Source organism: Gaetbulibacter sp. M235 (genome assembly GCF_043876835.1).
GTDB lineage: Bacteria > Bacteroidota > Bacteroidia > Flavobacteriales > Flavobacteriaceae > Yeosuana.
The window spans coordinates 57,672-115,342 of sequence record NZ_JBAWJZ010000004.1; the positions used below are offsets into that span (position 1 = coordinate 57,672).

The 57,671-nt window shown below is 31.3% G+C and carries 48 protein-coding genes, 2 tRNA genes and 1 pseudogene (1 of these 51 only partly in view); 33 read left to right on the forward strand and 18 right to left on the reverse strand.

The features are described 5' to 3' along the window. The 3 genes and pseudogenes from V8G69_RS07640 to V8G69_RS07650 all read left to right on the forward strand — a co-directional run. Nucleotides 1-803, forward strand: partial view of a discoidin domain-containing protein gene (locus V8G69_RS07640; RefSeq protein ID WP_394881246.1) — the 3' portion only. It extends 952 nt beyond the left edge of the window; only the last 803 of its 1,755 coding nucleotides appear in the window; its start codon lies beyond the left edge, outside the window; its stop codon occupies nt 801-803. A gap of 160 nt (nt 804-963) precedes the next feature. Continuing rightward, complete coding sequence (locus tag V8G69_RS07645; protein WP_394881247.1) at nt 964-1,851, forward strand: alpha/beta hydrolase; 888 nt, start codon at nt 964-966, stop codon at nt 1,849-1,851. A gap of 89 nt (nt 1,852-1,940) precedes the next feature. Further along, nucleotides 1,941-2,111, forward strand: a pseudogene (locus V8G69_RS07650) (sulfatase-like hydrolase/transferase); the annotation flags it as partial. Between the two features lie 111 nt (nt 2,112-2,222). Here V8G69_RS07650 and V8G69_RS07655 read toward each other — a convergent pair. After that, nucleotides 2,223-5,906: a metallophosphoesterase gene (locus tag V8G69_RS07655; protein ID WP_394881248.1), complete on the reverse strand. Its 3,684-nt coding sequence runs from the start codon at nt 5,904-5,906 to the stop codon at nt 2,223-2,225. A 42-nt stretch (nt 5,907-5,948) separates the two neighbouring features. Between V8G69_RS07655 and V8G69_RS07660 the strand changes: the two genes are divergently transcribed. Continuing rightward, nucleotides 5,949-7,151 (forward strand): Pycsar system effector family protein, encoded by a 1,203-nt coding sequence (locus V8G69_RS07660; protein WP_394881249.1) that lies wholly within the window; start codon nt 5,949-5,951, stop codon nt 7,149-7,151. On the opposite strand, the gene V8G69_RS07665 is transcribed toward V8G69_RS07660, so the two are convergent. Further along, nucleotides 7,148-9,520: a GAF domain-containing protein gene (locus V8G69_RS07665; RefSeq protein WP_394881250.1), complete on the reverse strand. Its 2,373-nt coding sequence runs from the start codon at nt 9,518-9,520 to the stop codon at nt 7,148-7,150. The genes V8G69_RS07660 and V8G69_RS07665 overlap by 4 nt on opposite strands. A 638-nt stretch (nt 9,521-10,158) precedes the next feature. Between V8G69_RS07665 and V8G69_RS07670 the strand changes: the two genes are divergently transcribed. The 3 genes from V8G69_RS07670 (at nt 10,159) to V8G69_RS07680 (ending at nt 11,960) form a co-directional block, all read left to right on the forward strand. Next, nucleotides 10,159-10,680 (forward strand): hypothetical protein, encoded by a 522-nt coding sequence (locus V8G69_RS07670; protein WP_394881251.1) that lies wholly within the window; start codon nt 10,159-10,161, stop codon nt 10,678-10,680. Between the two features lie 149 nt (nt 10,681-10,829). Next, complete coding sequence (locus V8G69_RS07675; RefSeq protein ID WP_394881252.1) at nt 10,830-11,618, forward strand: hypothetical protein; 789 nt, start codon at nt 10,830-10,832, stop codon at nt 11,616-11,618. A 186-nt stretch (nt 11,619-11,804) separates the two neighbouring features. After that, nucleotides 11,805-11,960 carry a hypothetical protein gene (locus V8G69_RS07680; RefSeq protein ID WP_394881253.1) on the forward strand — a complete coding sequence of 52 codons (156 nt, stop codon included), beginning with the start codon at nt 11,805-11,807 and terminating at the stop codon, nt 11,958-11,960. A 70-nt stretch (nt 11,961-12,030) separates the two neighbouring features. On the opposite strand, the gene V8G69_RS07685 is transcribed toward V8G69_RS07680, so the two are convergent. Continuing rightward, nucleotides 12,031-12,103, reverse strand: a tRNA-Phe gene (locus V8G69_RS07685). Between the two features lie 100 nt (nt 12,104-12,203). On the opposite strand from V8G69_RS07685, the gene V8G69_RS07690 reads away from it, so the two are divergent. The 6 genes from V8G69_RS07690 (at nt 12,204) to V8G69_RS07715 (ending at nt 20,018) form a co-directional block, all read left to right on the forward strand. After that, complete coding sequence (locus V8G69_RS07690; protein ID WP_394881254.1) at nt 12,204-12,935, forward strand: type III pantothenate kinase; 732 nt, start codon at nt 12,204-12,206, stop codon at nt 12,933-12,935. Beyond that, the gene (locus tag V8G69_RS07695) at nt 12,932-14,245 is read left to right on the forward strand and encodes a hypothetical protein (RefSeq protein ID WP_394881255.1); all 1,314 of its coding nucleotides are present in this window, start codon (nt 12,932-12,934) and stop codon (nt 14,243-14,245) included. The genes V8G69_RS07690 and V8G69_RS07695 overlap by 4 nt, the downstream gene beginning before the upstream one ends. 18 nt (nt 14,246-14,263) lie before the next feature. Beyond that, a complete protein-coding gene (locus tag V8G69_RS07700; protein ID WP_394881256.1) occupies nt 14,264-15,646 on the forward strand; it encodes a tetratricopeptide repeat protein in 1,383 nt (460 codons plus the stop codon). Beyond that, complete coding sequence (lptC, locus tag V8G69_RS07705) at nt 15,647-16,201, forward strand: LPS export ABC transporter periplasmic protein LptC (RefSeq protein WP_394881257.1); 555 nt, start codon at nt 15,647-15,649, stop codon at nt 16,199-16,201. Nucleotides 16,202-16,465: 264 nt separating this feature from the next. Beyond that, a complete protein-coding gene (locus V8G69_RS07710; protein ID WP_394881258.1) occupies nt 16,466-17,755 on the forward strand; it encodes a hemolysin family protein in 1,290 nt (429 codons plus the stop codon). Nucleotides 17,756-17,894: 139 nt separating this feature from the next. After that, a complete protein-coding gene (locus V8G69_RS07715; RefSeq protein ID WP_394881259.1) occupies nt 17,895-20,018 on the forward strand; it encodes a SurA N-terminal domain-containing protein in 2,124 nt (707 codons plus the stop codon). A gap of 53 nt (nt 20,019-20,071) precedes the next feature. On the opposite strand, the gene V8G69_RS07720 is transcribed toward V8G69_RS07715, so the two are convergent. Together V8G69_RS07720 and V8G69_RS07725 are read right to left on the reverse strand one after the other, a co-directional pair. Then, on the reverse strand, nt 20,072-20,989 hold the full coding sequence (locus V8G69_RS07720) for a GYDIA family GHMP kinase (RefSeq protein WP_394881260.1): 918 nt from the start codon (nt 20,987-20,989) through the stop codon (nt 20,072-20,074). After that, entirely contained in the window at nt 20,986-22,308 is a 1,323-nt protein-coding gene (locus V8G69_RS07725) for a hydroxymethylglutaryl-CoA reductase, degradative (protein ID WP_394881261.1), read from the reverse strand. Before V8G69_RS07725 ends, V8G69_RS07720 begins: the two co-directional genes overlap by 4 nt. A 271-nt stretch (nt 22,309-22,579) precedes the next feature. Here V8G69_RS07725 and V8G69_RS07730 point away from each other — a divergent pair, with 271 nt between their 5' ends. The 3 genes from V8G69_RS07730 to V8G69_RS07740 all read left to right on the forward strand — a co-directional run bounded on the left by V8G69_RS07730 (nt 22,580) and on the right by V8G69_RS07740 (nt 26,431). Beyond that, the gene (locus V8G69_RS07730; RefSeq protein ID WP_394881262.1) at nt 22,580-23,950 is read left to right on the forward strand and encodes a peptide MFS transporter; all 1,371 of its coding nucleotides are present in this window, start codon (nt 22,580-22,582) and stop codon (nt 23,948-23,950) included. Between the two features lie 44 nt (nt 23,951-23,994). Further along, on the forward strand, nt 23,995-25,776 hold the full coding sequence (locus tag V8G69_RS07735; protein WP_394881263.1) for a peptide MFS transporter: 1,782 nt from the start codon (nt 23,995-23,997) through the stop codon (nt 25,774-25,776). Between the two features lie 106 nt (nt 25,777-25,882). Beyond that, nucleotides 25,883-26,431: a thioredoxin family protein gene (locus V8G69_RS07740; protein WP_394881264.1), complete on the forward strand. Its 549-nt coding sequence runs from the start codon at nt 25,883-25,885 to the stop codon at nt 26,429-26,431. A gap of 5 nt (nt 26,432-26,436) precedes the next feature. Here the strand turns inward: V8G69_RS07740 and V8G69_RS07745 are convergent, their stop codons facing one another. The 5 genes from V8G69_RS07745 to surE are packed head-to-tail and all read right to left on the reverse strand — an operon-like array spanning nt 26,437 to nt 31,255. Beyond that, nucleotides 26,437-28,473 (reverse strand): ComEC/Rec2 family competence protein, encoded by a 2,037-nt coding sequence (locus tag V8G69_RS07745; RefSeq protein ID WP_394881265.1) that lies wholly within the window; start codon nt 28,471-28,473, stop codon nt 26,437-26,439. Nucleotides 28,474-28,494: 21 nt separating this feature from the next. Continuing rightward, nucleotides 28,495-29,067: a C40 family peptidase gene (locus V8G69_RS07750; RefSeq protein WP_394881266.1), complete on the reverse strand. Its 573-nt coding sequence runs from the start codon at nt 29,065-29,067 to the stop codon at nt 28,495-28,497. After that, entirely contained in the window at nt 29,057-30,190 is a 1,134-nt protein-coding gene (gene lpxB / locus V8G69_RS07755; protein WP_394881267.1) for a lipid-A-disaccharide synthase, read from the reverse strand. The genes V8G69_RS07750 and lpxB overlap by 11 nt, the downstream gene beginning before the upstream one ends. Before the next feature lie 11 nt (nt 30,191-30,201). Further along, nucleotides 30,202-30,486, reverse strand: a complete 285-nt coding sequence (locus tag V8G69_RS07760; protein WP_394881268.1) for a hypothetical protein — start codon at nt 30,484-30,486, stop codon at nt 30,202-30,204. Next, nucleotides 30,479-31,255: a 5'/3'-nucleotidase SurE gene (surE, locus tag V8G69_RS07765; RefSeq protein WP_394881269.1), complete on the reverse strand. Its 777-nt coding sequence runs from the start codon at nt 31,253-31,255 to the stop codon at nt 30,479-30,481. The genes V8G69_RS07760 and surE overlap by 8 nt, the downstream gene beginning before the upstream one ends. Before the next feature lie 227 nt (nt 31,256-31,482). Here surE and V8G69_RS07770 point away from each other — a divergent pair, with 227 nt between their 5' ends. Then, nucleotides 31,483-33,618 carry a carboxy terminal-processing peptidase gene (locus tag V8G69_RS07770; RefSeq protein ID WP_394881270.1) on the forward strand — a complete coding sequence of 712 codons (2,136 nt, stop codon included), beginning with the start codon at nt 31,483-31,485 and terminating at the stop codon, nt 33,616-33,618. A 120-nt stretch (nt 33,619-33,738) separates the two neighbouring features. Here V8G69_RS07770 and V8G69_RS07775 read toward each other — a convergent pair whose 3' ends face one another. Genes V8G69_RS07775 through V8G69_RS07785 form a run of 3 tightly spaced genes read right to left on the reverse strand, consistent with a single transcriptional unit; the run spans nt 33,739 to nt 36,372 of the window. After that, nucleotides 33,739-34,947, reverse strand: a complete 1,209-nt coding sequence (locus V8G69_RS07775; RefSeq protein WP_394881271.1) for a histidinol-phosphatase — start codon at nt 34,945-34,947, stop codon at nt 33,739-33,741. 32 nt (nt 34,948-34,979) lie between these two features. Next, complete coding sequence (gene yihA, locus V8G69_RS07780; protein ID WP_394881272.1) at nt 34,980-35,591, reverse strand: ribosome biogenesis GTP-binding protein YihA/YsxC; 612 nt, start codon at nt 35,589-35,591, stop codon at nt 34,980-34,982. Nucleotides 35,592-35,610: 19 nt separating this feature from the next. Next, nucleotides 35,611-36,372, reverse strand: coding sequence for an alpha/beta fold hydrolase (locus V8G69_RS07785; RefSeq protein ID WP_394881273.1), 762 nt, complete (start codon nt 36,370-36,372; stop codon nt 35,611-35,613). A gap of 297 nt (nt 36,373-36,669) precedes the next feature. Between V8G69_RS07785 and mraZ the strand changes: the two genes are divergently transcribed. From mraZ to V8G69_RS07865, 16 genes are all read left to right on the forward strand, one after another. Further along, complete coding sequence (gene mraZ / locus V8G69_RS07790; protein WP_394881274.1) at nt 36,670-37,140, forward strand: division/cell wall cluster transcriptional repressor MraZ; 471 nt, start codon at nt 36,670-36,672, stop codon at nt 37,138-37,140. Further along, on the forward strand, nt 37,127-38,023 hold the full coding sequence (gene rsmH / locus V8G69_RS07795) for a 16S rRNA (cytosine(1402)-N(4))-methyltransferase RsmH (RefSeq protein ID WP_394881275.1): 897 nt from the start codon (nt 37,127-37,129) through the stop codon (nt 38,021-38,023). Before mraZ ends, rsmH begins: the two co-directional genes overlap by 14 nt. Continuing rightward, nucleotides 38,024-38,341: an FtsL-like putative cell division protein gene (locus tag V8G69_RS07800; RefSeq protein ID WP_394881276.1), complete on the forward strand. Its 318-nt coding sequence runs from the start codon at nt 38,024-38,026 to the stop codon at nt 38,339-38,341. It abuts the gene before it with no gap. Between the two features lie 61 nt (nt 38,342-38,402). Continuing rightward, complete coding sequence (locus V8G69_RS07805) at nt 38,403-40,364, forward strand: penicillin-binding protein (RefSeq protein ID WP_394881277.1); 1,962 nt, start codon at nt 38,403-38,405, stop codon at nt 40,362-40,364. Beyond that, on the forward strand, nt 40,361-41,824 hold the full coding sequence (locus tag V8G69_RS07810) for a UDP-N-acetylmuramoyl-L-alanyl-D-glutamate--2,6-diaminopimelate ligase (RefSeq protein ID WP_394881278.1): 1,464 nt from the start codon (nt 40,361-40,363) through the stop codon (nt 41,822-41,824). Before V8G69_RS07805 ends, V8G69_RS07810 begins: the two co-directional genes overlap by 4 nt. Before the next feature lies 1 nt (nt 41,825). Next, entirely contained in the window at nt 41,826-43,067 is a 1,242-nt protein-coding gene (mraY, locus tag V8G69_RS07815; RefSeq protein ID WP_394881279.1) for a phospho-N-acetylmuramoyl-pentapeptide-transferase, read from the forward strand. Continuing rightward, entirely contained in the window at nt 43,068-44,399 is a 1,332-nt protein-coding gene (gene murD / locus V8G69_RS07820; RefSeq protein ID WP_394881280.1) for a UDP-N-acetylmuramoyl-L-alanine--D-glutamate ligase, read from the forward strand. It begins immediately after the preceding gene. 28 nt (nt 44,400-44,427) lie between these two features. Continuing rightward, nucleotides 44,428-45,621 carry an FtsW/RodA/SpoVE family cell cycle protein gene (locus tag V8G69_RS07825; protein WP_394881281.1) on the forward strand — a complete coding sequence of 398 codons (1,194 nt, stop codon included), beginning with the start codon at nt 44,428-44,430 and terminating at the stop codon, nt 45,619-45,621. Between the two features lie 12 nt (nt 45,622-45,633). Beyond that, nucleotides 45,634-46,740 (forward strand): undecaprenyldiphospho-muramoylpentapeptide beta-N-acetylglucosaminyltransferase, encoded by a 1,107-nt coding sequence (gene murG / locus V8G69_RS07830; protein WP_394881282.1) that lies wholly within the window; start codon nt 45,634-45,636, stop codon nt 46,738-46,740. Nucleotide 46,741: 1 nt separating this feature from the next. Continuing rightward, nucleotides 46,742-48,094, forward strand: coding sequence for a UDP-N-acetylmuramate--L-alanine ligase (murC, locus tag V8G69_RS07835; protein ID WP_394881283.1), 1,353 nt, complete (start codon nt 46,742-46,744; stop codon nt 48,092-48,094). Nucleotides 48,095-48,110: 16 nt separating this feature from the next. Further along, nucleotides 48,111-48,803, forward strand: coding sequence for a cell division protein FtsQ/DivIB (locus V8G69_RS07840; protein ID WP_394881284.1), 693 nt, complete (start codon nt 48,111-48,113; stop codon nt 48,801-48,803). A 3-nt stretch (nt 48,804-48,806) separates the two neighbouring features. Then, a complete protein-coding gene (gene ftsA / locus V8G69_RS07845) occupies nt 48,807-50,114 on the forward strand; it encodes a cell division protein FtsA (protein ID WP_394881285.1) in 1,308 nt (435 codons plus the stop codon). Nucleotides 50,115-50,189: 75 nt separating this feature from the next. Next, nucleotides 50,190-52,151 (forward strand): cell division protein FtsZ, encoded by a 1,962-nt coding sequence (gene ftsZ / locus V8G69_RS07850; RefSeq protein WP_394881286.1) that lies wholly within the window; start codon nt 50,190-50,192, stop codon nt 52,149-52,151. A gap of 152 nt (nt 52,152-52,303) precedes the next feature. Then, nucleotides 52,304-52,753: a GatB/YqeY domain-containing protein gene (locus V8G69_RS07855; protein WP_394881287.1), complete on the forward strand. Its 450-nt coding sequence runs from the start codon at nt 52,304-52,306 to the stop codon at nt 52,751-52,753. Nucleotides 52,754-52,777: 24 nt separating this feature from the next. Then, nucleotides 52,778-52,851 (forward strand) — tRNA-Arg (locus V8G69_RS07860). A gap of 193 nt (nt 52,852-53,044) precedes the next feature. After that, nucleotides 53,045-53,896, forward strand: a complete 852-nt coding sequence (locus tag V8G69_RS07865; protein ID WP_394881288.1) for a zinc-dependent peptidase — start codon at nt 53,045-53,047, stop codon at nt 53,894-53,896. Between the two features lie 27 nt (nt 53,897-53,923). On the opposite strand, the gene V8G69_RS07870 is transcribed toward V8G69_RS07865, so the two are convergent. The 5 genes from V8G69_RS07870 to V8G69_RS07890 form a co-directional block, all read right to left on the reverse strand. Next, nucleotides 53,924-54,124 (reverse strand): hypothetical protein, encoded by a 201-nt coding sequence (locus V8G69_RS07870; RefSeq protein ID WP_394881289.1) that lies wholly within the window; start codon nt 54,122-54,124, stop codon nt 53,924-53,926. A gap of 299 nt (nt 54,125-54,423) precedes the next feature. Beyond that, nucleotides 54,424-55,086 carry a ribulose-phosphate 3-epimerase gene (rpe, locus tag V8G69_RS07875; protein WP_394881290.1) on the reverse strand — a complete coding sequence of 221 codons (663 nt, stop codon included), beginning with the start codon at nt 55,084-55,086 and terminating at the stop codon, nt 54,424-54,426. A gap of 136 nt (nt 55,087-55,222) precedes the next feature. Then, complete coding sequence (locus V8G69_RS07880) at nt 55,223-56,086, reverse strand: RNA polymerase sigma factor RpoD/SigA (protein ID WP_100610046.1); 864 nt, start codon at nt 56,084-56,086, stop codon at nt 55,223-55,225. 82 nt (nt 56,087-56,168) lie between these two features. Then, nucleotides 56,169-56,543 (reverse strand): hypothetical protein, encoded by a 375-nt coding sequence (locus tag V8G69_RS07885; RefSeq protein WP_394881291.1) that lies wholly within the window; start codon nt 56,541-56,543, stop codon nt 56,169-56,171. 67 nt (nt 56,544-56,610) lie between these two features. Beyond that, nucleotides 56,611-57,612, reverse strand: a complete 1,002-nt coding sequence (locus V8G69_RS07890) for a hypothetical protein (RefSeq protein ID WP_394881292.1) — start codon at nt 57,610-57,612, stop codon at nt 56,611-56,613. Nucleotides 57,613-57,671 lie beyond the last annotated feature (59 nt).

The following is a 57,671-nucleotide window of genomic DNA, read 5'->3' on the forward strand; positions in this document are numbered from 1 at the left end:
ATTGTAATACAGCTTATGGCGATTATCCTACACTATTGCCAGAGTTTGCAAAAGGAAAGGACTTTACAAAAGGATTGTTTGCAAATTGGATGTTACTTAATTATCAAAAGCCAGTACAAGTATCTTCCACATTGGGAGGTTATCATGCCAATTATGCTGTAGATGAAGATATCAAAACATACTGGAGTGCTACTTCAGGTGATAAGGGAGAATGGTTTCAAACCGATTTAGGTGAAGTTTCTACTATCAATGCCATTCAAATTAATTATGCCGACCAGGATGTAGAGTTTAAAGGCAAGACCTTAGGCAAATTTCATCAGTATAAAATCTACGGCTCTAATGATGGCAAAAAATGGCATGTGATTATTGATAAAAGTAAAAATAGCACCGATGTACCACATGATTATGTAGAATTAAAAAATCCAGTAAAAGCACGATATGTAAAAATTGAGAATATCAAAATGCCTACTGGAAAATTTGCTTTAAGCGGATTTAGAATTTTTGGAAAAGGAGCTGGAAGCAAACCGGAAAGTGTTCAGAATTTTATAGCACTTCGTTCAAGTCCTGAAAAATATGGGGAAAGACGTAGTATTTGGTTTAAATGGCAACAAAATCAATTGGCAGATGGCTATGTTATTTATTGGGGAAAATCACCTCATAAGCTTTACGGAAGTATTATGGTGTACGGAAAAAATGAATATTTCTTTACTGGCGCCGATAGAACAGATGCTTATTATTTTCAAATAGAAGCATTTAATGCTAAAGGTATTAGCGAAAGAACCAGTGTTATTAAAGTGGATTAAGATATTATTTTTCATCAAAAGCTATAACCTTAGAAATAATTTCATAATACTTTAGAAAACTTCAAATATTAGCTCATTTTGTTTTTTGTAACAATTTTTTAAAATTATGGTTTAAAATAGACAGTATTATTAGTAAATTAATTGAAAAAATTAGAATAAAATGAAATACTGTATTTACGCTTTGTTATTACTTTTTACTGTAACTATAAATGCTCAAAGTAAGGTTATTTACACGTACGCAATAAAAGGTAAAGACACATTGAAACTAGATGTTTATAAACCAAATAATATAAAACCAACAGATAGTTTACCTGTTTTATTATGGATACATGGTGGTGGTTTTGAAATTGGAAGCAGAGATAATGAACCCGATAGAAAGCTATGTGAATACATTGCAAACAAAGGGTATATAGGTGTTTCTATTTCATACCGATTGTTGAGAAAAAATAGTGAAACTCATTTTGGATGTAATTGTGATAACGATTTAAAATTAAATGTTTTTAAAGAAGCTATAACAGATTATTTTGATGCTGCAAATTTCATAGTTCATAATTCTAAATCACTTCAAATAGATACAACAAAAATAATAGCTGGAGGAAGTAGTGCTGGTGCAGAAGTTGTTTTAAATGCTGCTTACATGCGAGAATATTTCATTGACAACTTACAGAGCTATGAAGATGTTAAATTTGCTGGTGTTTTTTCATTAGCAGGTGCACTTGTAAATGTTAATTATTTAACCAAGCAAAATGCCTTGCCAACCGTTTTATTTCATGGGACAGATGATAATTTAGTTCCCTTTGCAACGGCACCACATCATTATTGTGAAACATCAAAACCAGGTTACATTATCTTAGATGGTTCTTCAGTAATTGCAAAAAAACTATCTGATTTAGAAACCCCTTATTTGTTCTATATGGTCAAAGGTGCTAAGCATGAAATCTCCTCAGTTCCTTTTAAAGAATTGGAAAGTGTTTTAGATTTTTTTAAAAGAACTGTATTAGATGATGTAATTATTCAAACCAAAATAATTAAGCAAAAACAACAATGAAAGCTATAATTTTATTGTTGATTTCGCATTGGTTTTTCATTCTAGTAATAAAAAAAGCAATGTTTGTGTTGAAAAACTAAGCAACCAAAATAATTTACATAATAGCTGATAATCATGCTTCACAAGCTATTAGCGCTTATGGCTAACCTATTAGTAAATTAGCTTCAACACCAAATATTAATAGAATTGCAAACGAAGGTGTATTGTTTCAAAATAACTTTTGTACAAATTCTATATGTGGACCAAGTAGAGTTGTTGTTTTCATTTGAAGTTTATTCCATGTTGTTCTATTTTACTTCAAAATAAATAAAACCTTGGTAAGCATTAGACTGTGTTTTTTTTGTTTTCAATTAAATCTAGATGAATTTGAATTAAAACCCAAAGCCCATTTTAAAAGCTAAACGCAAACCATCATTGCCATGGAAAGCAGATAGATTAAGTGTCATCATATTTGCTGCATTGGCGAAAATTCCACCACCTATAGAGGTGTTCCAACGTCTTGAATTATCATCATCCAACCAAACTCGTCCATAATCAAACCCGCCATAAACCCCAATATTAAGAGGTAATATACTGGTTTTAACTTTTCGTATATTGAAACGTAAATCGGTACTTTGAACAAAGGCATTTTTACCGGTAAAACGCTGATCTCTATAACCTCGCAAGCCATTTTCTGCTCCAATGCTAGCTGCTTGATAGAATTCAAAACCATTACCAAAATTAATATGCCCTAACAGGTTCGTAGCAAAAACAAGCTGTCCGTTTGGAACCAATTTATAATCAATCCCAAATTGAGGAATGATATATGAAAACTCATTAGAATTATCAATATTTGATTTATAACCTACTTGTAAACTTGTTTTCATTCCTAAGGTTGGAAATGCCTTATTATCATAATTTTCATAACTGTATGTAGCATCTCCACCTATAAAATTATTACTGACATCTACATTATCTCCAATAAACTGATTTATAAATCGCCCTTGTGTTTCTTCTATTTCATTAGTTTCATAGGACACTCCTAGTTTAAAACTTGCTCCCATTGGTCCTTTCCAAATTAATGAAGGTGCTATTTTAAATACCCTTATTTTTACACGGTTATAATCCATATCAACATCTAGTCCATCGTTATCATCTGCTTCTGGATTTGGAGTTTCATTTCCATAACCAAAAAAGTTCATGGCGTAATTAGGACTTGTATATTTAACCTCAGTGGCTAAATTCATGTTGCCTAACACATTTGCAAACTCGCCTTTATAACCTAGCTCAAAACCATTAGTGGCAAAGTAATAGGATGCATTAAAAATATGCTGGGATGTAAAAGGATTTCTTTCAAAACCATAATTATTATAAGTATTTGCTATTCCTATTTTAAAACCATCATCAGGATTGGCTCCTAAGGTTGGAATAAATTGGTTCGAATTATTTTTTAGCTTTTTGTAATCATAAACATTTGTTTCGTAATCGTCTGTTATTTTTAGGGCTCCTTTGTTGGTTATAAACTCATTCTTCTTTGATTTATAATCATATATTTTCACTCGTTTTCCGTTTACGATGTTATAAGAGTCTTTGTTTTGACCTCCAATCAAACGTATTTTGATTGGTTTTTTTCCATCTCCGGATATTTTAAAAACATCGTCGTCGTCCAATCCATAAATCCAAATTTCTTTTGTGTCTTTTGAATTATAAATTCTTTCATGAAACACATCGGCCTTTTCTCCTTTTTTTATTCTATATGCCGTTACCTTGGTGTTTCCGTTTGGCAATCGTTCAATTTCAAACCAATCATCTTTATTTGTTCCTTTTATGATGGCGAATTTATTAATGTGATTGTAATAAGTATCTGAAATTTTTTGAAGATTAGCTCGTCTTGCGATTAATTTTTGCTTTATGGTTTTAAGCGTTTCATCAGTAACTTCAATCGGGAAATTTAAAAAGGCCTTGTCAATAACCTTATCGGTTAGATGGTTCACAATGTAATCGACCTGATTATTCCAAACAGTTCTGTCAGATTGATTTATTAAGGCAACGTCTAGCGGGTAAGGTTCCAGGTTAAACCATTTTACGCTTTTAATATCGTTATCATAGCTTTGCATTAATCGTAATGCAGGCACTGTTGTAGTGGCAAATTTTAATAATGCGCCATCGGCCATAATAGAAAATGCCTGATCTCTATCTCTAGGAACTGGACGGTATACCGTTTTTCCTTGCTCTTTAAATTCTGCCCACCGCCATTGGTCTTCGTGCCTGTCCCAATCGCCTATCAGCATATCAAATAATCTGGCTCTTATATAGGCGGCTTCATCTAAAACAATACGTTCATCTTTATTGAGTTTTTTCAATAAATCATCGGTACTGATCAATGTATTAGAAAAACCAAAACTTGCTTTATCACCATGACCAGAATCTGCCCGTTCTTCAATCATATAAAGCTCATCACCAAACTCATCATTATACGATTCCAAGGCTTGTTGTTTTGGCACATAATACAATTTGGGGTTGGTATGATAAATTCCAACAGCATCAGACAACGTTCCAATTGTAAAAGGTGCATACGGATGGGCTCCTGTAAAAACATCCAATAACAATCCTTCTGTATAGGTATCATTAAATTGCCCTTCAACGTATTCATCTTTAAAGGCAACAGCTTGCAGATATTGAACAGCACTTTTTCTAAGAGCACGCATCACATATTCCCTCCCTTGTTTATCTGCTAAACGCAATGATTTTGATTGATGCCCGCCACCTTTTCTAATGGGAATAACACCTCCAAATAGTGTATCAAGATTAACCGTTTTTGCAGTTACTTTTGTGCTGAAATATTTACGATAACGATCTCCCCAAAGCTTTTTGTACAACTTGCCTTTGGTTGTTTCTGCATCTGTATAAATTGAAGCTTTTTCTTCTTTAGGAAATGAAGCTGCATACTCCGTTTTAGTTTCTTTGTTTTGGTCTTCTGAAAGCACTTGGGTTTCAAAGACTACCTTTTGGTCATCAGCCGAATAAAACCTAACGAATGACGACCCGTCTTCAAAAACGTCGAGTCGAACAAATCCAGGCGTTGCATATGAAAACTTCCCTTTTCCAACATTTCTTGTTGCAGATAGTTTTGATCCTGAACCACTAATAATCTGTGGCAGGTTGTCCTCAACGATGTATTGTAAATTATGATCGTGTCCAGAAACAAAAATAGTTTTATCGTTCTGCTGGGATAAGGTTATTATGCGTTTTCTTAATTCGTTGTAACGCTTGTTTTGTATATCAACAGTTGTAAGTCCACTGGTTTTTCTAATCACGTTTTTTAAGGTTCCTAAAACAGGCAAAGGAGACATGTGGCTTTTAAAAGAATATTGTCCGCCATGACTGCCGTTTGTGAACATGGGGTGATGAATAGCTATTAAGGTTGTTTTTTCACGTGCTTTTTTTATTTCACTCTCTAGTTCTTCAAAAAACTTGGCTCTGGTTTTTATTTCGCAATCGTCATTAATGTTTGGGTTGTCATTCCAATTGGTTAAATACCATTCTGAGTCTACAACAATTAAAACAACATCATCCGAGATGTTTACTTTTTCAATTGGGCAACCATTTTCCGGTAAAAAAGTGTTTTTTCCTAAGGCATCTTCAATATACTTTTCTTGTCGTTTTAGTCCTTTTAATCCGTCAGAATACCAATCATGGTTTCCTGGAATAAAAATAGCTTTCCCCTTAAAATCTTTTACGGCTTCAATTTGAACATTCAGTTGATGTTCTGCAAAGTTTCTTCCTTGTTCATCTTTAGTTGGCAAGCCCTTTGGGTAAATATTATCTCCCAGAAAAAGGATCGTACTTTTTTTTGGCGCATTATCAAGTTCAGATTTTAAAAACTTCAAAGCACTGGTTTCGCTATCAACAGGAGAGTTTCCGGCATCTCCAATAAAATAAAATGTATGCGTAATTGTTTTATCGTTAGGAAAGTTTTCGGCATTATTTTCGTCTGAATATTGCGGTTTAAAAGTAGCACATTCCGTAATACAAAAAACAGCACAAATTAAAATGAGATTAAGCCTGAAACTCATGGTAATGGATTAATTACTATTTTAGTAAAAATAATATTTTAAATGAATCAACTCCTTTTAAATGTCGAGAAATATGTGTCATCCTTACTACTAAGAGAGGTTTCGCATATTTATATATATCATAATTTAAGACATACACAACGTGTTGTAAAATATACAAAAGAGCTTATTGAGAATGAAAATGTAAACGAAAACGACGCAGAAAATTTATTGATAGCTGCCTGGTTTCATGATACAGGATTTATACAAGGAGCTGATAATCATGAAGAAAAAAGTGTAGAAATTGCTTCTGCTTTTTTAATGGAACAAAACATTTTGCCCGAAAAGATAGAAGATATTTCCAAAATTATTTTGGCTACTAAAATAGATTATGAACCTAAAAATTTACTTGAAGAAATAATCCGCGATGCAGATTGTGCCCATTTTGGAACTAAAGAATTTGTTGAAATCAGTGATCTTTTAAGACACGAATGGGAGCATGCTTGCAATAAAATTTTAAGTGACATTGAATGGATTGAAGAAAACATTTCATTTTTAACAAAGAAGCATTTGTTTTATACCACCTACGCTATTGATACTTGGCAAAACGGAAAAGATAAAAACATTGCAACTCTTTTTAAAACCCTTAAAAAACTTCATCAGGAAGAGAAAAAAAACCTGGTAAAAAAAGAACAATTAGACATAAAGAAAAAAAGGGCTAAACTGCCTGAACGTGGTATTGATACCATGTTTCGGGTTACGCTTAGAAACCATATAACACTAAGTAATATTGCCGATACTAAAGCCAATATTTTATTATCTGTAAACGCCATTATCGTTTCCTTGGTTTTATCAAATCTTATCCCAAAACTCGATAATCCATCTAATCACTATTTAATTTATCCAACAGTAATTTTTACACTTTTTACCATTACGGCCATGATTTTATCTGTATTAGCTACAAGGCCAAATGTAACAAGTGGAAAATTCACCAAAGAGGATGTAGAGAACAAAAAAGTTAATTTGCTTTTTTTTGGAAATTTCCACAAAATGAAGCTCGATGATTTTGAATGGGCTATAAGGGAGCTTATGAAAGACAAAGATTACCTGTACAATTCCATGTCTAAAGACCTTTATTTTTTGGGCTTGGTATTAAACAAAAAATATAAAATTTTAAGAATTACCTACACAGTATTTATGATAGGGATTATAGTAAGTGTTATTGCTTTTTTTATTGCATTCCAATATTACGGAATTAAGGCTTAAGCCTTAATTTCCTTCATCAAATCGTTATAGGTATAAAATTCTTTTACATCAGCATTTTTCTTGTAAAGAATGCTTACCCTAATTGCTTTTAAACCCGTTACGGCTTGTAAATCCTGCAATTCCAAAATCTCAACATCGGTGTCCAAATAGTTTTTAGACTGTAAAAACTTAACATATCTTAGGTACTCTGTTTCGTCTTGTTTTTGCGAATAAATAATAGATATCTTCCCTTTTTGGGTGATACGCTCTTTGGTTCCTTTAATAAATGCTTTATCAACCCTTTTTTTAACGATTTCATATCGGGCATTGTAAGTGCCATCAACATCAAACTGTTTTTCGTCCATTCTAAAACTTATGGACAGTGGTTGGTTAAACACTAAAATCATTGACGCAACATCCAGCTTAACAGGAAAATCTGGTTGAATCTGATAGTATTCATTTTCCATTTCGCACATAACCTGTAATTGCCACAGCCTTAAATTGTATAAGTATATGGGGTTAAAACTTTCTTCCTTGGTTATAGCTTCACCAATATACATGTTATGCTCTACACCATCAGTTTTAAAACGTTCAAAGTAGTGTGGGTACATTTTTTGGGCATCTACCTGCTTTTCATCAAGAATATGCGCCATTTTTTTATTGATGGATGCAATGGTATCATCATATTTCTTTCTGTGGAAATATAAAGTGTCTAATTTAGCATCTAAACTGTTTAAATAAGAGTCAATATCATTCTTTAATGATTTTGAAACCGATAAATGTTTAAACAATGGGTTAATATCGTGTTTTAAAAAATCTGTGATTTGCTGTTCGCTGTCAACCTGAAAGAAATTTTGCAAACCTTCTAAATAGGTATTAATTTGATAGATAAATTGCTCATATATTGGCAATGGCTCCAATTTAAAAGCCTTCTCTATAATATCTTTTACAGCACTTAGCTGTAGTGTTAAATCTTGTTTTGTAGCCCAATTTCTGGCTTCAGAAGATCCTTTAATATCAATTTGTCCATACAACGGATAAATGTCTTCAAAAGCTATTTTGTTGAACGATACCTGATTACCCATTGACAGTTCCTTAATGAAATTTTTAGCTTCTTTTTCAAATTTCCAATGCACACTTGGGTGGATAGAGGTACATTCTTTTTGTATAACGGCTTCAATTAAATTTTCCACTTCTCTTTTAGAACGTAAAACCGAAGCTACAATAAAAGGCATAACGTCGGCCAGTTTATTGGCATTGATACTGTTTAATACTTTTGGTTTTTTTGAAACTATCTCTAAAAGACCTAACAATTCATCATTATCGGTAATGGGTGCCAAAATAACGCTTTTAATACCTTGTTGTTTAAATGACTTTATTTGAGGTATTTTTCCTTTTGTTATTTCGTATTTTTTATCAACGTCTGAAATGGCATAGAATTTATTGTTTAAAAGCACATGGTTGTATGACCCGCTGCACAATGCAGCATCGCAATTGTTACAATCTAGGCCGTTTAATAAATAACTTTCCATTTTTGAAGCATGAATTTTTTCAAAAGTATTGTCCTCTTTGTTATAACTGGAAAACCCTACTTTAATGTCCTTTAATCCAAAAAGTGACCTGAAAATTTCTTGAAAACTACCCATTAAGTTTTCGTTGTTGTAACTTTTATCTTTTATAAGATTTGATTTAACGTTTGAAATGGATTGGTCGTCTGTTACATCAAAAATATTTGAAATGACAAACCCTTTGAACAGATAGCTGTTTTTAGGAAACTTCTCTTTCCATAAACCAATATTGTCAAAATTGTCTATTAATAAATCGTAATCCTCTTGCGTTATTTTTGGAGCATCCTTGGTGGGAATAAATTCTATAAAATCTGCATTGTACAAAATTTTATAATAGCGAATAATACCGTTTGCATCTGGAATTTCATATAAAAATGGCCTTTTAAAATTTAAATTATACCCATAACAAACATTTAAAATAACGCTACATGCCATGATGTAAAATTCATTGTCGTCAATGTTTCTCATTTTCAACTCAAAACCATCACCTGCGTCCTTAAGTATTTTTTTTAAGCGATTGGAAGTATTAAAAACCACATCTTCAAAAGGGATAGATGCTGCTTTAATTTCATTATTGGTTAAAATGGGGTTAAATGAATCCTGAAGAATATAATTAATCTCATTTTTATAAGTTTCAAGCAATGAAACATCGTTAAACCCTTCCCGTAGAATAGAGTTTTCTGATGCTATTTTTAAAATCCTGCTTGCTTTATCGGCAATGAGTGTATCGTCACTATTTAGCAAATCTTCATATTGCTTTAATAATTTGTTAAAGCTTATTTTTAAAAGAATAGGAGACTCGTTATGGCACAAACTTCTCATTAAAGCAAGGTATAAATTTTAATAAAAATACAAATTAAAACAGATAGTCGCTTTTTTAATTGAAACATTACTGCCATTAAAAAAAATATTGTGTGTTTGGTTTGTTTGGTTTTTAAGTTGCAACCTGTACCAATTTACGTGGCTGTTAACCACGATTAAAAAAGTAAAGCGTTGTAACCATTGTCTTTATAAAACACTTTAACGAAACAAACTTTTGCAAACATATTTTAAAGGTCTTTAAAATTGAGGGGTTAACAACCTGCTAAACTAAAAAGCCCTATTTTAATTTCCAAACCCGTGACACATATTGACACATATTGATAGTTATTGACACACATTGACACAATGGGCAAAAAAAGCAGGGGTTTTGTTCGGGTTTTATTCGAGTCTTGTTCAGCTACTGTTCGGGTGTATTTTTTTTAGATAGGGCTTTGCCCGAACAAAGGGTGGGTACATGTAAAATGAAACCCAAATAACTCCTTAGGTACTATAAAAATGTTTGTCTTTTGTAAGTATATATTTACTATATTAGTGTTATAGTATGGATATGGACAATTGTCTATATCCAATTTGTTGGCAAAAATTAAAAACTAAACTCATTAGAAAAAAAAATAATTGAAATAGAAAATAATCAAAAATTGAATGTTTCTATTCCTGAAAAGAACGAAATCAAAATAGAGAACAGTCAAATAGAGGAAATAAAAAAACAAGTGCAAGAATTACAAAGTAAAGACACTTCAAACAATAATTTTATTTCAGACAAAGGGATGAATCAAGTAATAACCAAAATTGAAGATTACTTTCCAAAAATGAATGGATATTCGTATTCTGGTACAACAAATCTTTTAGAATTAAATTGTCCTGATTTTAAGACAACAGAGAAGTATATTGATGTTGATTTTCTAATTAGTGATAAAAGCCTTTATAATGATGTAGCAGCAATTTTTGTATCAATGACGGAAATAGATGAGAAAGGAAATTATTTTTATGTCTATGACACATATTACAAACCTCAATTTGGCTACAATCACTTAAGGGTTAGAAACGTAAAAAGCAAAGATAAAATAAAATATAAATTTCATTATGGCCTAATGTTGAAATCAGATTCGAATAAAACGACACCAAGAATTGAGGGAATTTCTTGTGCTTTTAAAAAATAACTTTTGCTAACATCGTGTAAAAATAATTGCTTGTACTTGTCTATTCCGAAAATCCTCGCGGATTTTCCAGTTAGTTTTGTACTTGCCAAGGTTCGTGCTAACACACGCAACTATTCTTACACAAGCACGTTACCTGCAAGCTTGAAAACATGACTGAACTAACAAAGAATAAAACAAAAGAGATAAAACTCTATTCATCAAAAGCTATAAGTGGAGCTACATTTTTAGGTGGACCATTAGCAGCTGGTTATTTAATTAGTGAAAATTTTAAAGCATTAAACAAACCAGACGATGGACGTAAATCTTTAATAATAGGAATTATAACAACAATTGTGCTTTTTGGAGGAATATTTATGCTTCCCGAGAGTATAATTGACAAAATCCCAAGACAAATAATCCCACTTATCTATACTGGAATTATATGGGGAATTGTTGAGTGGAAACAAGGAGATATTCTTAAGGTTCACAAAGAAAATGGTAATTCATTTTTCTCTGGGTGGAGAGCTGCTGGAGTTGGATTTATTTCACTAGTAATAATCGGAATTGGAATATTTGGATATGCTTTTCTATCAACTGATGATGAGATTTATGAACAATATGATTCGGAATTAGCTGTTTTTTCAAAGAATGAAAATGAATCTTTAGTTTTCTATAACCATATAGACTCTAAACCAAAATTTGCTTTAATAAATGAATTAGATAACGATGTTATTCCAAAGTGGAAAGAAAATTTAAAGATAATTGAACGGACCAATCAAATGGAAAACTTGCCTAATGAGTTATTAAAACAAAATGAGATTCTATTAAAATATTGTGAATTAAGAATCAAAGGTTTTGAATTATTCAAAAAAGCAATCAGCGAAGACACTGACAAGTATTCCATTGAATTAAATCGTATTCATTCAGAAATTGACAAACAATTAAAAAAACTGAATTAAAAAGCAGCAGGTAACACCGTATAAAAAAAATTGCTAGTTTTAGCTAAACCAAAGTTAGTTGCTAGTAAACACGCAACTTTCCATACACATCAACGTTAGTGGCAAGTTTGAAAAACAAAAAGCTAAAGACTAAAATAAGGCAACAAATATCTTAAGATTGACAATAAACGCCTCAAAGAAAAAAGTTTGGGATGCTTTGACAAATCCAGAAAAGTAAAAGCTTGGCAATACGGAAGCGACTTGATAACGGATTGGAATGTTGGAATGAAAGCATTGGGATATGTTTTTGTCATGGGAGTTTTTACAATGCTAATTGTAATTGGTGTCAACGAAATATTATGATTAAATAAACAATGACGTACACCCGTAAAAATTAAAAACCCCATAAACATGTGTTTATGGGGTTTTCTAGTGGTGCCTCCAGGAATCGAACCAGGGACACAAGGATTTTCAGTCCTTTGCTCTACCAACTGAGCTAAGGCACCAGCTGCTTAAATGCGGTTGCAAATATATATTCATTTTTATTATCCGCCAAAAGAAAATTATAAAAAATGGTTTTGTAAATTTACACTTTTAAATAATAATATGAATTTAGTAATTGATGTAGGCAATTCTTCGGTCAAACTAGCTGTTTTTGAGGAGACTAAAATTTTATTTAAAAAAACAATCAAGCTGGATTTTATTACAAAGCATTTAGATTTGTTGAGAAAAGAATATAAATCTATAAATAAAGCCATCATTTCTTCAGTTGGAAAATTAAAAAATACCGATATAGAATATATAAAAAAGCATTTTAATCTAATTCAGTTGGATGCTTCTACTAAGGTTCCTTTTAAAAACTGTTACGAAACTCCAAAAACTTTGGGAATGGATAGAGTTGCTTTGGTAAGTGCTTCTGTTCAGCAATATCCAAATAGGAATGTTTTAATTATTGACGCAGGAACTTGTATTACGTATGATTTTATAACATCACAAAATGAATATTTAGGTGGTGCTATTTCGCCAGGAATAAGAATGAGGTATCAATCGTTAAATAATTTAACAGCTAAATTGCCATTATTAGAAACAGAAGAACCAAAAAACATCATTGGCAATTCTACAAATAATTCAATTCATTCGGGTATAATATTTGGTGTTTTAAAGGAAATAGATGGAATAATTGAAGAGTATAAACTAAAATATAAAGATTTAACAGTTATTTTAACAGGTGGAGACGCTAATTTCTTGTCAAAACAATTAAAAAGTAGCATATTTGCCAACTCTTATTTTTTATTAGAGGGATTAAACTATATTTTGCAATTTAATTCAAACGAATGATTAAAAAACTTGTATTAGTTTTTGTAGCTTTTATCACGATTCAAAGTTATGCTCAACAAGGAACAGCTTCACCATATTCATTTTATGGTATTGGAAGCCTAAAATTTAAAGGAACTGTTGAAAACAGAAGTATGGGAGGTTTGAGTATCTATATGGATAGTATTCATATGAACTTAAGAAATCCTGCTTCATATGCCACTGAAAATTTAGCATCTATACCATTTAATGGAGAAAGTAGACCAATAAAATATACTGTAGGAGGAAGTCAAACTTCTTTAAACTTAAAAAGTGCTACAACTAGTGATAAAGCATCTTCAACTACTTTTGATTATTTAGCCGTTTCAATTCCAATAGGTAAATTTGGTATGGGTTTTAGCTTAATGCCTCAAACATCTGTTGGTTATAAATTAGAGACAACCGATTCAAATGGTCATATAATCGATAGATTTAAAGGTGAAGGAGGTCTTAACAAAGTAAATTTAGGAATAGGATATTTACTGGCTAAGGGACTAAGTATTGGTATTGATGCTAATTACAATTTTGGAAATATTCAAAATAGTGTTGTTGAATTCGCTTATGATTCGGATGGAATTATTCTGCAAAACCAATCAAAAGAAAACAACAGATCAGATTTAAGTGGTTTAAGTTTTAATCTTGGGTTATCTTTCAAAAGAAAGGTAAATGATAAATACGAATTTGTTTCAGGATTTACTTATACGCCTGAAAGTAATTTAACTTCAAATAATATTAGAACTATTTCAACAATAGTAATTAATTCAGCAACAGGAAGTGAATATGTAAGTAATTCTTTTGAATCTGATTTAGAGTCAATGGGGCTAAAACAGACCGATCTTACAATGCCGTCTAAAATGTCTATTGGTGCAGGTTTTGGAAAACCAAGGGCTTGGTTTGTTGGTGCAGAGTATAGTACGCAAAAGACCAGTAAATTTTTCAATCCTTTGTATAGCAGCATAACTACAAAATATGAAGATGCATCAAATATTTCATTTGGAGGGTTTTTTATACCACAGTACAATTCTTTTTCTGGGTACTTTAAACGCGTAGTTTATAGAGCAGGTTTGCATTATGAAAAAACAGGATTAAATATAAATAACGAATCTATAAATGAGTTTGGCATATCTTTTGGTTTAGGGTTACCAGTAGGGGACTTTTTCTCTAACGCTAACATAGGAATTGAAATTGGAAAACGTGGAACAACTAACAATAATTTAATACAAGAGAATTTTGTTAATTTTCAATTAAGCTTATCTTTGAACGATAGATGGTTCCAAAAAAGGAAATATGATTAACAACATAAATTTATTATCATGAAAACGAGAATTACTTTATTACTAACAGTGTTATTTTTTGTGAGTAATATAAGCTTTGCTCAACAGGACGAGGAGTGTATGACTAAGCTTTCAATATTTCACGAATATGTAAAAGCTAAAAATTTTGAAGCAGCTTACCAACCGTGGATGGATGTAAGGAATAAGTGTCCGAAATTTAATAACGCTATTTATATTGATGGCGAGAAAATTTTAAATTATAAAATTGAGCAATCAACAGGTACTGAAAAAGTAGCATTTCTTAATGACCTAATAAAACTTTGGGAAGAACGTGCTGCTAATTTTCCAAGCAAAACACCTAAAGGTGAATATGCTGCTAATGCTTGTCAATTAATGTATGATAATAAAGACTTGCTAAAAAAGACAGATTTAGAATTATATGAGTGTTTTGATGCAGCTTATCAATCAGATAAAGCAACATTTACAAATCCTAAAAGTTTATATACTTATTTTTCTTTAATGGTTGATTTGTATGATGCCGGTAAAAAACCAGCAGCAGATTTATTCAACAAATACGATGATGTTGTAGAAAAAGTAGAAGAAGAGGTTAAAAATTATTCAGAGAACTTAAATGCACTCGTAGAAAAAGAAGATGCGGGTACAGCCTTAACTAGCAAAGAAGAAAAGTTAAAAAGATATTATGAAAGTTATTTAAATGCATATGATCAAATTTCTGGAAGTATTGATCAGAAGCTAGGTGATAGAGCAAATTGCGAAAACTTAATTCCATTGTATCAAAAAGACTTTGAAGAAAACAAAACGAACTCAGTTTGGTTACAAAGAGCTGCTGGTAAAATGTCTGAAAAAGATTGTACAGATGATCCATTATTCTTTAAATTGGTAAATGCATATCATGCTTTAAGCCCATCAGCTAACTCTGCTTATTACTTAGGTATATTAAAAGATAAAGAAGGAAAACCTAATGAAGCCATCTCTTTTTACGAAGAAGCTATTAAGTTAGAAACTGATAACTTTAAAAAAGCCAATCTTAATAACAAAATTGGATTAAAGTTAAAAGCTAAAGGTAACTATGGAAGAGCAAGAGGTTATTTTAGAGAAGCACTTAGGTTAAATCCTTCAAATGGTCATCCTTATTTATCAATTGCAGGTATGTATGCGTCAAGTGCAAATGATTGTGGAGATGATAATTTTAATAAAAGAGCGGTGTTTTGGTTAGCTGCTGAAGAGGCTAGAAAGGCAGGAAGAGTAGACCCTACTTTAAAAGGAGCCTCTGCCCAAACAGCTGAAAACTACATGGCTAAAGCCCCAACCAAAGCAGAGATTTTTAGTAAAGGTAATTCTGGACAAACAATAAATATTGGTTGTTGGATTGGTGCATCTGTTGTGGTGCCAAAAATTTAAATGAAAAGCTTAAAAAAAAATATCATATTATCTATGGTCACCGTGTTTGCGGTGACCATGTTTTTTTCATGTAAAAACAATCTAAAAGAAGTTCAAAAAATTGGTATTTCAGAAGATGAACCTATTGGTGTTGCAGAAGATATTAATTTAAAATATACCGATTCGGGTAAAATAAAAGCTATTTTAATAAGTCCTAAAATGTTAGATTATTCAAATAGGGATTTTTCATTCAATGAATTTACCGAAGGTATTAACCTTACTTTGTACGATGATAAAAACCAAAAAAGTACAGTTACTGCAGATTATGCAATAATTTATAATGATACAGATTTAATGGATTTGCAAGGGCATGTTGTTTTAGCAACACACACTAAGGATACTTTGTTTGCTGAACAACTTTTTTATGACCAAAAGAAAGAATGGCTATTTACTAATAAACCAGTAACTTTTAGAACGGGTTTGGATTTAATTAACGGCAATGGTTTCGACTCTAATTCAGAGTTTACAAATGCTGAAGTTCTTGAAATTAATGGAATTATTACTGTTGACGAATAATTCAAAATATTAGATTTACCTCACAATTTTTTTTAAGTATCTTTGTCTTTAATATAATTATTATATGTTATGATGCTTGCTAAGTTTTTTCAATATGCTTATTTAATTTTTGCAGTATTATTTTTATACGATGCTATCAATAAATATATAAACCAAGGTGATATTGCCTATACCTCATTATTATTGGCCGCACTTGCTATTTTTATGTATTTTTTTAGACAAAAATTCAGAAAAAAATATGAAAATAAAGACAAGTCAAAATAAATGAGTCTTTATGTAATTATTATAATCGCATCTTTAATTCTTTCGGCCTTTTTTTCGGGTATGGAGATTGCTTACGTGTCTTCAAACAAAATTCATATTGAAATTGAAAAAAAACAAGAAGGTTTTTTAGCTGTTGTTTTAACGAAGCTTACTGCTAAACCTTCAAAATATATTGCCACAATGTTAATTGGGAACAACATAGCATTGGTGATCTATGGGTTTTTTATGGGTGATTTATTGGTGCAGTGGTTTCAATCAATGTTGCCATTTTCATTTGGTTTTTTAAATTACCTTCTAACGGATTTAAGCTTATTAAGCCAAACGGTGATATCAACATTGTTAATATTAATTACTGCTGAGTTTTTACCAAAAGTCTTTTTCCAAATTTATGCTAATACCTTAATTAAGGTTTTAGCAGTTCCTGCTTACATGTTTTATTTGTTGTTCTCATATATTTCAGATTTTGTTATCTGGATTTCAGATATGTTGCTAAGGCAATTTTTTAAAACAGAAGGAGACCAAATACAATTAGCTTTTACTAAAGTTGAGTTGGGTAATTATATAAGCGAACAAATGGAATCTGTTGAAGAACACGATGAAGTTGATACCGAAATACAAATCTTCCAAAATGCTTTAGAATTTTCAGAAGTTAAGGCTCGAGAAGTCATGGTGCCCAGAACAGAAATTATCGCTGTTGAATTAAACAGTTCAATAAAGACACTTAATGCCTTGTTTACAGAATCTGGGTGCACTAAAATTTTGGTTTATAACGAAACCATCGATGATATTTTAGGGTATGTACATTCCTTTGAATTGTTCAAAAAGCCTAAAACTATAAAGTCAATTGTTCTTCCTGTAGAATTTGTGCCAGAAACAGTACTTATAAAAGATGTGCTTAACGTGCTTATAAAAAAACGAAAAAGTATCGCCGTAGTTTTAGATGAATACGGAGGAACATCGGGCATTATGACCGTTGAAGATATTGTTGAAGAATTATTTGGGGAAATTGAAGATGAACACGATACAGACGATTTAACAGAAGAAATTATTGATGGTGAAACATTCAAGTTTTCAGCACGTTTAGATGTTGATTATATTAATGAAACCTTTAAAATAAATCTTCCAGAAAGTGAAAACTATGAAACACTTGGTGGTTTAATAGTGAATCATACAGAAGAGATTCCAGAGCAGAACGAAGTTGTAATAATTGACACATTTCAATTCACTATTTTAGAAGTATCTAACACTAAAATTGATATGGTTGAACTTAAACTTTTAAAAGAAGATTAAATTCTTAAAGTTTAAGTTAATAAAAGCTTCTTTCTGTTTTATTATTAAATAGAAAATGGTATTTTCGCGCACAATATTTTTTCAACAAACTAAACAAGCAAATAACCTAAAAAGGTTTTTAAAAATAATTTAATTTACAATGGCAGTTTTAAATAAAATCAGACAACGTTCACTTTTTTTAATAATCATTATTGCGCTAGCACTTTTTTCTTTCGTGTTAGCAGATTTATTTAAAAATAACAATGCTTTTTCTTCAAAATCTCAAAATACTGTTGGAACTATAAACGGTAAAGACATCACTCGTGAAGATTTCATGCAAAAAGTTGAAATAGCTCAAAAACAAGCTGGACCTAGTGCAACAAACACACAGGTTATGAATAGAGTTTGGGAGCAAGAAGTGAGACAAGCTATTATGGAAACTCAATTTAAAGAGTTAAATATTTCTGTTGAAAAAGACCAAATGAGAGACTTGTTAAAAAATACTTTGGCAACTAGTCCTGAGTTTTTAAATGAAGCTGGGGTATTTGATGAAAATAAGTTGAATGAATATATCATTAACTTAAAAGAAACTTCTGCGGCAACATATCAAGAATGGGTTAATTACGAAAAATCATTGTCGTCTAACGCATTACAGCAAAATTATTTTAATCTTGTTAAAGCAGGATTAACCGGTACGCTTGAAGAAGGAAAGTTTGAGCATAAATTAGAAGGAAACAAAGTTGATATTAAATTTGTTCAAATACCATTTTCTTCAATAGCAGATAGTACAGTTACAGTTTCAAAATCTGAGATTTCAAGCTATATTGAAAAACATAAAGATTTGTATCAAGCTGATGCATCAAGAGATATTCAATATGTAGAATTTAAAGAAGCTCCTACTGTTGAAGATGAAAATGATATTAAAGCTGGTATTGTTGCTTTGTTAAATGATTATGAAGTTTACAACGAAGCGACCAAAGCAAATGATGTTGTTACTGGTTTTTCAAAAACACTAAACAATGAGGATTTCGTTAATTCAAATTCTGATATAAAATTTGACAATCGTTTTCTATTTAAATCTTCTTTGCCAACTGCAGTTGCAGATAGTATTTTTAAACTTAATGAAGGCGAAATTTATGGGCCTTACAAAGACAACGGATACTTTAAGGTTTCAAAAGTTGTAGCCCTAAAACAAATACCTGATTCTGCAAAAGTAAGACACATTTTGATTCCTTTTGTTGGAGCAACAAGAGTAGGGCCTGATGTAACTAAAACGGAAGAGCAAGCAAAACAAACTGCCGACAGTATCCTGAGCATTGTAAAATCAGACCGTTCAAAATTTGTTTCTTTATTAGATTTATCATCTGATAAAGTTAGTAATGAAAAAGAAGGTGTTATAGAATTTGCTTATACTGATTCTTTTGCTCCAGAGTTTAAAGATTTTTCATTTGAAAATCAAAAGGGTGATTTAGATGTCGTTAAAACGTCTTTTGGATATCATATCATTGAAATTTTAAGTCAGACAGAAAAGGAAAAAGCAGTTCAAATTGCTACAATTGCAAGAAAAATTGAACCTTCTCAAGCAACTATTGATAAAGTTTTTAGAGATGCGTCTAACTTTGAAATTTCTGCTGAAAACAAAGATTTTGCAGAATTGGCAACCGAAAGTAAATATGTGGCTCGTCCGGTAAACAGTATAAAGGTATTAGATGAAAATATACCTGGAATTGGAAACCAAAGACAAATTGTAAGATGGGCTTTTAATGATGAAACTGAAATTGGAAAAATTAAACGTTTCAATATTCCTTCAGGATATGCTATTGTTCAATTAGTAGCAAAACATAAAGAAGGTTTAATGAGTGTTGAAGAAGCAACTGTTACTGCAGTGCCAGCTATTAGAAAAGAGAAAAAAGCTACCATTATTAGAAATAGAATTAAAGTTGCTAATCTTGACGATTTAGCTGCTGCTGAAAATACAACTGTAAAAACTGCTTCTGCAATTAATATGAAAAACCCAACGATTTCTGGAGCAGGAAGAGAACCATTTGTTGTTGGTGCTGCTTTTGGATTGAAAGAAGGGCAAACGTCGAAATTAATTGATGGTAACAATGGTGTTTACATGATTCAAGTAACTAAAATTACTCCAGCTGTTGAATTAGATAACTATCAAGCTGCTGCTAATCAAGTTGAAAAGCAAAAATTGAATGTTGTGAACACAAATCTTTATAATGCACTTAAAGAAGCTGCAGACATTGAAGATAACAGAGCAAAAACTGTAGAATAATAAGACTTATATTAAATAAAAAAGCCTCGATTATCGAGGCTTTTTTATTTGTGTTAATTTATTAAAACCATCTTTTCATAGGGAATAATGGTTTCGAAACCTTTATTCTTAAAATAAGTTTCAGGATTTTCTTGGGATGTAACAAGTATAAAATCTCCTCCCCAAGCACCTAAACTTTTTATGCTTCCATTAAAATCATTAAACAGTACTTTTTTAATAGGTTGTTGTTTAATAATTTGTGAAATAAACTCTTCATGTAAGGTTATTAAGGTTTCAAATTCAGATAAAGTTTTACAACTCATTAATTTATGAGAAATTTTGCTTATATCATTAAGCACTAATTCATGAGGTTTGTTTAGTTTATATTGCTTAATGCCTTCTCTGCTGTTTTGTTTTTTGTTTAAATAAACAAAATACAGATGCTCTTTAAATGAGGGATTAAAATTAACTTCACTAACATATGGTTTGCCATCATGTAATTGATAACTTATAGGGTTGTTATGTTGTGCGCAAGCAATATCATAACCACTGCCTCCAAAAGTTGTTTCTAAGAGCTTAAATGGATTAATTTGTGCCCATTGAGCTATGTTGTTAATAAGGGTTGAAGAAGTGCCTAAACCCCAGTTTTTTTTGAAATCTAAATGTGTGGTTATTTTATAACCAGAATTTGAATTTAGAAATGAAGGATTAAGTTGTTGGGCCGATTTTAAGATTTGGATTAATCTTAGGGTTATGTCATTTGCTTCTTTTGAAAATTCAGAATGAAATTCATCAATTGAAAATTCATTCTCAAACCAAACATGACCTTGTTCATCAAAACTTTTCCAAATTAATTTGGGATATTCAATCGATTCAACAATTAATGATTGTCCAAAACGAGTAGGAACGGCAAGAGCTGTTGCGCCATCAAGAACCACATATTCTCCTGAAATTAATAACTTTCCGTTGCTATAGAATGCTTTTGTGTTCAATTTTTAATTCTTAAATTCTGTAAGATTTCAACAACTGCACTATGTGAAACGGTATGTGTTTTGAAATAATCAATAATGGTTGCTTTCTCGTATTCATTGGCCCCAAACTGATTTAAAATATTCATTAAATGCATTTTCATATGCCCTTTTTGAATGCCCGTTGTGGTAAGAGATCTTAAAGCCGCAAAATTTTGAGCTAAACCAGCCACAGCAACAATCTGCATAAGGTCTTTTGCTGAAGGATGATGAAGTAATTCCAAGGCTAATTTTACCAGTGGATGTAAACCTGTTAATCCGCCAACAGTTCCTAGAGCAAGAGGGATTTCCATCCAAAAATAAAACATGCCATTTTCAATTTTAGCATGTGTTAAACTTGAGTATTTTCCATTTCTGGAAGCATAAGCATGCACACCGGCTTCAACGGCTCTAAAGTCGTTGCCGGTAGCTAATACTACGGCATCAATACCATTCATAATGCCTTTATTGTGGGTAACTGCTCTATAAGGTTCAACTTCTGCAATATTAACTGCCTGAACAAATTTTGAAACAAATTCTTCAGGTGAAATATCTTTGTCTTCATTTAAATCTTCAATTTTACAGCTTACTTCAGCTCTCACCAAACAATCTGGAACATAATTAGATAAAATACTCATAACTATTTGAATGTTTTTTTCTTCAGTAGTAAAATCTTTAAAATTTAAAGCTTCTTCTTTAAATGTTTTGGCAAATTGCTCTAAGCATGAATTAATAAAATTGGCACCCATGGCGTCTAGTGTTTCAAACGACACATGTAGTTGGTAATATCCTTTTATGTCTTCTGTTTTATCTCTTAGTTCAATATCAATAACGCCACCACCACGTAACTCCATGTTTTTTGTAATGGGTTTTACATCCTCTAAAAGTCTTGATTTTATGTGATTAAAATATGAAATCAAATGATGTGAATTTCCAAAAAACATAAAATGTACCTGACCAATTTTTGTTGTAGATATCACTTTGGTTTTAAAGCCACCTCTGTCTAACCAAAATTTTGCAGATTTACTCGCAGCAGCTACTACTGAACTTTCTTCAATAGCCATTGGTATGGTGTAAAGTTTGTTGTTAATTAAAAAGTTAGGTGCAACACCAAAAGGCAAGTAATAATTTGTAATGGTGTTTTCAATAAACTCATCATGAAGCTGTTGTATATTTTCATTAGTATTCCAATACTGCTCAAGAATTTGTTTGGCAATTTTGTTATTTGAGAAGTACGTGTTTACAATCCACTCAATTTTTTTTGACTTTGATAATTTAGAAAATCCTGAAATAGGTTTGCTCATTAAATCTGTGTTTTAAATGACAAAGATACTATAACTTGTTTTTATTTATAAAAAGCTTTTAGTGTTGAAAACAAATTGTATTTAAGTGGTAATTATAGCTGTTTTTTGCATAATTTTTAGTAAACTTGGTAACAATTATTGAAAAATCAATATTTTATTGATTTTGACAAGATTACTATAATTTCACTTTTGAAAATATAGGCTTTTTAAACGATTACAATCTAGTCAAAGTTCAATAAAAAAAGTAAAAATTCTAACCTAAAATTAATTTATGGCGTCAACAGCATTAAAACCACATCAAAGAGAACTTTTTGGTCAACCAATTGGCTTGTATATTTTGTTTTTTACAGAAATGTGGGAACGGTTTTCTTACTATGGAATGAGAGCGATTCTTGTTTTGTATTTAGTAAAATCTACAACCGATACTAACTCTGGATTAGGTTGGACAAATGGAGAAGCATTGGCTTTATATGGTTGGTATACCATGTTGGTTTATGTTGCATCAATTCCCGGTGGATGGATAGCCGATAATTTTTTAGGGCAAAAAAAATCTGTTTTATACGGAGGTATTTTGTTGGTAGCTGGTCATAGCATTTTAGCAGTTGAACAAATGTGGGCTTTTTATTTGGGTTTAGGATTAATCATTGCAGGTGTTGGATTGTTAAAACCAAATATTTCTACCATGGTAGGAGGTCTTTACAAACAAGGAGATATTAGAAGAGATAAAGGATTTACTATTTTTTATATAGGAATTAATGTTGGCGCGTTTTTGGCTGGTCTAATTGTTGGATATGTTGGTGAAGTTCATGGTTGGCACTATGGTTTTGGTTTGGCAGGAATTGGTATGGCACTAGGATTATTGCAATATGTTTTAGGACAGAAATATTTACAACATGTTGGCGATTTTATTGGAACCTCAAAAAATGAAGCAGATAAAGAAGCTATGAAAAGACCACTGACAAAAATCGAGAAAGATAGAGTAGTGGTCTTATTTATTTCATTTTTGTTGGTTATTGTTTTTTGGGGAGCATTTGAACAAGCCGGAGGATTGATGAATATATACACATCTGAAAAAACCAATAGAATGTTATTGGGTTGGGAAGTTCCCGCATCATGGTTTCAATCTTTAAATTCCATGTTTATTATTTTTTTAGGAACATCGGTAGCTTTGTTTTGGGCTAATAGAAAATTAAAAGGAAAGGTTGCTACTTCGTTATTTAAAATGATAATTGGATTAATTATCATGGGAACCGGATTCTTTTTCATGACAGCTGCTGTGGCACAGTATGAAGCTGTTGGAGCCTCAGCAATGTATTGGTTGGTTTTAGCTTATTTATTCCATACCGTTGGGGAATTGTGCCTTTCACCAGTAGCTTTATCTTATATTACAAAATTGGCTCCTGTAAAATATGCTTCATTAATGATGGGAATTTATTTTGCTGTAACAGGTTTTGGAAATAAAATTGCCGGACTCTTGGGAGAAGCATCTGAAAACCTAGGTGAATACACTATTTTTACTGGAATTGCTGTTTTTTGTATCATATTTGCTGGATTAGTAATGGTATTTCGTAAGAAATTAGAATTATTAACTCATGGAGCTGAAGATGACGAACATATAATGCATTCTTATGATGATGAATAATTTAATATAAGCTTTTTCTCTTCTAATAATCTAAAAACAATTTTATGAACACAGATATTGAAAATCTTTTTAAAGACAAAGTTTTAGGGCATCCGGCAGGACTATTTATCTTATTTTTTACCGAAATGTGGGAGCGTTTCTCGTTTTATGGAATGCGAATTTTATTGGTTTTATTTTTAACCGCACCTATTTTAAGTGATAGTCCAGGGTGGGAATGGCCAAGAGAACATGCTTTAGCTTTAATTGGTACTTATGCGTCATTACTTTACTTAACTCCCATTATTGGTGGTTGGATTGCCGATAAAATAACTGGTTATAGATTAGCCGTAGTAATAGGTTGTTTAATTATGACTTTAGGTCATGCTTCTATGGCTATGGAAACTACCTTAACTTTTTATTTAGGATTGGCTTTATTAGTAATAGGAACCGGCTTTTTTAAACCCAATATTACCTCTATTATATCTGAAATGTATAAAGGTAAAGAGTCTAAAAAAGATGGAGCCTATACTATTTTTTATATGGGAGTAAATGCAGGAGCATTTTTTGGAATGATGCTTTGTGGTTATTTGGCTGAAAATTTTGGATGGTCTTGGGGATTTGGTTTAGCTGGAATTTTCATGTTTTTTGGAATGCTTCAATTTTGGTTAGCAGGTAGTTTGTTTGGAAATATAGGGGCAAAACCAAGTAAGGTACATGAAGTAGAATTACCTCAAAACATTAACGAGAAAAATGTTGTTACAGAAGAGGTTTCTGTTGATGAAAAACTTAATCCTTTTACTTTGTTTGATAAGGTGTTGGTTGTTTTTTCTTCAATAGGAGGTCTCTTATATTTGTTTAATGATCCTTTGGAAAAAATTAAAGGATTTAGTTTGTTCCCTTTTGAAATAGGTGGTTTGAATGGTTCTAATGTAGTTGTTTTAGCTGCGTTAGTATTATTTTTAATATTACTAATTACTAGAATTTCTAGATATATTCCAGTGGTTAGAGATAGAATTATTGCAGTATCTGTTTTTGGGGTTTTTACTGTTTTCTTTTTTGCTTTTTTTGAACAATCACTTGGATCAATGACCTTGTTTGCCAGAGATTATACAAATAGGAATCTAATTGGAAATTCTGCAATGATTTTTAAAGTTGTAGATGCTTTGCTTACAACGGTTCCCTTAATAATTATTACTTATGTAATATTTTTATTATTCAAGAAAACATTTTCTAAGATTGGAGTATCAAATATAATATTGGGAATTGCTTTTATTGGAGTTTGGAGTTTGGTGATTTTTAGGTTAACTGATAAATTTTCTCAGGAAGGAAACCAAATTGACGCTACTTGGTTCGGTATTTTAAACTCATTCTTTATAATAACCTTAGCTCCATTGTTTTCAAGATGGTGGGAAAGTAAATACAATCCTAGTGCTGCCATGAAGTATGGTATAGGTTTGATATTATTAGGTCTTGGTTTTGCAATTTTATCATATGGAGCATCAGGAATTCCATCTGGAGCTAAAACAGCTTCTGTAAGTATTATATTTTTAATTTTAGCTTACTTATTACATACCATGGGCGAACTTTGCCTATCTCCTTTAGGGCTTTCTTATTTGAGTAAATTGGTACCAGCTAGAATGATTGGATTTATGTTTGGTGTTTGGTATTTAGCTATTGCTGTTGGGCAAAAAGCAGCAGGAACCATGGGAGGCATGATTGATAAAATATCGGAGCAATACTCATTAGGCACCTTCTTTTTAATATTTACTTTGATACCAATTGGTGTTGGTATAATATCAATGTTATTAAATCCAGTGCTTAAAAAGTTGATGCATGGTGTCCGTTAATCGAAAAATTAGTTAAAAAATTCAAAAAACACGTTAGTTAAGTAGTCGTTTTTATATTTTAGGTACACTTTTTGAACAGTAAACCTAAATCTTTAAAAAACAAGAAATGAAACAATTAAAATATATTATAATTCTTTTTGCTTTAACTTCAATTAAAGGGATTGCACAAGAGATAAAATGGATGACTCTCGAACAAGCTATTGCGCTTCAAAAGAAAACTCCAAAAAAAATCATGATGGATGTTTATACCAATTGGTGTGGGCCTTGTAAAATGCTTGATAAAAATACCTTTCATAATGCCGATGTTGTAAACTATGTTAACCAAAATTATTATGCGGTTAAGTTTAATGCTGAAGGAAACGATGTTATTTCATTTAAAGAAAAAACATTTTCAAATCCAAATTATAAACCAGAATTGGCAAACAGGCGTAATTCACCACATCAATTAACTAATTATTTTCAGGTGAATGCTTATCCAACAATTGTTTTTATGGATGAAAAGGGAGATCTTATTGCTCCAATACGTGGTTATCAAACGCCTAACCAACTTGAATTGTATTTAAAAATGTTTAAAAAAGACGACCATAAAAACATGGATTCTCAAGAAAAATTCAATGCGTATTACAATGCTTTTAAACCAGAGTTTAAACAATAAGTTTATTAATAATCAATTATAAAAACTCCCTTTTCACTTGTTAGATGAAAAGGGATTTTTGTTTTCTTACAGGTGCTTTTCCATCGTTCAGAATACGTTTTGTAATTGCTGCCATCTGCTACAACAAGTAATGGATGTAGTGAATCTAAAATTCGGTTTAAATTAATTTTAGGCGAATTTCGCAGCAGTATAAAATCTGGTTTAAACGATTTTACATTATAAACACCTAAACTATCTATCACTAATAGTTTCTTGTTTCCTAAAATATAAACGGATTGCAATGAATCTTTTTGAAGACTTTTAATTTGATTTTCAATCGTATAATCTGTTATGATTTTATCCTTTTTTTCGGTAGCGTCATCAAAATTATTAGCGATACATATTTTGTTGCCAAACTTATTTCCCAGTAAAGTATAACGTCTTTTATGAAATACTAAAAATTGATTTTTTGGAGACTCAAATTTTGAGTATATAAAAATGCTTTGCCCTATAATAATTGCTAAAAATAAAAAGACCAGATTTTTATAATTTCTTTTTGTAAAAAATCTAACAAGAGCAATGATTAATAGATAGGAAGCAATTACAAATAAAATATTAAACGAAATATTTTTAAATAGAAACGTATCTTGTTGGGCAACCCATTCAATAACAGTATTCATAAGACTGATAGTGCTTCCAAATAAATCAGCTAAAAAATCAGGCAAAATATTTAATATGGCTAACACAATAACAACAATTCCAAAACCTAAAATGAAACCTAAAAACGGAATAATTAATAAGTTTGAAAGAAAGAATAACCCTGGAAACTGATGAAAATAATATAGGCTAATTGGCAGAATGCCTAGTTGTGCAGAAAATGTTATTCGTATAACTTCCCATGCTTTTTTAGGAATATAATATTTTGGTTTCCACAATTTAGTTAAATAAGGATCAATGGTTACAATGCCAAAAACGGCCATATAACTTAACTGAAAGCCAACATCAAAAAGGAATAAAGGTTTAAAAAGCAAGAGTATAAAAATTGAAATGGCAAGTGTATTATAAATATTGGCTGGTCTTTTTAAATTAAAGCCAATAGCCACAATACTAAACATGGTTACAGCACGTGTTACTGACGCAGAAAGGCCTGCAATAATTGCAAAACCCCATAAAATAACAACAAGCAATAATGCTTTTATAAAAGCGCCATAACGTAAGCGTTCTATTGGTTTGAAAGTAGAACTTAATATCATTAGGATAATTCCAATATGTAAGCCAGAAATTGCAAGAATATGTATAGCACCAGCATTTGTGTAATTACTATAAACATCGTCACTGATATTTTGTCGCTGACCTAATAAAATGGCATTGATAATTGCCAGTTCATCTGGTTTGAATTTATAAGATTTCAACTTTAAATTGATATGTTCTCTAATGTTATTGGCAATTCCAAACAGTGTTTGTTGATTTGTTTTTACTTTAAAGAGTGCATCATTTTTAATAAAAAGTTGATGACAGATATATTGTTTTTCTAGATAGCTTTTATAATTGAATTGACTTGGATTTAAAGGAGGAATAACCTCTTTAAAAATAGCATTAGTAATAAATATATCATCAACGTGCAATACGTTTTTAAGAGTGTCCTTTTGAACATTTAAAATAGATTTTCCTGAGACTTGTATGGAGTCTTCTTTTAAAATATCTATAATGTATTTGTCATAATAATTACCGGGTTTTAAAACTTCTCTTATTCTAAATGTTATGGTTTTTATGGAATCATTTTTAGTAATAAAGTTTGAATAATGATTTGAATAGTTTTTTTGATTATGAAAATTTACTGTCAAAACTCCAATGAAAACCATAATTAAAAATGCAAATAATCCGAACCATATCGTTTTTGCAAATTGCTTTTTGGCAATTAAGAATACTACTGTTAAAATTAGGATGAGCAGACCTAAAATGAATAAAGTAAAATAGATTGAGATATTGCAGTAATATCCTATTAAAATACCTATAATGAGGTAAATAGTTAGCTTTATAATGGGAAAATTAAGTAGCTTCATGAATGAAAGATAATAAATATCTTACAACATTCTACGAGCTTCTACAAATGAATAATACCAATAACGTTCTACTAATGAGGAAATAATAACACCTTGGCTTGTGGTAGAATGTATAAATTCAATATTGCCAGGAAGTGAAGTAACAACTAGTCCAACATGGCTTATTACATTTCGTTTGCTAGTTGTTTTAAAAAAAAGTAAATCACCTTGTTTAACATCATCAATTAAAACTTTATCGCCTTCTTTTGCCATGTCTCTAGAAATTCTGGGAAGTAAAATATTAAAAGCTTTAAAAGTTTCAAATACTAAGCCGGAGCAATCCATTCCAGATTTAGTTGTGCCACCTGGTTTGTATTTAACACCTTCAAATTGTTTGGCAAAATCAATAATATCTAACGCTTTTGTTGAATAAGTTGAAGAGTTGGTTGAGGTGATTAAGTCATTTTTTGGAATATCTGCCCCCTTTTTTTCTGTAATTTCACCTGAACTAATTACTACTTTAGGTGAATCAGCTTTATCTCCTGTTAAATATTTAGAAGATTTGCAACTATGAAAAACTAACAGTATTATTAAAAAAAGTAGCCTATATTTCATGAGTAAATTGATGCTTTATAGCTTTAAAAATTAATTTTGCTGTCTTTTCACTTGCTCCTTTTCCACCCAGAGCTTTTTCTAGTTCATAATAATTCATAAAATATTTAGTACGCTCATTAGGGTCTAAGATAACATTAAGTTCTTTCTTTAGATTTTTAGTGTTGAAATCATTTTGAATAAGCTCTTTAACCACTTCTTTATCCATGATTAAGTTAACCAACGATATATACTTAAGTTTTACAAGGCGTTTTCCTATTTGATATGATAACCAGCTACCTTTATAACAAACCACTTGCGGGATTTTAAAAATTGCTGTTTCAAGCGTTGCTGTTCCTGATGTTACCAAAGCAGCAAATGATACACTTAACAAATCATAGGTTTTATTAGAAACAAAGCTGATATTTTTGTTTTTTATGAATTTTTTATAGAACTCAAAATCCTGACTTGGAGCACCTGCAATAACAAATTGATAACTTGGAAAGCTGTCAACCACACTAAGCATAACTTCAAGCATTTTGTTTATTTCCTGTTTTCTGCTACCGGGTAATAAGGCAATAATGGGTTTTTCACTTAGTTCGTGGTTTGCCCTAAACTCGTATTCATCAACTTGATTTCTATCAGCAATAGCATCAATTAATGGGTGACCTACAAACTCTACGTGAAAATGATGTTTTTCTTCATAAAAATTTTTTTCAAAAGGAAGTATGACATACATCTTGTCAATATCACGTTTAATGGCATTGATTCTGTTTTCTTTCCAAGCCCAAATTTGCGGAGAAATGTAGTAATGTGTTTTATAGCCTTTCTGTTTTGCCCACTTTGCAATACGCAAATTAAAACCAGGATAATCAATAAAAATTATAACATCTGGATTGAAATTTTCAATGTCATTCTTACAAAAACTTAAGTTTTTTGAAATGGTTTTTAAATTCATTATCACCTCTAAAAAACCCATAAAAGCTAAGTCTTTATAGTGCTTAACTAAATCATTACTAACTTTTTGCATAAGGTCTCCGCCCCAAAATCTAAAGCTTGCATTAACATCTTTTTTAAGTAATGCTTTCATTAGGTTTGAGCCATGTAAATCACCTGATGCTTCTCCTGCTATGATGTAATAATTCATTTGAGAATGACTTATATTAATTTAAAAACAAAAGTAAAAACAGCCACAAAAATGGTAATTATCAAAACGCCTCTAGCTCTGTAATCTTGTTTTTTCTTAATAAAAATAAAAAAAGTAATCAAATTTAAAATAGCACCTAGACTGATAAGCTTTCCCAGAAACCCTTCTGCAGCTGCAGCTTTTATAACTTTGGTGAAATCGTCTCCATTTCCAAGAATTGTCGCCGCCAAAATTAATCCAATGGCATTTGCAATTAACCCTACTAATAATCCTATAATTAGTTCTTTTTTAACCATTTAAATTCCAAGAGTTTAAATTTTGAATATAATGATGCGCTGTTAAATCAAATTGCACAGGAACTAAAGAAATATAACCATTTTCAAGAGCCCATTCGTCTGTGTCTTCACCATAATCTAAATTAACAAATTTTCCAGTAAGCCAATAATAGTCTTTTCCCTGCGGGTTTTTACGTTTGTCAAACTCTTCAACCCAATTGGCCTTTGCTTGTCGGCAAATTTTAATACCTTTTATTTCTTTTTTTGAGATGTTCGGAATATTTACATTTAACACTATTCCATTAGGTAATCCATGTTTCAAAACCATTTCTGATATTTTTTTCACATAGCTTTTAGTTGCACTAAAATCGGCATTCCATTTATAGTTAAGTAATGAAAATCCAATAGAAGGAATGCCTTCAATCCCAGCTTCAATAGCAGCACTCATGGTCCCTGAATAAATTACATTAATTGATGAATTTGATCCATGATTAATGCCAGAAACACACAAATCTGGTTTTCTGTCTAAGACTTCTCTTATTCCAAGTTTAACACAATCAGCAGGAGTTCCGGAGCAACTATATTCCAGTTGTTTTTCATTATCAACTATCACACGTTCTACATAAAGTGTTGAATCAATTGTAATAGCATGACCCATCCCACTTTGAGGACTATCAGGCGCAACCACAACAACATCGCCAATTTCATTCATAACTTCAATTAAAGTCCTGATTCCTGGAGCATTAATTCCATCGTCATTAGTCACTAATATTAGAGGTTTTTGGGTCATATTATTTATTGTAAAATCATCGCTAAAATACATAATTTACTTAGTAATTGCTCAATTTGTTTGGTTTAACAAAAAATTAGTACCGATAGAATTTATTGGCATGGTTTTTTCTTTATTTTAGTAAAAAATATATGATATTCATTTTTTTAGTTATTATTTGATGCAAGTATCAATGGTAATCTGTTAAAAATGATTTCTTACTATTAAAAGATATGATGAAGAAAATTATGAAAAGGAACTATAAAATTTTGTTATTGCTATTGCTGTTAGCTTTCGCATCGTGTAGTTTCACTACCAAAACATTTGCCGATCCAGACAAAGATAAATTACTGATACAAGTAGTGACTTTTGTTTTACAACAAGGACATTTTGATCCTATAGCAATGGATGATGCTTTTTCTGTTGAACTTTTTAAAGATTATGTAGAAAACCTGGATCCTGTTAAACGGTATTTTTATGAGTCTGATATAGAGGATTTTAAAAAATTTGAAACCAATATTGACGATCAATTAAAAGCATATGATATTACTTTTTTTAATGTCACTTATGAGCGTATGTTAAAACGTATAGAAGAGGCAAAAGTAATTTATAAAGAAGTTTTATCACAACCTTTTGACTATTCTAAAGACGAATCTTTTAATACGGATTACGACAAAATTGGGTATGTGAAAAATAAAAAAGAAATGAAAGATCGTTGGAGACAACAACTAAAATTTTCAACACTTTCTAATTATGATGATATCTATACTCAAGAAAAAATGACCAAAGAAAAAGACCCTTCTTACGTTATGAAAACTGAACAAGAAATTGAAAAAGAAGCTAGAGAAACTACGTTAAAATCTATTGACATTTATTTTAATGATACTATTGATGATTTAAAACGTGAAGATTGGTTTGCCGTTTATGTAAACACTATAGTAGAAGAATATGATCCTCATACTTACTATTTAGCACCAAAGAGCAAAGAAGATTTTGACACAAGAATGTCTGGTAAATTAGAGGGAATTGGGGCAAGATTGCAAAAACGCATGGACTACATTAAAATAGTAGAATTGATTTCAGGTGGGCCAGCTTGGAGGAGTAACGAACTTGAAGTTGAAGATGTTATATTAAAAGTAAAACAAGAAAAAGAAGAGTTTCCAGTTAATATTGTAGGAATGCCTATTAATGATGCTATTAAATACATTAAGGGACCAAAAGGAACTAAAGTGACTTTAACAATTAAAAAAGTTGACGGAACCATTAAAGACATCACACTTACAAGAGATATTATTGAGTTAGATGAAACTTATGCAAAAGCCTCTTTAGTTGAAAAAGATAATATGAAATTTGGAGTAATTGACCTACCTAGCTTTTATCTGGATTTTAATAATTATAAAAAGTTAAATGCAGCTGCAGATGTTAAAAAAGAAATTGAACGTTTGAAAGCTGAAGGTATGCAAGGGCTTGTTCTAGATTTGCGTGATAATGGTGGGGGTTCTTTACCTGCAGTGGTTGATATGGCCGGATTATTTATCGAAAGTGGTCCTATTGTTCAAGTACGTTCAACTGGAGAGCCAAAACAAGTATTGGAAGACAAAGATAAATCTATATCATGGGATGGGCCATTGGTGATATTGGTAAACGAACTTTCTGCTTCTGCATCAGAAATTATGTCGGCTGCAATGCAAGATTATAAAAGAGCCATTATCATAGGAAGTAAACAAACCTATGGAAAAGGTACCGTTCAAAATGTATTAGATTTAAACAGTTGGGTTCGTAATAATACCAATGGAGACTTAGGTGCACTGGCTTTAACTACTCAAAAGTATTACAGAATTAACGGTGGTTCGGTACAATTAGAAGGTGTTAAAAGTGATGTAATAGTTCCTGATAAATTTAGTTTTATTGATGTAGGAGAAAAAGACAAAGAAAATGCTTTGCCTTGGGATGAGATTGATGCTGCAAAATATACCACTTGGAGTAATTACTTTGATTATGATGAAGCTATAAAAAGTAGTAATGAGCGAATGAGGAATAACACACAATTAAAACTCATAGAAGAAAATGCTAAATGGATAAAAAGTAAAATTGATGAAACTGTTGTTCCCTTAAATTATAATAAGTATAAAGCAGAACTTGCTTTAAACGATAAGGAGTCTGAACGATTTGATGGAATAACAAAATATAAAACAAATTTAACTTTTGAACCAACCGCTTACGAGAAAGAACTTTTTGCTAAAGACACAACAGATTTAAAAGAGAAACGAGATCGTTGGTACAAAAGTCTAAGTCAAGATGTATATGTTGAAGAAGCTATAAATGTGCTTCAAGATTTAAAAACTGCATACAATATTAAAAAGGTTGCCACAGTAAAAAACTAATTTCTTAAAATAGTTTTTGATAGCAATATGTAATAATTGCCACACTAAAATAGGTTTAAATCTACCTTAGTTAGTGTGGCAATTTCTATAATAAGAATAGGTGCTAATGAAATAGAAGAATCAATTTAAAATGGGTTGAGTCCAAGCAGTTTCATACAAAATATCTTCAATTGGGTTGTCTTGCAGTTTGGTTGAAGTAATTTTACATCTTACAAAAAGAATATCATCAGTTATTTTATAATTGGCTTTAATCCCATTAATCTTTAATAATTCTTTTGTTTCTGTCTCGCCTTTTTTACAGCCAATAAAAGAGATATTGTAATTTACTGTTGGTTCTTCTGCGATTTCAATAGTAAGTTCTCTGTCCTTCAATTGTAATGTTTTTAAAGTTACACCTGTAGTAGCGTAAAAATCCCCAGCTTCCATAGCGTGGATTAAGGCACTGGCAGAAAGTGTGTCAGACTTTACCATAACCCAACCACGGCCCGCATTACTCCACTTGTTTCCTTTTATGTGGTAGTGATGGGAATCATCTGTTGCCGTACCATACATTATAGGTTTTTTGTCTTTTATGTAAGCCATATTAATTAAATCCCACATTTCTTCAGTAGCTAAATGTGTTGAATCTCCCATATTATGAACTAAAGGATGGCCGTTATAGATTTCAAAAAAACGTTCACCTTTTAATGCTATCATATCTTCTAAAGTTACACTGTAATAAAAGTTTGGATGATTTAGGTGAGGTATTATTGGAATTCCTGTTTCCTTTCTTTGTTGAAGTATGGCATCTAAATTATTTTGAATGACTTCAAGAGTGCTGTTTCCGCCTTGTGGTTCAATTTTTTTTTGAATGTTGGTAGCATTCATATGAACAAAATGCTTGTTGTATCTGTCTGTTATTTCTTCTGAATGAATTACCAAAAACTTCCCTTTTTCTTCTGTTAATCCTTTGTACTCATTGTAGGTTTTAAGTTTTACAGATGTTTTGCCAGAATCTATTTTATAGGTCACCCATTCTTTACCATATTTTTCTAAGTAATTTTTAAAAGCATTTTGATAGATAGAATCTTTTGGAATTTGTATCCATTTTTCTTCTTCGGCTATTGTATTATGATCTGATAATGCAAGAAATTGGTAGTTGTTAGATTTGTACCAATTTAAAACAACTTCAGGAAATTCATCACCATCGCTCCAATACGTGTGCGTGTGCAAATTGCCTTTATACCATTTAGTTGTGTTCTCATTTGGTTGTGATGTTTTTTTTTCGTTACAACTTAATACTAAACACGATAGAATGGTTGTAAAAATAATTTGACTTAATGATTTCATTTAAAAAGTATTAAAGTAAGCTTCTGAAAGTTTTAGATGTTGCTTAATTCCATATTGCCATTTAATGTTTCAATATATCCTAAAACTTCTTCTTTGCCAATGTCTTTTGATGATGAGGTTACAAAATAATTAGGCATATCTTCCCAAGTTTCAAGCAAGATTGACTTATAGTTTTCAATGTGGTTTTCAATAGCTTTAGGTTTTAATTTATCAGCTTTTGTAAACACTATAGAAAAAGGAATTCCGTTTTCACCTAACCATTGCATAAATTCTAAATCGATAGGTTGTGGGTCATGTCGAATATCAACCAAAACAAAAGCGGAAACCAATTGTTCGCGTAAACTAAAATATTGTGTTATGAATTTTTGAAATGTTTTTTTTGAGCTTTTTGAAACTTTGGCATAACCATATCCAGGTAAGTCAACCAAATACCAGTTTTTATTGATTAAAAAATGATTTATTAATTGGGTTTTCCCAGGTTTTCCAGATGTTTTTGCTAAACTCTTTTTATTGGTAAGCATATTAATCAGAGAAGATTTACCAACATTACTTCTGCCAATAAAAGCATATTCGGGCATTCTGTTTTTTGGGCATTTTGCCACATCAGAATTGCTCATCACAAATTCAGCAGATTTTACTAGCATAAGGTTCGTTTTAGAAATTCTATAAATTTCTTTTTGTTAACCAGTCTTCAAGAATTTTATTGAACTCTTCCGGATGTTCCATCATAGCTGCATGCCCACATTTGTCAATCCAAAATAAATCAGAGTCAGGTAATAAGCTATTAAATTCTTGAGCAACTTCTGGAGGTGTTACCGTATCATTTTTACCCCAAATGATACAGGTTGGTGTTTTCATTTTAGGCAAATCGTTAGCCATATTATGTCTTATGGCACTTTTTGCTATAGCTAAAGTTTTAATAAGTTTGTTTCTGTCATTTACAGTAGCATAAACTTCATCAACAATTTCTTTAGTTGCAACTTCAGGATTATAAAAAACGTCTTGCGATTTCTTTTTTATTACTTCGTAATCACTTCGTTTTGTGTAACCACCGCCCATAGCACTTTCATAAAGCCCTGAACTTCCCGTAATAACAAGTGCCTTAACTTTTGAAGGATATAATTTGGTATGATATAAACCAATGTGTCCACCAAGAGAATTTCCTAACAAAATGACATCATTTAAATCTTTAAAATCAATAAAATCATGCAAGTATTTTGCAAAACTTTTTACATTGGTTTTTAATAAAGACATTGTGTAAATTGGTAACTCGGGAATAATAACTCTATAGCCTTTTGTGCTAAAATAACGAGTTACGTAATCAAAATTACTTAAGCCACCCATAAGGCCATGTAATATTATCAATGGAGTGCCTTCTCCAACTTCAATATAACTGTAATTTTTTTCCTTTTTTAAAAGATGCATCTTTAACTAATTGGTCATTTTGTATAAGAACAAATATAGTTATTTCATTGATATTTCAACCATTTTATTGGTAGACAACAGTAAATATTCAGCCTGCAGATGTTAACAATAAAAATCTTTTTTGTGAAAAATTGGTAATCAATTGAAAACAAGGAATTAAGTATTGTTTTTTAAAGATAAATGGCATGATAATGGTATTTGGTCGAAAAATTATTAACAAAGTGGTATATTGTGGTAAAAAGTGGTAAAATTTTCAATATATTTGAAACTTAAAGACTAAAACTACTACCAGCTGTTTTGAATTCATTAATAGGGACATACGAATGTAAAGTTGATGCTAAGGGAAGGCTTATGCTTCCTGCTGCATTAAAAAAGCAGCTGAATCCTGTCTTGCAAAGTGGTTTTGTTTTAAAACGTGCTGTCTTTCAATCTTGTTTAGAATTGTATCCTATGTCTGAATGGGAGATTTTAATGCAAAAAGTGAATAAGCTTAATAAGTTTAAAAAGAAGAATAATGATTTTATACGTCGTTTTACGGCTGGCGTAAAAGTTATTGAGATTGACTCTAATGGTCGTCTATTGATACCTAAAGACTTGACGGTTTTTGCAAATATTTCAAAAAACATAGTGGTGTCTTCTGCTATTAACATAATTGAAATATGGGATAAAGATAAATATGAACAGGCTATTGATGATGCAACAGGAGACTTTGCGGATTTAGCTGAAGAAGTTATGGGACAAGAAGACGATGACAATGGAATATCATAACCCAGTATTGCTAAAAGAAACCGTTGAAGGTTTAAAAATTAAAGAAGACGGTGTTTATGTTGATGTGACTTTTGGTGGTGGTGGTCACAGCAGAGAAATATTAAAACATCTTGGAGACAAGGGGAAATTGTTTGCTTTTGATCAAGATCAAGACGCTCTTGCAAATACTATTGACGATAACAGGTTTACTTTAATTAATGAAAATTTCAGGCACATAAAACGTTTTTTGAGATTTTATGGGGTTAAGCAAGTAGATGGCATTTTAGCAGATTTTGGTGTGTCATCACATCAGTTTGATGTTGCGGAAAGAGGTTTTTCAACACGTTTTGAAGCCGATTTAGATATGAGGATGAATCAAAAAAATCAATTATCAGCTTTTAATGTGATAAATGAATATGAAGAAGAACAGTTGAAAAATGTATTCTTACAATATGGTGAATTAAGAGCAGGATTAGCAATGGCTAAAGTTATTATTGAGCATAGAAAAGACCATGTTATTAAAACCAGTGAGCAACTTAAAAAGGTGTTGAAGAAATTCTTGCCGCCAAGACATGAAAATAAAGTATTAGCACAAATATATCAAGCCATTCGTATAGAGGTGAATCAGGAAATTGAAGCTTTAAAAGAATTTTTAGAACAAACACCAGAGCTTTTAAAACAAGGAGGTAGGTTGAGCTTTATTTCGTATCACTCTTTAGAAGACAGATTAGTGAAACGTTTTATTAGAAATGGAATGTTTGAAGGTGAGCCAGAGCGTGATATGTATGGAAATTTTGAAGTGCCTTTAAAAAAAATAAACGGACTTATTGTGCCGTCAAAAGAAGAGATCAATAGTAACAGCAGAGCAAGAAGTGCAAAATTGAGAGTAGCTGAAAAAATATAAATGAAAAAAAGTATCTATAGAATATTAAAAGGAACCTTTTTGGTGAGTGATGATTCTTTTAAAAACTGGAGAGTTATCATTTTTATTTCTTCTTTGGCTATAGTGATGATTGCAAGTTCTCATAGCGCTGATAAAAAAGTATATGAAATTGCTAGATTAAAAAATGAAGTAAATGAAATGCGTTCAGAATTTATTGATGGGCGCTCAAAATTAATGAGATTAAAAATGGAATCTGAAATTATGGTAGCAATGCAGAAAAAGGGTATAGCTCCTTCGGTAATTCCGCCAAAAAAAATAAAAGTCAAATCACAACAATAATATAGTCTTGGCAGTAAGCGAGAAAAACATATTAAATCGATTATATTTTATTGCAGGATGCATGTTCATCTTCTGTTTGGCTGTGGTATTTAAATTAACATCGATTCAATTTGTTCAAGGTGATAAATACAGAGCGTTAGCTGAACAACGTGTAGTGAAAAATGTTATAATTCCGGCTAATAGAGGTAATGTATATTCAGCAAAAGGAAATTTATTAGCTACCTCGATACCAAAATATGATATAAGATTTGATGCATTAACACCTTCAAATAAAACTTTTGAAAAATATTTAAAACCCTTATGTGATTCACTTTCTAAATACTCAGGAAAATCATCAGGTTATTATCAGAATGATATCAGAAAAGCAAGAGCGAATAAAAACAGATATTATTTAATTGCTAGAAATATTGGGTATTCAGATTATATACGATTAAGAAATTTTCCACTTCTAAACCTAGGTGCTTTTAAAGGAGGTTTGATTGTTGAGCAAAATACAAAACGCGAACATCCAATGGGTGGTATTGCACAACGCTCCATTGGTTATGAAAGATTTGATGACCAAGGTAATGTAACACGGGCTGGAATTGATGGAGCTTATGGTGTTAAATATTTACGAGGAACTGATGGTAAACGTGCTAAACAACAGATAGGTAAAGGGCAATGGAAACCAATAGCCGATTATAATCAGATTGAACCTCAAGATGGGTATGACGTTTATACAACTATCGATGTAAATATTCAGGATATAGCACACCATGCTTTGTTGGAACAGCTGGAAAAATACAAAGCAGATCATGGTTGTGTTGTAGTAATGGAAACCAAAACTGGCGAAATTAAAGCAATATCAAATTTAGGCAGAAATAGTGAAGGGTATTATTATGAGCGCTTAAACTATGCCGTGGGAGAAAGTCATGAACCTGGTTCTACTTTTAAATTAATGGCTATCACAGCTGCGCTTGAAGATAAAGTGATAGATACAAGTGATGTGGTAGATACAGAAAAAGGTGTTATTTGGTTTTATGGTAAGCCAGTAAAAGATTCGCATCACGGAGGTTATGGGAAAATATCAATTTCAAGAGCTTTTGAAGTGTCTTCAAACACCGGAGTTGTTAGAGCTATAGATAAAGCATATTCTAAAAATCCTGAAAAATTTGTGGATAGGTTATATAAAATGAACCTAAACAATAAACTGGATCTTTCTATTTTGGGCGAACCTCAACCTACTATTCCTGATCCAAGAATTAAAAATGGTCGTTGGAGTGGAATAGCATTGCAATGGATGGCTTTTGGTTATGGGGTTCAATTTACGCCTTTACAAACATTAACTTTTTACAATGCAATAGCTAATGATGGAGAAATGGTGAAACCTCAATTTTTAAAAGAGGTTAGATCGTTTGATAAAGTGATTGTACCATTCGAAAAAGAAGTTTTAAACAAACAAATCTGCTCAAAAGAAACCATAGCTAAAGTGCAGCAATTACTTAAAAATGTAGTAGAAAAAGATCATGGTACTGGTCATAGGTTATATTCTGAAAATTTTTCAATGGCAGGCAAAACGGGAACTTGTCAAAAAGATTACAGAAACAAAGAAAAGCTAAATTATATATCGTCTTTCGCAGGTTATTTTCCAGCAGACAATCCAAAATATTCTTGCATTGTTGTGATTCATGAACCAGATAAAAGTGTTGGGTACTATGGAGCTGACGTGTCTGGGCCAGTCTTTAAAAAAATTGCTCAAAAAATATTTACAGATACACCAATTGTCGATGAGGTAAAATCTTTAAATGTTAAATACGCATCTGCCGAAAGTGAATATGAAAATTTTTATGAAACAGCCCAAAATTATAAAACCATCATGCCAAGTGTTGTTGGTTTGCCAGCTATGGATGCAGTTGCCTTGTTAGAGAATATGCAGGTAAAGGTGAAAGTAAAATTAGAAGGAAGTGGTGTAATAAAAAAACAATCTGTTGAACAGAATATTAAACTAAAAAATAACCAAGTAGTTGTACTAACAGCATCATGATAGCTCTAAAGGACATATTATATAAAGTAACCTTAAACGCTGTAGTAGGTAGCACTTTTGTGGATATCAATGAAATTCATTTTGATTCAAGAAATGTTGCTAAAAATAATGCTTTTGTTGCAATAAAAGGTACTCATGTAGATGGGCATGAGTTCATAGAAAAAGCAATTGAAAAGGGTGCAATTGCAATTGTTTGCGAAACCATACCGGCTGATTTGCATAATGGAATTACGTATGTAGAAGTAGAAAATGCAGGTAAAGCATTGGCTTATATGGCATCTAATTATTATGGAGTGCCTTCAGAAAACCTAAAGCTAGTCGGTGTTACAGGAACCAATGGAAAAACAACGGTGGCAACATTGTTATACCAGTTGTTCAAAAAAGCAGGATTTAAAGTTGGATTGCTTTCAACCGTTAAGATTATGGTTGATAGTAAAGAATATAAAGCTACACATACAACACCAGACTCATTGACTATAAATAAGTATTTAAATGAGATGAGTAAAGATGGGGTTGAGTTTTGCTTTATGGAAGTAAGCTCCCATGGTATCCATCAATTTAGAACTGAAGGATTGCATTTTGTTGGTGGTATTTTTACCAATTTAACACACGATCATTTAGATTATCACAACTCGTTTGCAGAATATAGAGATGTTAAAAAATCGTTTTTTGATAATCTTCCAAGTACTGCTTTTGCACTTGTAAATGTTGATGATAAAAATGGTTTAGTGATGCTTCAAAACACGCAAGCCAGAAAGTTTACCTATGCATTAAAAACCTATGCAGATTATAGAGTTCAAATTTTGGAAAACGAATTTGGAGGTTTATTGCTTAAAATAAATGAGAGCGAAGTTTGGACTAGGTTAATTGGAAATTTCAATGCATATAACATTTTGGCTATTTATGCTACTGCTGATTTATTAGGGTTAGATAAATCAGAAATACTTCAGTTGATAAGTGCTTTAGAAAGTGTAAGTGGGCGTTTTCAATATTTAATTTCAGATGAAAAAATCACAGCCATTGTTGATTATGCACATACACCAGATGCACTTAAAAATGTATTGGAAACTATAAATAGTATTCGAACTAAAAATGAAGAGCTAATCACTGTTTTTGGTTGTGGTGGCGATAGAGATAAAACAAAGCGCCCAACTATGGGCAATATTGCTTCAGCTTTAAGTACAAAAGTAATTATAACCAGTGATAACCCTCGTAGTGAAGAGCCAAATACAATAATTAGTGAAATAGAAAAAGGAGTAGAACCTCAAAACATTAGAAAAGTAGTTTCAATAGTTGACAGAAAGCAAGCTATTAAAACAGCTTGTCAAATGGCACAACCAAATGACATCATTTTAATTGCGGGAAAAGGGCATGAAACCTATCAGGAAATAAAAGGAGAGCGCTACGATTTTGATGATTATAAAATAGTACAAGAATTTTTAAAACAGTTACAAAAATAATATGCTGTATTACCTATTTGATTATTTAGAAAAACAATTCCAATTACCAGGGGCATCACTTTTTGGGTTTATCACCTTTAGGGCAGCGGCTGCGATAATATTATCGTTGTTAATTTCAACAATTTACGGTAAAAGAATCATTCGTTTTTTATTAAAACAACAAGTAGGGGAAACGATTAGAGACTTAGGTTTAGAAGGCCAACAACAAAAAGCAGGTACGCCAACAATGGGAGGGATTATCATCATTCTTGCGACTTTAATACCTGTAATACTATTCGCAAAGTTAGAAAACATATACATCATTTTGCTAATTGTTACAACGCTTTGGATGGGAACAATTGGGTTTATTGATGATTATATCAAAAAGTTTAAAAAAGATAAAGAAGGTTTAAAAGGAAAGTTTAAAGTGTTGGGCCAAGTGGGGCTTGGAATTATTGTAGGAGCTACATTGTTTTTTAACAAAGATGTAACTATAAAGGAAAAATTGCCTATCCAAGTACAGCAAGAAATGTTGGCTGCAGATCCTAATTTGTCACCTTCAAAACTTTTTAAAGTTGAAGAAAAATCAACCAAAACCACTATCCCTTTTGTTAAAGGGAATGAGTTTGATTATGCCGAAATTATAATCTGGATAAACCCTGGCTTAGAAAAATATGCTTGGGTAATTTTTATTCTTGTTGCCATTTTCATTATTACTGCAGTTTCAAATGGCGCTAATCTTACCGATGGAATTGATGGTTTAGCAGCAGGAACCTCGGCAATCATTGTGCTTACTTTAGGAATTTTTGCATGGGTTTCTGGTAACATTATTTTTTCAGATTATCTCAATATTATGTATATCCCAAGAGTTGAAGAAATTTCAATTTATATAGCTGCTTTTGTTGGTGCGCTTATTGGATTTCTTTGGTACAATACCTATCCGGCTCAGGTTTTTATGGGAGATACAGGAAGCTTAACTATCGGTGGTATTATCGCAGTTATAGCCATAGCCGTTAGAAAGGAATGGTTAATTCCTGTTCTGTGTGGAATTTTCTTAGCGGAAAACTTATCGGTAGTGTTACAGGTAAGCTATTTCAAATACACTAAGAAAAAATATGGAGAAGGAAGGAGAATATTCAAGATGTCTCCATTGCATCATCATTATCAAAAATCAGGGTATCACGAAAGTAAAATAGTTACAAGATTTTGGATTGTTGGCATTTTATTGGCCATCATTTCTATTGTGACATTGAAAATTAGATAGATGAAACGATTAGTGATTCTTGGAGGAGGAGAAAGCGGTGTAGGAACAGCGCTTTTAGGAAAGGAAAAAGGTTTTGAAATATTTGTTTCAGATAAAGGAACAATTAAAGAAAAATATAAACAAGTTCTTATACATAATGAGATTGAATGGGAAGAAGGTAATCATACAGAATCAAAAATCCTGAATGCAGACCTTGTAATGAAAAGCCCTGGAATACCAGATAAAGCACCACTGGTGAAATTGATTCATGAAAAAGGAATTTTAGTAGTTTCTGAAATTGAATTTGCTTCACATTTTACCGATGCAACGATTATTGGTATTACAGGAAGTAATGGTAAAACAACAACAGCAACCTTAACACATCATATTTTAAAACAAGAATTGAATGTGGGATTGGCTGGGAATATTGGGGACAGTTTTGCAAAACAAATTTTGGAAAAGGATTATCAAAACTATGTGTTGGAAATAAGCAGTTTTCAATTAGATGATATTGTTGATTTTAAACCGCATATAGCTGTCATTACAAACATTACACCCGATCATTTGGATAGATATAATTATCAATTTGAAAATTATATCGCTTCAAAATTCAGAATAGCAGAAAATCAAACAAAAGAGGATTATTTGATTTATGACGCCGATGATGAGGTAATCAATGACTGGTTAAAAAACAATTCAATTCAATCTACTTTATTGCCATTTTCACTAACAAAAACTATTGAAAATGGTGCGTATTTAGACAATAATAATATAAAAATAACTATAGATAACAATCAAATAATTATGCCAACATCAAATCTTGCTTTAGAAGGAAAACACAATATTAAAAACGCAATGGCTGCTTCAACAGTGGCACATTTATTAAAAATTAGAAAGCAAACAATTAGAGAAAGTCTAGAAAATTTTCAAGGGGTTGAACATAGATTAGAGCATGTATTAAAGATTAATAAAGTGCAATATATCAACGATTCAAAAGCAACCAATGTAAATGCTACTTATTATGCTTTAGAAAGCATGGATACGCCAACTGTCTGGATTGTTGGCGGACAAGATAAAGGCAATAATTATGAAGAATTGTTTTCGTTCGTAAATGAAAAGGTGAAGGCAATCATTTGTTTAGGTGTTGACAATGAAAAACTATTGAACACTTTTGGAGGAATGGTTGATATTATTGTCGAAACTCAATTTATGAGTGAAGCAGTAAAAATAGCTTATAAAATTGCTGAAGCAGGCGACACCGTATTGCTGTCTCCAGCTTGTGCAAGTTTTGATTTGTTTGAAAACTATGAGGATAGAGGGCGTCAATTTAAAGCAGCAGTTAGAAATTTATAATACTAAATAGAAGTATAGAAGAGCAAAAATGCAAACACTATTTAACAACATAAAGGGAGATCGTTTAATATGGGCTATAGTAGCTTTGTTGGCAATTTTCTCGTTTCTTCCTGTGTATAGTGCTGCAAGTAATTTGGCTTATTCGGGAGGAAACACAAGTACTTTCGCCTTTTTTGTTAAGCATTTTATGCATCTATTTTTAGGCTTTGCTATTATGTATGGCGTTCATAAAATCCCTTACAGATATTTTAGAGGCTTGTCGTTGGTAATGATTCCAATTGTGCTTATTCTATTATTGGTTACAATGTTTCAAGGTGTTACCATTGAAGGAGCGAACGCCAGTAGATGGATTCAAATTCCAATTGTAGGCATGTCTTTTCAAACATCTACATTGGCGTCTGTGGTACTCATGGTATATGTTGCAAGGTATATGTCTAAAATAAAAGATAAAGACATCACTTTTAAGGCATCTATTTTGCCACTTTGGCTTCCGGTATTTTTAGTGTTGGTTTTAATCTTGCCAGCAAACCTTTCAACAGCAGCTATTATGTTTGTTATGGTTGTAATGTTGGTGTTTTTGGGTGGTTATCCAATTCGTTATTTACTTATCATTTTGGGCTCTGGTGTTTTGGCTTTAGCATTATTTATTTTAATAGCAAAAGCATTTCCTGATGCTATGCCAAATAGAATTGATACTTGGATGAGTCGATTAGAAAGTTTTTCAAACGATGAAGATACAGAAGCCGATTATCAAATAGAAAAGGCAAAAATAGCGATTGCTTCAGGTGGTATTCAAGGTGTTGGACCTGGAAAGAGTATCCAAAAGAACTTTTTACCTCAATCATCATCCGATTTTATTTTCGCTATCATAATTGAAGAATATGGCCTGATAGGTGGTTTAGCAATTATCATTTTGTATATGTGGTTATTATTCAGAATTGTTATTGTGGCTCAAAAATCTGATACCATTTTTGGAAAGTTACTGGTTTTAGGAGTAGGACTTCCAATTGTTTTTCAGGCTTTAATAAATATGGCAGTTGCAGTAGAGTTATTTCCTGTTACTGGCCAAACATTACCACTTATCAGTAGTGGAGGAACTTCCATTTGGATGACTTGTTTAGCTATTGGAATTATTTTAAGTGTTAGTGCAAAAAGAGAAGAAATAAAAGAGTTTGAGAATATAGAAGAGAACCCTTTAGAGATTTTATCAGAAACCATTTAAAAATGACAAGAAGTGTCAGATAAAAATAAAACATATAAAATTATTCTTTCAGGAGGCGGAACAGGTGGACATATCTATCCTGCTATTGCTATTGCAAACGAATTAAAAAATCGTTTTCCAAATGCTGAATTTTTATTTGTTGGTGCCAAGGATAGAATGGAAATGGAAAAAGTGCCACAGGCTGGATATAATATTAAAGGTTTATGGATTTCTGGTATTCAAAGACAATTGACACTAAAAAACCTGATGTTCCCTTTTAAACTTATGAGTAGTTTATGGAACGCCAAAAAAATAGTAAAGGCATTTAAGCCAGATATTGCCATTGGTACTGGAGGATTTGCAAGTGGGCCATTATTATATATTGCTGCTTCTAAAAAGATACCGTGTTTAATACAAGAGCAGAATTCGTATCCAGGAATCACCAATAAATTATTAGCTAAAAAAGTTCAGAAGATATGTGTGGCTTACGATAATTTAGAACGATTTTTTCCAACTGATAAAACCATAAAAACTGGAAATCCAGTTCGACAAGATTTACTCAATATAGAAAGTAAAACAGTTGAGGCTAAAGATTTTTTCAATCTTAAACATGGAAAATATACTTTGTTGGTTTTAGGTGGAAGTTTAGGCGCAAGAAATATTAATGATTTAATTGAAAGAGAACTAGATTTTCTTAGTACTCAAAATGTACAAGTAATTTGGCAATGTGGAAAATTATATTATAGTCAGTATAAGATTTACAATAACACAAAAGATATTCAGGTGTATCCATTTTTAAACAACATGGATTTTGCATATGCAGCAGCAGACATAATAATTTCCAGAGCAGGAGCAAGTTCGGTTTCAGAATTGTGTATAGTAGGAAAGCCAGTAATTTTTATACCATCTCCCAATGTGGCAGAAGATCATCAAACCAAAAATGCATTGGCTATTGTAAATAATGATGCAGCAATGCTAATAAAGGAAGAGGATTTAGAAGTAGATTTTAAAAATAAATTTTCACAATTAATACAATCTCCTGAAAAACAAAAACATTTAGGAGACAACATAAAAAAATTGGCATTAGTAAATGCAACAAACCAAATAGCAGATGAAGTTGTAAAACTTTTAGAAAAATAAAATGAATTTAAAGAACATACATAACGTCTTTTTTATTGGTATTGGAGGTATTGGTATGAGCGCTTTGGCAAGATATTTTAAAGCCAAAGATATGTATGTTGCTGGTTATGATAAAACACCAACTGAGTTAACAGATAGTCTTTCGGCTCTGGGTATTAATGTTCATTTTCAAGATTCTTTAGAACTTATAGATTCACCGTTTTTAAATTCAGATAATACATTGGTAGTTTATACGCCAGCAGTTCCAAGTAGTCATAGGCAGTTAGAATTTTTTAAATCGAAAGGTTTTCAAGTTTTAAAACGTTCAAAGGTTTTAGGATTGATTACAGAAAACACATTTTGTTTAGCTATTGCAGGAACACATGGTAAAACTACAACAACCAGTATTTTAGGGCATTTAATGTATGAATGTAATGTGCCCTTAACAGCCTTTTTAGGAGGAATAAGTGAAAATTATAATTCTAATTTAATATTGAATGGAACCGAAGTCTCTGTTGTTGAGGCTGATGAGTTTGATCGTTCGTTTTTAACATTGTCTCCAGATATAGCATGTATTACATCCATGGATGCGGATCATTTAGATATTTATGGAGATGCTTCACAGTTGAGAAAGTCTTTTGAAGATTTTTCAAAAAGAGTAAAACCAAACGGAAAATTATTTATTAAAAATGGACTTCCATTAGATGGTATTACTTATGGAATAGAAGATGATTCTGATTATTCAGTACAAAATATAAAAATACAAAATGGCACCTATGTTTTTGATGTTAAAACACCAAAAACAGTGCTTGAAAATCTGCAATTTAACCTGCCCGGTAGACATAATCTGTCGAATGCATTAATAGCCTTAGCGATGGCTGTAGAGTACGGTTGCCCTTACCGACAGCTCGCTGAGGCATTAGCATCTTATAAAGGCGTTAAAAGAAGATTTACATATCAAATAAAAACAGAAAATTTTGTTTATATAGATGATTATGCGCATCATCCAGAAGAGATTAATGCCGTTTATCAAGCCATTAGAGAAATGTATCCTGGTAAAAAAATATTAGCCATTTTTCAACCGCATTTATTTAGTAGAACAAGGGATTTTGTAGATGACTTTGCAAAAAGTTTGTCTCAGTTTGATGAAATTATGTTGTTTGATATTTATCCAGCAAGAGAATTGCCTATTGAGGGAGTTACATCATTATGGTTGTTAAATAAAATTGAAAATCCAAATAAGCAGCTTATAAGTAAAGCAGAAATTATGAAAAAAATCCATGAGAGTAAAGCGCAAGTTTTGCTAACAATTGGGGCTGGTGACATTGGCGAAGAAGTTAAACATATAAAAAAAGAATTGAGTGTTGCGAGTTAATTGGAATTACATAAAAATGATAACTCTTTTAGGCGTTGTAATATTTTTATTTGCATTTGCGTCCAGCAAAAATGCAATTAGAAAAGTGCCTCAAGTTGATATTAATTTTATTGGTGAAAACAATCTCTTTGTAACACATGAAACTGTTAGTAAATTGTTAATACAAAATCAACGCAGTGTTAAAAATATGGCTAAAGAAACTTTAGATTTGAATCAATTAGAGAAGTCCCTGAATTCTAATCCAATGATAAAATCAGCTGAAGTGTATGTTGCTGTAAATGGAACAGTTAAAGCTGATATTGAACAAAAAACACCTATTGCAAGAGTGAGCACTACAGAGTCCTATTATGTAGATGACGAAGGTTTTTTTATGCCATTGTCAAATAATTTTACGGCTAGAGTGCCTTTGGTTACAGGTTTTGTAAAAAAGAATGATTTAAAAAATGTTTATTCAGTTGCTAACAAAATTAAAAATGATGACTTTCTAATGAAAAACGTTATAGAAATTCGTCAGGATTCAGATATGACCATTTATTTAAAACTTCGACAATGCAAGTTTGAAGTAAAATTGGGTGATGTTAATTTTTTAGACAAAAAAATAAATAACCTCAAAGCTTTCTATCAAAAAAACCTACAAGACAGAACACTTAATAATTATAGTAAAGTCAATTTGCAATTTGACAATCAAGTAGTATGTACCAAAACGTAAACAATGGAGCATAATATAGCAGTAGGATTAGACATAGGAACCACAAAAATTGTGGCCATGATTGGACGTAAAAATGAATACGGCAAAGTAGAGATTTTAGGAATTGGAAAATCTAAAAGCTTAGGTGTTCATCGTGGTGTAGTAAATAATATTACACAAACCATTCAATCTATCCAGCAGGCAGTTCAAGAAGCTGAAGCATCTTCAGAAATTAAAATTGAAGGTGTTACTGTTGGTATTGCTGGTCAGCACATTCGTAGTCTTCAACACAGTGATTATATCACCAGACCAAATTCTGACTTGGTAATTGATGAAAACGATATTGATAAGCTTATCAATCAAGTTCACAAATTAGTGATGCTGCCAGGAGAAGAAATTATTCATGTGTTGCCACAAGAATATAAAGTTGATGGACAAGCTGAAATTAAGGAGCCTATTGGAATGTATGGTGGTCGTTTAGAAGCTAATTTTCATGTAGTAGTTGGCCAGGTGTCTTCTATAAGAAATATTGGGCGTTGTGTTCAAAGTGCTGGATTGAATTTAGAAGGGATTACACTAGAACCTTTAGCATCTGCAAACGCTGTGCTAAGTCAAGAAGAAAAAGAAGCAGGTGTAGCATTAATTGATATAGGTGGAGGTACCACAGATTTAGCCATTTTTAGAGATGGAATCATTCGTCATACGGCGGTTATTCCGTTTGGTGGTAATGTGATTACTGAAGACATAAAAGAAGGTTGTTCAATCATAGAAAAGCAAGCTGAATTATTAAAAATAAAATTTGGTTCTGCTTGGCCAGGTGAAAATAAAGACAATGAAATTGTGTCTATACCAGGATTACGAGGAAGAGAACCTAAAGAAATTACTTTAAAAAATCTATCAAAAATAATTCATGCCAGAGTGGTAGAAATTATTGAACAGGTTTATGTGGAAATAAAAAACTATGGACATGAAGAACAAAAGAAGAAATTAATCGCAGGCATAGTTTTAACAGGTGGCGGCAGTCAACTAAAACACTTAAAACAGTTGGTTGAATATATAACTGGAATGGATACCAGAATAGGTTACCCCAATGAGCATTTGGCAGGAGATAGTGATGACGATGTTACTAGCCCATTGTATGCAACAGCCGTTGGTTTGGTGTTAGACGGTTTAAAGCGACATGAAAGAAAACGTGCAGAGCAAATTGAAGAAGCAAAAAAAGATAATGCAAAGCCTCAGGAAATCATTGAAGAAAAACCAACACAACCAAGAAGATCCTTTCTGGATAAGTTAACTGAACGAGTGAAAGACTTTTTAGATAACGCAGAATAGAAAAGAAAAATAAGATCAAACCATCCATTGATAATAAAAAATAAAAATTAGTATAATACCAGTAAAACAGAATTTATGAGCAGCAAAAAAGAATTCGAAAGTATAGCATTTGATTTACCAAAAAATCAATCAAATGTAATTAAAGTTATTGGTGTTGGAGGAGGTGGCAGTAATGCCATCAATCATATGTTCCAACAAGGCATTAAAGGAGTTGATTTTTACATCTGTAATACAGATGCTCAAGCGCTTCAAAATAGTGGGGTACCTAATAAAATTCAATTAGGAGTTAATTTAACCGAAGGGCTAGGTGCTGGTGCAAATCCTCATGTTGGAGAGCAATCTGCAGTAGAAAGTTTCGAGGATATTTCAAATATGCTTGATACAAACACCAAAATGGTTTTTATTACTGCTGGAATGGGTGGAGGAACTGGTACTGGTGCAGCTCCAATTATTGCTAAAATGGCTAAAGATTTAGATATTTTAACAGTAGGAATAGTAACGATGCCTTTTCAGTTTGAAGGTAAAATGCGTATAGAGCAAGCTCAAAAAGGTATTGAAAATTTAAGATCTGTTGTAGATTCTTTAATTGTAATAAACAACAATAAACTTCGTGAAGTTTATGGAAACCTTGGCTTTAAGGCAGGATTTTCAAAAGCTGATGAGGTGTTATCTACTGCTGCTCGTGGTATTGCTGAAGTTATTACACATCATTATACACAAAACATCGATTTACGAGATGCTAAAACTGTGTTAAGTAATAGTGGGACAGCCATTATGGGTTCTGCTTTAGCTTCAGGGCAAAATCGTGCTCAAGATGCTATTAGAAAAGCATTGGATTCACCATTGCTTAATGACAACAAGATTACTGGAGCTAAAAATGTATTGCTGCTTATAGTTTCAGGATCCCATGAAATCACTATTGATGAAATAGGTGAAATTAACGATCACATTCAAAATGAAGCTGGTCATGGTGCTAATATCATTATGGGTGTTGGTGAAGATGAATCATTAGAAGAATCAATTGCTGTAACAATTATAGCAACAGGTTTTAATGTAGAGCAACAAGACGAAATTTCAAATACCGAAGTTAAAAAAGTGGTGCATTCTCTTGGTGAAGACCATGATTTTAAATCAAAAGAGCGTGAACCAGTAATTATTGCACCAGTAATTGAATTAGAGAAAAAAGAGCCACCAGTTCTTAAACATATTTTAGATTTTGGTGATGTTTCAGAAGATTGTGTAGAAGAAAAAATTAAGGCTACAAAGAAAGAAGATGATATTAAAGATGATTTTGAACTGATACCAACTTCAGAACTTATTAGAAATATTAAAGTGGTTTATGAAGAAGTTACTGCAAAAGTTCAAACCGAAGATGATTTCATAATTAAACCAGTAACAAAAATGTCTTCACCAGAGAAAAAGGTTATTGAAGATATTGAAGAAGAGCAACAAATCACCCTCACTTTTGATTTGCCACTTTCAAATAATGATGTTAATCAAGAAAAAAGCGAGGATGTAATTGAGTATAAATTGGAAGAAGAAGTTAAAAAAATCTCTGTTAAAGATTATGTAGAACTTATTACAGTTACAGAAACCAATGAAAAAGGAGATGTTCGTTATGCTTTAGATGATTATATTGAAGTGGAATCTTCAATGAACAAGAAACAAACAAATGTTAAGGAAGAAGTAATTGAAGGTTTTGATAAGGAAATTGTTTTTGAAAAGAAAGTAATATCAAAAGTTGAAGAAGAAAAAACAGATGATGAAATCGATCCAATGAATAGCCCAATTTCAGATATGCTTAAAGAAAGAGCCGCAGAACGCAGGCGTAAAATGAAAGACTTCAATTATAAATTCAATAATGCTAAGATTGATGATATAGAAAAAGTCCCAGCCTATAAACGTCAAGGTGTAGATTTAAAAGAAGTACAACATTCTTCAGAAACCGATATGTCTAGAACTAGTATTGGTACTGATGATAATGACGAAATACAATTGAGAAGCAACAATTCATTTTTACACGATAATGTTGACTAAAGAGTAACTGTTTAACCTACAAATATTTAGTAAACCCGAAAAGTTCCCTCAGCTTTCGGGTTTTTTTATTTATTCAAAATTTTGTAAAAGAGCAAAGGTTCAAAACTTAATTTCTTAGTATCTTCGCATTCTAATAATTATTTACAAAAAAAATGAGTTTACAACAAGATATCATGACCGCAATGAAAATTGCAATGAAGGAGAAGAATACTACAGCTTTAACAGCATTAAGATCTGTAAAATCAGCAATTTTGTTAGCACAAACAGAAACAGGTGCAAGTGATGAATTAACTCAAGAGCAAGAGCTTAAAATACTTCAAAAGCAAGTTAAACAACGTAAGGATAGTGCAGCAATTTATTTAACGCAAGGAAGAGAAGATTTAGCTGAGCCAGAATTAGCAGAAGCAGAAATTATCAGTCAATTTTTGCCAGAAGCTATGACTGAAGAAGAGATTGCAAAAGTTGTTTTGCAAACCATTCAAAAAGTTGGGGCACAAGGCATGAAAGATATGGGTAAAGTAATGGGAATTGTAAGTAGAGAATTGGCAGGAAAAGCAGATGGAAAAACCATCTCAAACATTGTAAAAGAAAACTTATCTTAATATTATCTTTTTTCTAAAAAATAAGGCTGCGTAGTTCAACTGGATAGAATATCAGATTTCGGCTCTGAGGGTTGGGGGTTCGAATCCCTTCGCGGTCACTAATTAAATCCTAATGTATTAAATAATTAATGCGTTAGGATTTTTATTTAATTATGCTTCTTTTCAACAATTAAATTGAAAATTCATTCACTTTTGGCTAAAGTACTTGTGTTATATTTATACTTTTAGTAAAGCATACCATTTTTTGAATTTTTACTTTGTAATTTTAGTAATTAAATAACGTATAATATAATGCTAAGTCTCTTATTAATAGAAAAATATACATTAGGAAGTAAAATTATTCTTGGAATTTTTTTTGCAATACTATTATATATGCTCCTTCAATTTGCTGTCAAATTATTGGAAATGGGTTATGTTTTGAAATATAAAAAACCTTTTTTTGTTCATTTTTATACATTTTTAAGAAAATTAAGTCCACAACAAAAAGACATTTTAAAAAATCAGTTTGCTTTTTATAATAAACTATCTAAAAAAAATAAGAGCTATTTTGAACATAGAGTAGCATCATTTATTAATGATAAAGATTTTATAGGCAGAAACGGTGTAGTTATTACAGATGAGATGAAGGTTTTAATAACATCGACATCGATTATGCTAACTTTTGGCTTTAGAGATTTTTATATTGGTTTGATTAACAAAATAGTTGTGTACCCTGAAAAATTCTATTCAAAAACCAATCAAAACTATCATAAAGGAGAGTTTAACCCAAAACTAAAAGCACTTGTTATTTCTTGGGTAGACTTTAAATTAGGATATCAAATTTCAAAAGATAATATTAACCTTGGAATCCATGAATTTGTACACGCCATACACTTAAATAGCTTAAATGAACGTGATATAAGTTCAACAATCTTTAGTGATACTTTTAAAGAGTTGACAGATACGCTATCAAATAATCCATTATTAAGAAATCAACTAGCAGAATCGCATTACATTAGAAAGTATGCCTTTACCAATCAATTTGAATTTCTTGCTGTTGTAATTGAGAGCTTTATTGAAACACCTCATGAATTTAAAGTTCAATTTCCTGAGGTTTATTTTAAGATAAGACAGATGTTAAATTTTAATTTTGCAGGATATTAAGATATAATAAATTAGTAAATAGTCTTATTATTGACTATTTACCAATTTACCATTTTTAAATTTTCCTAAAATTATAACTTCTTTACTTCTTTCGTATTCCTTTGCAGCGCGAAGCATTTGGTCACTGCTATCTCTTCTAATTTTTACTCCAGTATTTGAATTTTTATTTCTAATTTCAATATAATATCCATCTCTAAGTTCTGCGGGTTTAGTTGCAGGTCTTCCCATAATAAATCAAGCTTTTAAACAATTAAAACCTTTGGGTTTTTAATGTTGTTAATAAATCTAAAAAAAATGATTGTTATAAATCAAGTCACGCAATATAGTTAAAACTTATTCATTTAAAAGAATAAAAACAAGATATAGTATATTATTTAATTATTCCTAAATAGTTGTTATCAATCAAATGAACATAATTTCATTATTTATGGAATTATGTAAACAAGATTTTGTTTAAAAAATTGTTTTAAAAACAGATTTTCTAATTATGAAAAGTTGATGGGTTTTAGCTTCCTTCAAAAAAATATTTATGAATTTGCTACTTCTTTTAAATTTTTAATAGTTTCTAATGGCTTAGCGCTTTTAAATACAAAACTACCGGCTACTAATACATCTGCGCCAGCATCAGTCAATTTTTTAGCATTTGAATTAGAAACACCACCATCGACTTCAATAAGGGTTGAAGCTCCTTTTTTATTAATTAACTCTTTAAGTTGAATGATTTTGTTATAGGTATTTTCAATAAAACTTTGCCCTCCAAAACCTGGGTTAACACTCATAATAAGAACCAAATCTATATCATTAATTGTGTCTTCTAAAACATTAATATTTGTATGCGGATTTAAGGCTACACCAGCTTTCATACCTTCAGCTTTTATGGCTTGAAGCGTTCTATGAAGATGATTACATGCTTCATAATGTACAGTTAAAATATTGCTCCCTAAATCAGCAAACGTTTTAATATATCTGTCAGGATCAATAATCATTAAATGTACATCTACTGGTTTTTTAGTATGCTTTGTTATGGCACTTAAAACTGGCATTCCATATGAAATGTTAGGTACAAAAACGCCATCCATAATATCAATATGAAACCAATCTGCATCACTTTGATTAACCATTTCAATATCTCTTTGAAGATTGCCAAAATCTGCTGCTAAAAGTGAAGGTGCTATAAGTTTAGAACTCATTGTTTAATTTAAATTTGTTTGACAAAAATAGTATAAAAAAACAAACCCTCGGTAATCAGCCGAGGGTTCTTTCATCAATCAAAAAACGAACAGTTATGTTTTAACTGTTTGTAACTGTAATAGAATACAAATATAGTTATCCTAAATAAGTTTTTAAAATTTTACTTCTAGAAGTATGTTTTAATCGTCTAATAGCTTTTTCTTTAATTTGACGAACACGTTCGCGTGTTAAGTCAAATGTTTCACCAATTTCTTCTAAAGTCATTGGGTGTTGATTTCCTAAACCAAAATATAAACGAATAACGTCTGCTTCACGAGGTGTTAAAGTTTCTAAAGCACGTTCAATTTCTGTACGCAACGATTCATGCAATAACTCTCTATCTGGGTTTGGAGATTCTCCACTATTTAAAACGTCGTATAAGTTTGAGTCTTCACCTTCTACTAATGGTGCATCCATACTTACGTGACGACCTGAGTTTTTCATAGACTCTTTAACATCGTTAATAGTCATATCTAACTCTTTTGCAATCTCTTCAGCACTTGGTGGACGCTCGTGTGATTGTTCTAAAAAGGCGAATGTTTTATTGATTTTATTAATAGAACCAATTTTATTTAAAGGTAAACGTACAATACGGGATTGTTCGGCCAATGCTTGAAGAATGGATTGACGAATCCACCAAACAGCATACGAAATGAATTTAAATCCACGAGTTTCATCAAAACGTTGAGCCGCTTTAATTAAACCTAAATTTCCTTCATTAATTAAATCTGGTAGTGTTAAACCTTGGTTTTGATATTGCTTCGCTACCGAAACTACGAAACGTAAATTAGCTTTTGTCAATTTCTCTAAAGCGGCTTGGTCACCAGCCTTAATACGTTGTGCTAATTCTACTTCTTCGTCTGCGGTAATTAAGTCAACTTTTCCAATTTCTTGAAGATATTTATCTAACGAAGCGGTCTCTCTGTTAGTTACCTGCTTCGTAATTTTAAGTTGTCTCATTTAATGTTCTCCTGTAATTTTTTAAGTGAATTTTATTTACTATGTAGTTATACGTAATAAAGATTGTTTTTGTTACAAGAAATTAAATTTTTATTAAATTTTTATTGTTTAAATTAAGTTCGTCCATCATTTCATGGGTAAATTTATAATGGCCTTTGGTTGTGATTATTCTGAATTTATATGATTTTAAATTGCTTAATGCATTTAAAAATAACCATTTAGATTTTAATAGCTTTGGTTTTTCTGATTTTAAACTAAGCTCGAAATAATGCTTTTGCCCTTCTTTTTCAGCAACTATGTCTGGAGTAATATTAATATCACTTCCTACTTTGCTAAAAGATTTAGGTGTCTCATAACCTTCTGTATCCGCTCTAATGTTTTCGTAACCTCTTTTTTCAAGATAGTCTACCGATTCGTTTAAAATATCTGAATATTTTTCTTTGTCTGTATAAGTCATTCTCATAATATAATGAAAATGAGGAGAAAAGCAAGTTTTTAACAAGGTTTAACTTTTGATTTATTTTTTATTCAAAATCAAAAGTGTCATTGTCTAATATAATCCGGTTTCTTAATCTATTAATTTTTTGATGCATTCTATTAAAAAATAGTGACCTGTCTTTTTCGCCTGCATTAACTAATAGTTTAGAAATACTCATTTGTTTTTCAAAAAACTCATACATAAGTTCGCAAGTTGGCTGATGTTCAATTTTAAAATAGCTAATTACAGTAAAAGGTGTAAAGAAGACTTTTTGATAGGGTGTTTTTACCATAATTGTATTACTCATGGTATGAATATCATTAATATATAGATTATAAATAGCTTTGTTTTTTGAACCAAATAAGCATTGTTGAATAGCTTGTTTTTCAATTAGATGAATTACATCTTCAATGTCATTACAAATAAGTAATGCTAATTCTTTTGAAAGTGCACCAGATTCAAAATAATATAAAACTTGCTGTAATGTGCCATTAATTGTGGTGTTGTTCCAAATCTCTGTAATGTTTATGTCCTTATAAACTTCACCTAATTTAAAAGCGCTTTCAAGTAATGAATCTGGTACGCTTTTTATAAAATCATCAAAAGATACCTTGTTTTTTGTCATGGATGTGTCAACATCTTTTAGCCATACGTAAATTTTATAACGTGATAAAAATGAATCTTTTAGTGTGTGAAATAGTGGAATGTCTTTAGCAGAATATATTATAGAAGCACTCTTTAACTTAGTTAAAGGTAAAACATTGTTAAGTGATTGATTTAACCACATTTCAAGACCTTTTTTGTCATGAATAGGAGGTGATAATTCAGTAAGAATTGAGTTTTGATTACCAACCTCAAACAAATTATTTAATGAAATTTTATAGTGTTTTGCTAATTTAACCCCTTCTTCTAGGGTAAGACTTGTTTTTGAGTTAATGCGTCTATATGCGGCATCATAGCCTATATCTAAAACATCAGCTATTTCTTCTACAAATGAAGAGTTATTTTGAGATTTTGACTTTAAGTACTGTATAAATTGCTCTTGCATTTTTTGAGAATTTACAAGTAGGTTTTTGGAAGACTTTGTGAAATTTAAGAAAAATAATT

What these genes read in the sequence shown, in the direction of transcription:
- V8G69_RS07885 (WP_394881291.1), bottom strand. Translation starts at nt 56,543, where the DNA reads ATGACTTATACAGACAAAGAAAAATATTCAGATATTTTAAACGAATCG.
- murC (WP_394881283.1), top strand. Translation starts at nt 46,742, where the DNA reads ATGAATTTAAAGAACATACATAACGTCTTTTTTATTGGTATTGGAGGT.
- V8G69_RS07675 (WP_394881252.1), top strand. Translation starts at nt 10,830, where the DNA reads ATGACTGAACTAACAAAGAATAAAACAAAAGAGATAAAACTCTATTCA.
- V8G69_RS07690 (WP_394881254.1), top strand. Translation starts at nt 12,204, where the DNA reads ATGAATTTAGTAATTGATGTAGGCAATTCTTCGGTCAAACTAGCTGTT.
- V8G69_RS07870 (WP_394881289.1), bottom strand. Translation starts at nt 54,124, where the DNA reads ATGGGAAGACCTGCAACTAAACCCGCAGAACTTAGAGATGGATATTAT.
- V8G69_RS07865 (WP_394881288.1), top strand. Translation starts at nt 53,045, where the DNA reads ATGCTAAGTCTCTTATTAATAGAAAAATATACATTAGGAAGTAAAATT.
- V8G69_RS07740 (WP_394881264.1), top strand. Translation starts at nt 25,883, where the DNA reads ATGAAACAATTAAAATATATTATAATTCTTTTTGCTTTAACTTCAATT.
- V8G69_RS07775 (WP_394881271.1), bottom strand. Translation starts at nt 34,947, where the DNA reads ATGAAATCATTAAGTCAAATTATTTTTACAACCATTCTATCGTGTTTA.
- V8G69_RS07645 (WP_394881247.1), top strand. Translation starts at nt 964, where the DNA reads ATGAAATACTGTATTTACGCTTTGTTATTACTTTTTACTGTAACTATA.
- ftsZ (WP_394881286.1), top strand. Translation starts at nt 50,190, where the DNA reads ATGAGCAGCAAAAAAGAATTCGAAAGTATAGCATTTGATTTACCAAAA.
- rsmH (WP_394881275.1), top strand. Translation starts at nt 37,127, where the DNA reads ATGGAATATCATAACCCAGTATTGCTAAAAGAAACCGTTGAAGGTTTA.
- V8G69_RS07750 (WP_394881266.1), bottom strand. Translation starts at nt 29,067, where the DNA reads ATGAAATATAGGCTACTTTTTTTAATAATACTGTTAGTTTTTCATAGT.
- V8G69_RS07805 (WP_394881277.1), top strand. Translation starts at nt 38,403, where the DNA reads ATGTTCATCTTCTGTTTGGCTGTGGTATTTAAATTAACATCGATTCAA.
- V8G69_RS07810 (WP_394881278.1), top strand. Translation starts at nt 40,361, where the DNA reads ATGATAGCTCTAAAGGACATATTATATAAAGTAACCTTAAACGCTGTA.
- V8G69_RS07665 (WP_394881250.1), bottom strand. Translation starts at nt 9,520, where the DNA reads ATGAGAAGTTTGTGCCATAACGAGTCTCCTATTCTTTTAAAAATAAGC.
- V8G69_RS07710 (WP_394881258.1), top strand. Translation starts at nt 16,466, where the DNA reads ATGAGTCTTTATGTAATTATTATAATCGCATCTTTAATTCTTTCGGCC.
- V8G69_RS07715 (WP_394881259.1), top strand. Translation starts at nt 17,895, where the DNA reads ATGGCAGTTTTAAATAAAATCAGACAACGTTCACTTTTTTTAATAATC.
- lptC (WP_394881257.1), top strand. Translation starts at nt 15,647, where the DNA reads ATGAAAAGCTTAAAAAAAAATATCATATTATCTATGGTCACCGTGTTT.
- murD (WP_394881280.1), top strand. Translation starts at nt 43,068, where the DNA reads ATGAAACGATTAGTGATTCTTGGAGGAGGAGAAAGCGGTGTAGGAACA.
- V8G69_RS07840 (WP_394881284.1), top strand. Translation starts at nt 48,111, where the DNA reads ATGATAACTCTTTTAGGCGTTGTAATATTTTTATTTGCATTTGCGTCC.
- V8G69_RS07725 (WP_394881261.1), bottom strand. Translation starts at nt 22,308, where the DNA reads ATGAGCAAACCTATTTCAGGATTTTCTAAATTATCAAAGTCAAAAAAA.
- V8G69_RS07785 (WP_394881273.1), bottom strand. Translation starts at nt 36,372, where the DNA reads ATGCATCTTTTAAAAAAGGAAAAAAATTACAGTTATATTGAAGTTGGA.
- V8G69_RS07660 (WP_394881249.1), top strand. Translation starts at nt 5,949, where the DNA reads ATGAATCAACTCCTTTTAAATGTCGAGAAATATGTGTCATCCTTACTA.
- V8G69_RS07745 (WP_394881265.1), bottom strand. Translation starts at nt 28,473, where the DNA reads ATGAAGCTACTTAATTTTCCCATTATAAAGCTAACTATTTACCTCATT.
- V8G69_RS07700 (WP_394881256.1), top strand. Translation starts at nt 14,264, where the DNA reads ATGAAAACGAGAATTACTTTATTACTAACAGTGTTATTTTTTGTGAGT.
- V8G69_RS07655 (WP_394881248.1), bottom strand. Translation starts at nt 5,906, where the DNA reads ATGAGTTTCAGGCTTAATCTCATTTTAATTTGTGCTGTTTTTTGTATT.
- ftsA (WP_394881285.1), top strand. Translation starts at nt 48,807, where the DNA reads ATGGAGCATAATATAGCAGTAGGATTAGACATAGGAACCACAAAAATT.
- V8G69_RS07880 (WP_100610046.1), bottom strand. Translation starts at nt 56,086, where the DNA reads ATGAGACAACTTAAAATTACGAAGCAGGTAACTAACAGAGAGACCGCT.
- V8G69_RS07730 (WP_394881262.1), top strand. Translation starts at nt 22,580, where the DNA reads ATGGCGTCAACAGCATTAAAACCACATCAAAGAGAACTTTTTGGTCAA.
- surE (WP_394881269.1), bottom strand. Translation starts at nt 31,255, where the DNA reads ATGACCCAAAAACCTCTAATATTAGTGACTAATGACGATGGAATTAAT.
- lpxB (WP_394881267.1), bottom strand. Translation starts at nt 30,190, where the DNA reads ATGAATTATTACATCATAGCAGGAGAAGCATCAGGTGATTTACATGGC.
- V8G69_RS07695 (WP_394881255.1), top strand. Translation starts at nt 12,932, where the DNA reads ATGATTAAAAAACTTGTATTAGTTTTTGTAGCTTTTATCACGATTCAA.
- V8G69_RS07855 (WP_394881287.1), top strand. Translation starts at nt 52,304, where the DNA reads ATGAGTTTACAACAAGATATCATGACCGCAATGAAAATTGCAATGAAG.
- V8G69_RS07735 (WP_394881263.1), top strand. Translation starts at nt 23,995, where the DNA reads ATGAACACAGATATTGAAAATCTTTTTAAAGACAAAGTTTTAGGGCAT.
- V8G69_RS07825 (WP_394881281.1), top strand. Translation starts at nt 44,428, where the DNA reads ATGCAAACACTATTTAACAACATAAAGGGAGATCGTTTAATATGGGCT.
- V8G69_RS07800 (WP_394881276.1), top strand. Translation starts at nt 38,024, where the DNA reads ATGAAAAAAAGTATCTATAGAATATTAAAAGGAACCTTTTTGGTGAGT.
- V8G69_RS07770 (WP_394881270.1), top strand. Translation starts at nt 31,483, where the DNA reads ATGAAAAGGAACTATAAAATTTTGTTATTGCTATTGCTGTTAGCTTTC.
- rpe (WP_394881290.1), bottom strand. Translation starts at nt 55,086, where the DNA reads ATGAGTTCTAAACTTATAGCACCTTCACTTTTAGCAGCAGATTTTGGC.
- V8G69_RS07890 (WP_394881292.1), bottom strand. Translation starts at nt 57,612, where the DNA reads ATGCAAGAGCAATTTATACAGTACTTAAAGTCAAAATCTCAAAATAAC.
- V8G69_RS07760 (WP_394881268.1), bottom strand. Translation starts at nt 30,486, where the DNA reads ATGGTTAAAAAAGAACTAATTATAGGATTATTAGTAGGGTTAATTGCA.
- yihA (WP_394881272.1), bottom strand. Translation starts at nt 35,591, where the DNA reads ATGCTAGTAAAATCTGCTGAATTTGTGATGAGCAATTCTGATGTGGCA.
- mraY (WP_394881279.1), top strand. Translation starts at nt 41,826, where the DNA reads ATGCTGTATTACCTATTTGATTATTTAGAAAAACAATTCCAATTACCA.